Raw genomic sequence first — 52,739 nt, 5'->3', positions numbered from 1 at the left:
TCGAATCTTGACTATTATTTCTCATCGTAACAAAATTTATTAAAGTTAAATTTTGTTACCGAATTATCTAACCTTTACAATTTCGACGAAGGAGAAATCTTCGCGAGAAGCTCGACAAAGATTGGTTACTTTTCTGTGCGGAGTTACTTGCGAAGATTTGCTTCGCCAGTCGCCATCGCTCGAGTCTCCTTCGTTGAAATGACAAGATTGTGTGAAATCAATCTATGAATCCAACAAACACTTCGTCTTCAATAACTTTAATCGGATACGTTGCAATTTTTAAATCATCATCTCCATTCAGGTTTGAACCATCAACTAAAGAAAATGTTTTTTTATGCATTGGACACGCAATTTTCGGAATGTCATCAGCAGATCCTGTCATTCCTCTTGAAAGTACCATTTCCATTTTGTGTGGGCATGCATTTTGGCAAGCGTACCATTCGTTACGACGTGTAAAATTGAAAATTGCGATTTGCTTGTTTTTGTATTTGATGCATCCGCCTCGGTTTGTTGGAAAATCTTCTACTTTACCTGCTTTGAACCAAATTGTTGCATCGCTCGCATGAACCGTTTCGTATTGATTTAAGATTTCTTCCATTTTGATTGAGTTTTGATTTCCTGTTTCTTAGCCCTCTTTTTACAATCAAGAGAGTTTGATGGCGCAGTAAAAAAGAGGGTAAGAAGGACAGCAAACGTTTGTGATATTTTTTCTTTTTTTGGAGCTTATTTCTGTAGGACGAAATTGCTCGCAAAGACGCAAAGGCGCTAAGTTTTTTTTCTTTAAGTTTTTATAATTTGACTTTGCGACTTTGCGTCTTTGCGAGATTAAAACAACTATTTTAAGACCACGCTTTTGGCATTTTTTGATCTCTTAACGGAACAAAAACTGCATTGTCGTCTTTTTCTTCTGTGTTTACAAAGTGATTGAAACGTTTTAATAATCTTGGTTTTTCAAGGACTTGCTTCCATTCGCATTCGAAAGTGTTTACTAAAGTTTGCATTTCGGCTTCTAATGTCTCGCAGATTCCTAAACTATCGTCGATGATAACTTCTTTTAAATACTCTAAACCACCGTCTAGTTTTTCTAACCAAGTTGAAGTTCGAATCAACGGGCCAGCAGTGCGGATGTAATACATTAAGAATCTATCCATGTATTTTATGACGGTTTCTTTGTCGATTTTTTCGGCCAATAAAACAGCGTGTTTTGGATTTGCTCCGCCATTTCCTGTGATGTATAAATTCCAACCGCCTTCAACGGCAATTAATCCAAAATCTTTTCCGCGGGCTTCGGCACATTCACGAATACAGGCCGAAACACCACCTTTTAATTTATGTGGAGAACGAATTCCTTTGTATCTGTTTTCTAATTCGATCGCAAATCCGGCGCTGTCGTCCATTCCGTAACGGCACCAAGCGTTTCCAACACAGCTTTTTACGGCACGAAGTGATTTTCCATAAGCATGACCGCTTTCAAAACCATTGTCAATTAAGATTTTCCAGATTTTAGGTAAGTCACTCAAATGTGCCCCGAATAAATCAACTCTTTGTGCTCCAGTAATTTTGGTATACAAATCGAATTGTTTTGCTACTTCGCCAATCACAATTAATTTCTCGGCTGTAATTTCTCCGCCGGCAACTCTCGGAACAACAGAATAGGTTCCGTTTCGCTGAATATTAGCCAAAAATCTATCGTTTGTATCTTGTGTTGTTACGTGTTTGTTTGCTGTATCATTGTAAATACTAGAGAAAATAGAAGCGACAACAGGTTTGCATATCTCACAACCATCGCCTTTTCCGTGATGATCCAAGACATCATAAAAATTTTCATATTTATTGATTTTTACCAAATCGAATAATTCCTGACGGTTATAGTTGAAATGCTCGCAGATAACTTCTTTTACTTCTTTTCCTAAAGATTTTTGAGTTGCTTTTACCAAATCTGAAACCATTGGTTTACAGCCTCCACAACCCGAAGTTGCTTTGGTTGCTTTAACAACATCTGATAAAGAAGAACAGCTTTCATCTAAAATTTTGCAGCAGATGGCGCCTTTGGTAACATTTTCACAAGAGCAGATTACAGCTGTATCCGGTAAATCCATTACACTTCCTAAACTTGAACCTTCAGAGCCATCGCGAGAACCTAAAATCAAATCTTCTGGATTTTTAGGCAAGGCCATTGCATTGCTGTAAATCTGGAAAAGTGAATTGTAATCACTAGAATCTCCAACTAAAATTCCACCTAATAAGGTTTTAGAATCTTTAGTAACATTGATTCTTTTGTAAATACCGGATAATTTATTCTCATAAATAATGGCAGTTACATTTTCGTTTTCAATAAAAGGATCACCAAAACTTGCCACTTCGACACCAATTAATTTCAATTGCGTCGACATATCGATGGTTTCTCTCATGGTTTTAGAACCATTTAAGATTTGCTCAGCAGCAACATCGGCCATTTCGTAACCTGGAGCAACAAGTCCGTAAATGTTTTGGTTGTAAAGTGCCGCTTCTCCAATGGCATAAATAGAAGGATCTGATGTCTGCATTTGATTGTTTACCACAATTCCGCCTCTAACGCCGACTTCAAGTCCTGAAACTCGAGCTAATTCGTCGCGAGGTTTAATTCCGGCTGATATAACCAACATGTCTACTTTTAACAATTCCTCGTTCGCAAACATCATTCCCGTTATACTTTCTTTTCCGTCAATATATTGTGTTGCTTTATTAAGGTGAATGCCGATGTTTAATTCTTCAATTTTAGCTTGAAGCATATCGCTTGCGCCTTGATCCAATTGTCTTGGCATCAAACGCGGTGCAAATTCTACCACATGCGGATTCAATCCTAAATCTCGAACTGCTTTAGCTGCTTCAAGACCTAATAATCCGCCTCCTAAAACGGCTGCTTCTGTTGCGCCTTTTATTTTTATCTTTTTGGCATAAGCCATAATAGCATCCAGATCTTCGATGGTTCTGTAAACAAAGACACCTTCTTTTTCAACTCCGTCAATTGGCGGAACAAATGCTGAAGATCCTGTTGCCAAAACTAAGTAATCGTACGTATGCGTTTTTTCTAAATGTGTATGTATTGTTTTTTCTTCACGATTAATATCTGTAATTAACTCAGAAGTGTTTAGAATAATATTGTTTTCTGCGTACCATTCACTAGTTGACATTGATAAGTCATCAGCGGTTTTTCCTCCAAAGTATTCACTTAAGTGAACACGGTCGTAAGCGCGTCTTGGCTCTTCACCAAATACGGTAATCTGATACTTTTCCTGTCCTGATTTTGCAATGAATTTTTCGCAAAATTTATAACCAACCATGCCGTTTCCAACTACTATTACTTTAATCATGATTTCTTTAATTAAGTATTATTACGCAAATATAAGTATTTATACTTATAAAAATACGTAACTAACTTGTTTTTTCAACTGGATATATATTTTATTTACTACGTATTTTGTCGTAATCTTTACGTAGTGCGGGTTTTGGTTGATTTTACACTTTATAGATTTTTTAAATTTGAAAAGATTCTAAATAAGAATTTCAAAAAAATGTTGTAAATTCATAAGAATTTTATCTATGTTTTAGAACAAAAGTGTTTTATTAATAAAGAAGGATATGAAAAATTTACTTTCATTATTGCTGTTACTTTCAATAGCAGTAAGCTGTAAATCTACAGCGAGCAAAAATTCAGATACAAAAGGAACTACTTCTGAATATGGAAATCAGGAAGACGAAATGAAATACTATTTTACAGCAACCGGTAACGAACCGTTTTGGGGAATAAAAATGGGTAGTGAAGAAATTGTTTTTACTTCTTTGATTCCGGGAAAAGAAAAACTTGTATTTCCTGCAGTCGAAGCCATAAAAGCGATGGATGCGAATGTGAAAATGTATAAAGTTAGCAACGAAACATCCAGCGGAACAATAACAATTCAGCAATTGGAATGTCAGAATTCAATGTCTGGTGTTATTTCTCCCTATAAAGTTTCAATTGAGATTAAAAACAATTCGGAATTACAATCTAAAAAAGTGGAAGGATGTGGAAAATACAATACCGATTATCGCCTTCACGATATTTGGGTTTTGGAAGAATTAAACGGATACAAAGTTTTTGCAACCGATTTTCAAAAGGAGTTTCCAAGAATTGAAATTAATTCATCAGAAAACAGATTTTCTGGTTATGGAGGCTGTAACGGAATTAGTGGGCAAATTTTTTATGAAAAAGATGTATTACGATTTACAAAAGTGATTTCTACTTTGATGGCCTGCGCGCCCGGTAATAAAGAGGGAGAATTTACTAAAGCGCTTCAAAGCACCACAACGTATTCAATTGGAGATAATCGATTGACGTTTTCTAATCCTTCAGGGAAATTGTTGGTTTTTAGAAAGGTTGATTGATTTTTAGGAGCTAATTCCTGCTATCCGCTTGTATCTTTTATGGTGAACCCCACCATAAAAGGATACCGCTTCTATCAGGGCTAGGGCACTCATTTTCATAAGAATATTTATTTTGATAAAGTAGCCACAAGATTGTCATTGCGAGGAACGAAGCAACCGCACTAAAAAAAAAACACACTTATTAAGCAAATGTGGTTGCTTCGTTCCTCGCAATGACATGCAGTACGAAAAGAATAAAAATCCGTATAAACCCGTGTCTTCGCTTTAGCGAATCCGTATCATCCGCGTTCTATATTCGCATTGTTATTCTAATAATTCCTTAGAGTTTTCTTCGTCCTCTTCAATAAAATCCAGTTCTAAAGCACGAACCGTTTGAACTGCATTTCCGGCAATACCGCGAATCGATCCGTACATTCCTAAAGTATTATGAACTACTTTTTCGATTTGTTTTTCGCGTTGTTTCCAGATACGTTGCATCGCTCTTTTTTCGGCATCAAGATCGCCTTGCATCTGCGTAAAACCTTCCACGATTCCTTCAATCTGCAAACGGAATTCGTTGCTCGTTAAAAAATCATACAACATCGACATTTTATCACCTTTGTTTTCCTGCGCCTGAACCGCCTGACTTACCTGAATCAATGATTGACGTAAAACAGCACTCAAACCTTTAAATTCTTCATAAGTACAAATCCAGATACCGTCACGCATTCCCATTCGGTCCATTCCGGCTGGCATTACTTCGGTCACTAAAACACCAATATTGGCTCTTTTAGTTCGAATATCATTTTTGAATTTCTCAATCCACGAAGGTTGAAAAGCTTTGGTACGTTTACTTTCGTAATAAATAGAACCACAATTTTGTAATTCGCGTGTGTTTACAATTTGAAGACAATCGGCACCATTTGCGCCTTTTTTAACTTCATCAATACTGTCTAATGGGAAATTATTCGCCAGCCATTCTTCGATCGCTAATTCCATAACTTCGCCTTGTAACTGCATAGAACCTTGTTCCTGCTTACGTTTCATTTCTTCGATTAGCTTTTTCTGATCGTCAGATTGTTTCTGATATTCTTTTATTTTAAGCTCGTTTTTTTCTTCTTCCTGTTTGCGGATTTTATCACGTTCTAAAACCAAAGTAGCGTTTAATTGCTTTTGAGCTTCGGCTTCGATTGCTTCTTTCATCTCCAGTTTTTCACGTTGGAGTTTTGCAATTTCGCCCGTCATTTTATTCAATTCTCGAAGCTTCTCTGATTTCTCAGAAAGTTCTTTTTCCATTAAGGTCAAACGATCTTTATTTTCTTCCTCGAGTTTGGTTTTTAGCTTTTCGGTAATCTCTTTTTCAGCTGTCTTTTTTTCACGTTCTAAACGTTCAGCGAAAAGTTCATTTTCCTGTTTCTTTTTAGCTTCAAAGTCGGCTTTGGCTTTTTCGAATTGTTCATTTTTAAGTTCCAATTCCCTGGATTGAGCATTGGCTTTTTGTTGAAATTCTTTACGGATACTATCTTCCAACTGATGTTTTAAAACATCATTTACATCGATTGGTGTCCCGCAATTTGGGCATATAATTGAAGATTGCTCAGCCATTTTTATTGATTTTTTAACGAGAATTATAATTTGCTAAGGTATTTAAAAGTTCGGTGTTTTTAGGGAATTTGGTTGTGATAAATTGTAACTTTTTTGACGCAAATTTTAGGGTTGGGTTATTAATCTCGCAAAGTCGCGAAGTCGCAAAGTTTTTTTAAATTGTAATTTGAACGTATTGTTTGTCATTTCGAGGTACGAGAAATCCTCGCGAGAAGCTCGACAAAGATTGGATTCTCATTACGGAGTTACTTGCGAGGATTTCTCGTACCTCGAAATGACATAAAATGAGAAAACTTTGCGACATTATCTTTTAAAATTCAGCAAAAACTCAACTGCCGATTTCGTAATCTCAGAATCATCTTCTTTTGAAGTAATTAACGAAACATCTGTATATAAATTGACTTTTTTCAATTCAATAAAACCAATTTCTGGATCCTGATTATTCTTCGCAATGTTAGAAGGAACAATCGAAACTCCCAAACCATTTTTGACTAATTGGACAATCGAATTGATGTTGTTGGATTCGTGAATAATTTTCGGTTCAAAACCGTAAAAAGCGCAAAGTTCCAATAAAACTTCATGGTAATGCGGTGCATAATCTTTATTGAAGAACACAAAAGTTTCGTCTTTTAGTTTCGGAATCTCTTCTTCGGATTTAATTTTAATTAAACTCTTATTATAAACTACCGAAAACCCATCCTGAAACCACAATTGTGCTTTTATTTTCGGGGACTTTATTGGTGACCGAATAATTCCCAAATCAATTTTGCCCTGTTCTAAAGCTGAAATTTGTTTGGTAGTTGATACTTCAAAAAGCTTGAAATTCACATAAGGAAATTGTTCTTTCAAGTGTTTGATCAAATCTGAAATAACAGACGAATAAATCGAACTGATATACGCGATTCTGAATTCGCCAGAAACATTCTCTGCTATTTTTTTTGTTTTCACGGAAATGCGTTCCAGATCTTGAAAAAGTGATTTGACTTCTTTTTCGAAATACTTTCCAGCTTCGGTAAGTTCTACTTTTTTGTTGTTTCTGATAAAAAGTTTTGCCTGAAGTTCTTCTTCCAATTCCATAATCTGCCGGCTCAAAGGCGGTTGCGAGATAAATAATTTCTCAGCAGCTTTGGTAAAGTTTAATTCTTCGGCTACAGCCAAAAAATATTTCAAGTGACGTAATTCCATAAATACTTATTAAGTATTGATAATTGACAAAATAAGTATTTTTGAAGTATATATCAAAATGATAGTTTTACAAAAAAAAAGTTTTGCCACAGATTACATTGATTAGCATGATTTCTTTAGCCACGAATTACACAAATTTCCACAAATTCAAAAAGATAAATTAATTCGTGAAAATTGGTGTAATTCGTGGCAGACAAATTATCTGCAACTTTAAAAAAAAATCTTTTTAATCCCTTAATCTGTGGCAAAATAAACAAAAAAACATAACTATGAAAAAATCAACTATTGAAGAGATCAGAGAACGTTTTGACAATGATGTCGAACGATTTTCAAATTTAGAAACTGGCCAAGTCGCTACAATCGACGCTACCATTTCTTTAGAATTAATTACAGAAGCTTCTAAAAGGATTGTGCCGAATGCCGTAAATGTTTTGGATATCGGCTGCGGTGCCGGGAATTATACTTTAAAAATGTTATCAAAATTGCCCAATTTGAATAGCACTTTGGTTGATTTGAGTTTGCCGATGTTAGAGAGAGCTTTTGAAAGAGTTTCTGCAGCAACCAACGGTAAAGTAGAAGTAAAGCATGGTGATATCCGTGAAGTTGAATTACCGGAAAACCATTTTGATATTATTTTGGCCGGAGCGGTTTTGCATCATTTAAGAGATGACCAAGATTGGGAAACAACCTTTACTAAAATATTCAAATTATTAAAACCAGGTGGCTGTTTCATGATTTCGGATTTGATTATACAAGACACGGACTTATTAAATGAATATACCTGGCAACGTTATGGCGATTATTTAGAGGGGATTGGCGGAGCAGAATACCGTCAGAAAGTATTGGATTATATAGAGAAAGAAGATACACCAAGATCGATGAATTATCAATTGGATTTGATGAAGAAAGTTGGTTTTTCAAGCGTTGAAATTTTACACAAGAATATGTGTTTTGGTGCTTTCGGTGGGATAAAGTAAAAAAAGGTTTAGCCACGAATTACACGAATTTACACGAATTTTTCCAAACCTTACATAGGTTGAAGCTTTACAAAAAAAAATCTTTTTAATCTTTTAATCTGTGGCAAAAGAAAAAAATAATTAGTGAAAATTCGTGTAATTTGTGGCAAAAAAAAAATATATTTTATTTTCTAATTCTGGCTCAGAAAACTTGTTTTTAAAATCAAAAACCAATTGTGAAGGACCGTTTTGCTGTAAATAATCTAACTTTTCTACGGCTTCCTCAAGTGTCGGTATGTGTCCTTTTGGGATCCACCACATTGCTGTTGCTGCTTTTCCGAATTTTAGGAACCATTCTTTGCGGCGTCTTAAAAACTCACTGTGAAAGGTTTTGTACATATAATGTTCCAAAGTTTCAATATTCTCCCAAACCGAAACATTCACAATAATCTGTTCATCATTGTACGGATTCAGGTTTGTGGCATTGTAACTGTCATCTTTTAATCTCCAGATAAAACCTTCGCTGTCTTCGGCTAACTTGTTGACAAGATCTAAATTGTCTACAAATTCTTTCATGATCGGGTCATTTATCGTTACTCCTTTCATTTTGGCAATATTAATTTCGGCAAGATGGTATTTACTCATGTTTAACTAATTAAAGATGAGGCAAGTTAATTTATTGACACCTAATTATTGTAACTTTTTATAATGATTGTGTTGTTTTATAAACCTGGATAGGAGAGGCAACCAAGCCTTCGCTTTTCTTGATGAAATCCTGTAAATACGATTGATTGTTGTGGAAATCAAGGCCAGGTTGGTCTTTCCATTCTTCCCAAATGATAAAAACATTTTCAGTATTGTGAAGATCGTAACGAATGCAGGCTTCTTCTTTTCTTGTTTCATTTACCAGAAAATGAACCATATTTTTAACTTCTTCAATATTTTCTTTTTTGCTTTTGATGATAGCGGTGATAGAGATCATGATTATAAGGTTTTAAAAATTTGTTCTAAATGATTTTTGTAGTTTTTCTCAAAGATGACAATGTTTTCGGCAGTGGCACCTTTTTCAACGTCGTGGAAATGAAAACTGTCTAGTTTTTCCATACCTACAAATTTATTCATTTTATGGAAACCAAACATAGCTCCTTCATCTACAGATGTTTCTTCGAAGAATTCTTCCGGAAGCGTGAAGGCAGTTGCAGGCGCATTCCAGCTTGTGGTCAGCATATATTTTCGTCCGTGTAATTGTCCACCAGTACCGTAATTAATGTCTGGATTGGTTCTGGTTCTTCCGTCGCTTTTGTAAATCCCTTTGTTGTGTCCGGCCGTGAAAACGTCGTCGATGTATTTTTTGAAAAGGTTTGGTAATTGAAACCACCAAACTGGCGTATGATACACTACGACATCAGCCCAAACGAATTTTTCGACTTCTTCATCAAGGTCAAAATCTTGTTTGATGTCGGTTGTTTTAATTTCGAATTGCTTGCTGTTTTTTAAGTATTCGATTGTCCAGTCGGTAACGGTTTGGTTGAATTTTCCACCTGAATGTGCGAAATTTTGACTTCCGTTTATGATAAATATTTTTTTCATGTCTTTAATGTTCTTATGAATTCGTGAGGGATAGCAGTGGAAATCCTTTTGTGCCGGTCCCAATAGCTATCGGGAGGCACAAAAGATTGCAACGGATAGCCCGGCCCTTGGGACACAACCAAATTGTTTTTATTGTTGCGCATAATTTCAAACACATAGAAACATAGTTTTCTTTGGCTAAAAAAGGATGTGGAAAGAAACTAGTTTCTCACACATAGCTATGTGTTTTTAGGCTAAGTGAAATGCCTTTCTGCGTGCCTATTGGCTATGTTTCTATGTGTTTAAAAAACTTTTTAGTTTACTTTTGAGATGGCTTGATTGATGAAATCTAATTCAGAACCTGATAAATCAAAATCCATTGCTTTTGCGTTTGAAATTGCTTGTTCTGCATTTCTTGCTCCGGCCAAAACGATTGTGATTCCTTTTTGTAATGTTGTCCAGCGTAAAACCAATTGTGAAATTGAAATGTGTTTTGCGTTTGCTAATGAACTTAATTCTTCGACTAAAGTTTTTACTTTTTGAAGATCAAATTGACCGAAATAACCATTTCTGTGATCGTTTTCTTTTAGTTTGCTGTCTGTGAAATATTTTCCGGTTAATAAACCTCTTTCCATCGGACTGTAAGCAATAATTCCGATGTTTTCTGCAACTGTAAAAGGAATTAAATCCGTCTCTATTTTGCGATTCAGCATGCTGTATGCAACCTGATTTGATGCAACCTGAACTGTTTTTTGCGCTTCTTGAATTTGAGAAATATTGTAATTGCTTACTCCAAATGCTCTGATTTTTCCTTGTTGTAATAAGGTTTCAACAGCTTCCATTGTTTCGTGAATTGGCGTTGTCGAATCTGGCCAGTGAATTTGCAATAAATCGATATAATCAGTTTGAAGGCGTTTTAAGCTTTCTTCGACTTCTTTAATAACATTTGCTTTTGAAGCGTATTTGTAAACCGGGATTTTCTTTCCGTTGTCATCGGCATCGAAAAAGAAATCGCCTTTTCTGTTGTTGCTACCGTCCCAAACCAAACCAAATTTGGTTAATAACTGCACTTTTGAACGATCGTGAGATTTTATAGCTTCGCCAATCATTTCCTCGCTTAAACCAAATCCGTAAAAAGGAGCGGTGTCGATTGTGGTCACGCCGTGGTCGATTGATGCTTGAATGGAAGCGATTGAATCTGCTTTTTCGTTTCCGCCCCACATATTTCCGCCAATGGCAAATGCGCCGTATGTAATAGTTGATAATTCAAGTTCGGTATTGCCTAATTTTCTATATTCCATAATGTTGTATTTTTAAATCTTAAATTTCACTTGGCAAAATTATACCATTTTTAAGAGTGTTAACTTGTATATATTTGTCTTTTTTATGTAAATTTGCAACTTCAAATAATTTACATCTCATGAAAAAAGAAAATTTATACGAGCCGTTTACCGTTTCCTTTGAAACTCTGGATGAATATCCGGATGTGGGAGATCGTCATAATTTCTTTGAATTGGTTTATATTTTGGGAGGAACTGGTTCACAATGCATCAACAAAAATATTTTTGAATATGATGCGGGACATATGTTTTTATTGACGCCTGACGATTGTCATAATTTTACGATTGAGACGAAAACGAAGTTTTTCTTTTTGAGATTTAATGATATTTATTTGAAGAACTCGAGTCTGCAAAATGAAAATATTCAGCGTTTAGAATATATTCTGCAGAATGCGAATCATCAGCCGGGTTGTATTTTGAAGAATGATGCCGATAAGTGTTTGGTAAAAGTGATGATTGAAGCAATCTGTCGTGAACATCAGGATAAAGATGTTTACAATCAGGAATTGATTCAGCAACTGGTTAATACACTGATTATTATTGTGGCTAGAAATATTGCGAAGTATTTGCCTGAACAGGTGAATGTTGGAACGGAAGGAAAAGCAATGGATATTTTGCAATATATTCAGAATAATATTTACTATCCGGAGAAAATTAAAGCGGAGTCAATAAGTGATTATTTCGGAATTTCGAATACTTATTTAGGGCGCTATTTTAAGAAGCATGCCAGCGAAACGATGCAACAATATATTAGCAATTATAAAACGAAACTGATCGAGCATCGTTTGCAATTCAGTGATAAACGAATTAATGAAATTGCGTATGAATTTGGCTTTACGGATGAAAGTCACTTTAATAAATTCTTTAAGAAGCAAAGAGGGAATAGTCCTTCTGAGTTTAGGAAAACGATTCGAATTAGTGCGTGATAAAATGGCACGCGGATGACACGGATTCGCATGCGAAAACGCGGATTATCGCGGATTTTTTTTTTTTTTTGCCACTGATTTCACAGATTAACACAGATTTTAAAATCATTTTAATCCTTTAATCTGTGGCTAAAAACTAAATAATCTTCTTAATCACACGAAGTTTGTGAGTATGCTTATTTATTTCCGGATTGTAAATTCCGGTATGATCTAAACGATCGATACGTACTTTTCCACTTGCGTGAATGATGTAATTGTTTTCCATAATGATTCCGACGTGAATGATGTTTCCTTCGTCGTTATCAAAAAAGGCCAAATCTCCCGGCTCGCTTTCTTCAATAAAACTTAAAGGTTCGCCGTCAAGCGCTTGCTGTGAGGCGTCGCGATGAATTTTATAGCCATTTAGTTTGTAAACCATCTGGGTAAACCCTGAGCAGTCAATTCCAAAAGGAGTTTTTCCGCCCCATAAATAAGGCGCATTCAAATACATAAATGCGGTACTTATAAGAGCGCTTTTAGGTTTTATGCCGCTGGTTTTTGTTCCTTCAAAATCAAAATTAGAAATATTGATTTCGTTATTATTTAGAAAAGTTAGGGAAGCGCCAAGCGGAATTGGTAGCAATAAATTATCTGGCGCAGTTATATAATCAATCAAATCAGCATTCAAAATAATAGCCTCTTTGCTTAACTGATTATAATTGGCTTCAGAAATTACCTGATATTGTTTAGAATCTACCCAGCCTTCATAGTCATCAAACTGAATTTTTATTCGGGCCCATTGATTATGGCGTTCTAAAATTTCGATGTGCTCGCCAAACAAAAGTTGTGTAACGATTTCACTTCTGTCACTAGCTTCGGCTCGAACGGGTACTATGGCTAAATTGCAAATTCCGAACATTTAGGGTAATTTATAAGTTGAAAAATAGGAGTTAAATCAATAACTCCTATTTTGTTTTAATAGTATTTAAGCTCTTTCGATAACAATTGCGGATGCACCACCACCACCATTACAAATTGCAGCGGCTCCGGTTTTTGCATTGTTTTGTTCTAAAACATTTAGCAAAGTTACGATGATTCTTGCTCCTGAACAACCAAGAGGATGTCCTAAAGATACTGCACCACCGTTTACGTTTACTTTATCGTTATCTAAATTTAAGATTTTTGAATTGGCGAGACCAACCACAGAAAATGCTTCGTTGAATTCGAAATAATCTACATCTGAAATTGAAATTCCTGCTTTGTCTAATGCTTTTGGCAATGCTTTTGCAGGGCTTGTCGTAAACCATTTTGGTTCTTGAGCTGCATCGGCATAACCTTTTATGTAGGCAAGTGGTTTTAGGCCTAATGCATTTGCTTTTTCTTCAGACATTAAAATTAAAGCGGCAGCTCCATCATTAATGGTTGAAGCATTTGCTGCAGTAACCGTTCCGTCTTTTGTGAAAACGGCACTTAATGAAGGAATTTTATCTAATTTAACGTTGGTATATTCTTCGTCTTTTGAAAATATAATCGGTTCGCCACGTCTTTGTGGTACTTCAACAGGAACAACTTCATTGTCAAATTTTCCAGCATCCCAGGCTTTTGCGCTTCTCTCATAAGACTGAATAGCAAAATTATCCTGTTCTTCACGACTAATGTTGTATTCAGTTGCACATAAATCAGCGCAAACTCCCATTGCGTTGTTATCGTAAGCATCTGTCAAACCATCTTTTTGCATTCCGTCAAGCATTGTTGCTGGACCAAATTTGTTTCCGGCACGCATTTGTACATAGTGTGGAATTAAGCTCATGCTTTCCATTCCGCCAGCCACTACAATTTCAGCATCTCCGCATGCGATTGCCTGTGCGCCAAACATTACAGCTTTCATTCCAGAGGCACAGACTTTGTTTACTGTTGTCGCAGCAACTTCTTCTGATAATCCTGCAAAAAGTGCGGCCTGACGAGCCGGAGCTTGTCCAACGCCTGCTTGGATTACGTTCCCCATGAAAACTTCATCAACTAATTTTGGGTCAAGGTTAATTTTAGAAAGGGCTCCTTTAATAGCGGCAGCGCCTAATTTTGGTGCGGGTACGGTAGATAACCCTCCCATGAAACTTCCGATAGGTGTTCTAACGGCAGAAACAATCACAACTCTTTTGTTCATTTTCTGTTAATATTAGTTATCTAGCAAATTTACTCTTTATTTGAATAAATTCAAATTTTGTGTCAAATAGGGTGATTTTAAATTTAAGATCAAATTTTTGTTAATTCTATTCGTTTGATTGTGAAGTGTTTTAGAAAAAAGATGAAAAAAACTTTAAAAAAAGCGTAAAAATAGTTGTGAGATATGGAATGTTGTCTTACATTTGCAACCGCAAAACAGAACACGTTTCTTGAGCTTGGAGAGGTGCCAGAGCGGTAATGGAGCAGATTGCTAATCTGTCGACGGGTAACCGTCGCCAGGGTTCGAGTCCCTGTCTCTCCGCTTAAATTTTGCCTTCGGGGTGTAGCGTAGCCCGGTTATCGCGCCTGCTTTGGGAGCAGGAGGCCGCAGGTTCGAATCCTGCCACCCCGACAGAAACTTTACCATAAAGTTTTAAAACAAATGGTTCCATAGCTCAGCTGGATAGAGCAACGCACTTCTAATGCGTAGGTCGAAGGTTCGAATCCTTCTGGGATCACAAGAAGCCACTCAATTGAGTGGCTTTTTTGTTTTATACTACTTCCTAAACAATAGATATTTCCTTATTTCATTTACCTTTCGCGCATGAAAACAAGGACTGATAAAACATCTTTTAAATAATAATTCACAAAAACAAAATAAAAAAGACAGTTTTAAATTACATATTGATTGATTTAGTAGATTTGTATAACGCACCAAAATCTTTTTATCATGCCAGTAATTGAACAATCAGAATATGATTTACCTAGTATTATGTATCGGAACAGGCATGTTTCTACTATTTATGCCGCTTTGTTTAAAAAGTTCGAAGTTCCCGGATATACTAGAGAAAAATTAGAGTTGATGGATGGCGATTTTATCAATATCGATTTTATTATTGATGATCCTAAAAAAGCAGTGATTTTATGCCATGGTTTAGAAGGGGATTCCCGAAGAACTTACAATAATAGCTGTGCAGCTTATTTTCAACAGAAAAAATTTTCTGTTTTTGCTTGGAATAACCGTACCTGCGGAGGAGAAATGAACCGCCTGCCAAGGCTGTACCATCATGGTGCAGTAGATGATCTAGAGGCGGTAGTTCAGTTTGTTTTGAAAAAAGGATTTGAAGATGTTTATATCGGATATTCAATGGGAGGTGTGCAGCTTCTGAATTATTTTGGATGGACAAAAATTGATGAGCGAATAAAAGGTGGTGTTTCTATTTCAGTGCCAACTCATATTGCAACAAGTGCCGAAGTTCTTAAGCAAGGCTTCAACAGAGTTTATTTAAAGAATTTTACTATTGATATTAAAAGAAAGCTCAAACATAAGGCGACACAGTTTCCTGACTTTATAAATAGTGATCAAATTGACAATATTTCTACTTTTGATGAAGTTGATCAGTATTTTACTGCTCCACTGCATGGTTTTGCGAGCCGAGCCGATTATTATGAGCGTGTTTCTCCCGAATTTTCTCTTAAAAATATCACCACTCCGGTTTTAATTATTAATTCTCTGGATGATCCTTTTTTAGGAGAAAGATGTTATCCTAGAGCAATTGCTAAAGAAAGCCAATATGTTTATCTGGAAACTCCAAAATATGGAGGACACTGCGCTTTTCCGTTGCGAAATTCAACTTACTCCTATGCAGAGAAAAGGGCCTATACATTTTTTAAAACCTGTAAAGATTCTTTAGATTTTAAAGCTGATTAATTATTTCTGGAGGGTTTAAATTCTGGTTATTTATAATTTTGTATAATTGATTTAATACCGATATATTTAAATATCAGAGTAGTTTTTTAGTTCGTTATTTCCAACAGATTTCCCAGATTTTATTAGAATAGAAAAGTATATTTGCATCGCAAATTATTCCTTTTTTCTTTTGCAGAAAATATTCTAATAACCTGACAATGGTCCAAAATAAAAAATCTATTTATACCCTTCAATTTATTTTACTTTGTATGAGTTCGCTTTTGTTCTCGTCAAGTTTTAATATGATTATACCAGAACTTCCTAGTTATTTAAGCAGTTTAGGTGGAGCAGAGTATAAAGGTTTTATTATTTCATTGTTTACGCTTACGGCTGGAATATCACGCCCTTTTAGCGGAAAACTTACTGACAAATGGGGAAGGGTTCCGGTAATGGCAGTGGGATCTACTGTTTGTGTGATCTGCGGCTTTTTATATCCCATATTAAGTTCCGTTTCTGGATTTCTATTTTTACGATTAGTACACGGTTTCTCGACAGGATTTAAACCTACAGCAACATCAGCATATGTTGCTGATATTATTCCTCAGGAACGTTGGGGAGAAGCATTAGGTTTGCATGGTTTATGTTTTAGTATTGGAGGTGCGTTAGGACCTGCAATTGGCGGAATGGTTGTGAATGCTTTTGGTATCGAGGTTATGTTTTACAGTTCTTCTTTTCTTGCTTTTTTATCTATTGTTATTGTAATGAATATGAAAGAAACTTTGGCGGTAAAAGAAAAGCTTCATAAATCCATGTTCTATCTTAGCCGAAAGGATATTATTGATGTTGGAGCGCTTCCTGCAGGAGTCATTACATTTTTCTCTTATACAGCATATGGTTTAATTTTGACATTGATTCCGGATTGGAGCCAACATCTGGGGGCTCAAAACAAAGGCGTATTTTTTACGGCCTTTACAATTGCATCAGTTCTAGTAAGGTTTGGAGCTGGAAAAGTTTCTGACAGATACGGGCGTACAAATGTTATCTTGATTGGATTAATAATAACTTCGGTTGCATTATTTGTAATCAGTGAAGGAAAAGAATTAAATATCATGCTTGCTGGTGCCGCGCTTTACGGAATGGGTACTGGCATATTGTCGCCCGCAATAAATGCATGGACGATCGATCTAAGTCAGCCGGAACATCGTGGAAAAGCAATTGCAACCATGTATATTTCTATGGAAATTGGTATAGGATGCGGCGCTTTGCTAGGCGGAAGTTATTATAATGATCAGATAATGCGAATACCATTTATAATGAAAATAGATATTTTAGTACTATTTATGGGTATTCTTTTCCTTTTATTTTGGAAAAGAAATTATAGTAAAAAAAGGAAAAGACAAAACGTATAATGTAAGTTGTAAAAGTAAATTCTTCAGTTTTTGCCAGCTGCCCAAAATATTGCATTTTTCAACAGCGTTGTGTAAGCTTCATTCTTAAATAATTCCGGAGAATGTCCCATGAATATATAGATATTTCGTGAAGCAAAATGATCATTTGTCCACACTACAGGATGATCTCCCATTTTGATTTTTGAATCAGGTTCGTAAGTTGATTCATCGACCGATGCTAAAACATGAACATTCGCGCGCGGACTTTTATCATAAATGTACCATTCTTCTTTTTGTATTAAAAAGGGAGAAGGGATTCCTTTCAATACTGTATGTGATTTATCTTCAATCGTTACTTTGGCATTTGCAAAAGTGGGAATATAATTTACAAATTTTATTCCTCCCATAAAATCAGAAAACCATTTCCACATTGGGTATCCGTCAAATTCTCCTAGTAAAGTTGCATGATGCAAACCTACCCAGCCGCCTTTTCCGCTGGTCATGTATTTTTGAAATGCTTTCATCGAGTCTTCGCTCCACGTATAAGGAGGATAATCAAGTTGTATAAAAACTTTATATTGTTTTAAGAGTGCCTCGTTTATTGTTTTGGTATTTTCAATGTAGTCAATTGTAAAACTGCTGTCAATTGCCAGTTTGTTTAGCCAAGGTTTCGCCGTCAAAGTAAAAGGCAAATGATGTCCGCCGTTTTCGTATAAAACTAAAGCCTTAAATTTTGATTTTTTTGCCTGTCCAAAGCTATTTCCATGAAGGAAAAAACTCGTGATCAGTAAGGCAATTGCTAGTATTGAATTTTTCATTTGAAGAGTAAATACAGTTTCTAATTAAATTCTAATTTTTATTTTCTGCCAAAGCCGTAATAGCCTGTAAAAACCATGCTGAGTGTGGAATCCATTGTTCCGTCCAGCGCCATTCATCATTTCCGTCAACATCCATTTTAAAATCGATTCCCGATCCGTCGGGGTTTCCTTCTTTACCCGTAATGCCGTTTGAGATGCCTCCTTTTTCTGATCCATGTCCGTAATTTGAATGCATATACGGAACATTCTTTTCTCCAAATTGATATAAAAAGCAAACAGAATAAGGGTTACAACCTAAAATCCATGATAATTGCTGTGATGCGTATTGATCAAGCGATTTTTTCTCAGTATCATTTTTTTGAAAAGAGATGATTTTTGCGCCTTCTATTGCTGCTGTAGCGAGTGAAGCTAATCTCGCATTTTCTCCTTGCCACCACCAGCCGGTTTCGTTTTCATGGGGAATAAAAAAGCCGTCTTTTAATTTGTTTTCAAACAAAAACGTTTGTCTAGCATAACCAAACGGATTTTCTACATTATTAGTGACAGCCAAATTATATTCTAAAGCTTTTTTTATGACATTTTTTGCTGCCTTGATCTCATCATTATTTTTTTCTTTTTTTAAATATCTTGTTAGTGCTACTATTGGCAAACCTGCATCTGCAGCATGCCAAAACGGACGATCGGTTTCGTTAGTTTTAAACCAGCCTTTGTCGGTCATTTTGCCTTCAAGAGCATGTGCCCATTTTCTAGCTTCTTCTTGATAGAAATCATCATTAGTTGCTATCCATAATTCGGTTGCCGCCATTAAGGCACAGTAATTATCAATGATATTTTCTTTTCCGTCATCATCATATTTGGTATTGTTTGCCAAAAGATGTGCATAAGCTCGTTTGGCTCCGTCCAAATATTGTTTAGAGGTAAAATCGCCATATTTTTTCCATTGTGAAATTCTGGCCAGTGACGCAATTGCCATTCCTCCGCCTTCGCGAAAAGCACTTTGATATTCATTTGTAGTGACACTATTGGCTTTAAGCCCTACAATTCTTCTGGCTGATGGATTTTTGTCAAAATAGCTAAAGACAATCATGTAAAAATAATCTTCATCAGACAGACAGCGCATTAAATAATCGGCACCCCAAATGGCTTCATTGTCTAATGAATCTTTTATTTTCCATTGCGTAAGCTTTTCAGGAATTGCTTCAGATGTATTAATTAGCGACCAAGTCACTAAAGGCGTTTGCTGTGGCGATACAAAATTAGCATACGCTAAATGCGACATATATTTGCTAACGTCGCCAGATGCGTCGCACCATCCGCCATGAACATCAACTCTTTTTGTGCTGCCAAATAATAACATGTTTTTGTCGGCTTCAAGTTCTTCTGGCGTATTTGCTCTTTGCTTATTATAGTAATGTACAATTGACGAAATGGTTCGCTTTGCCAAAATATCTTCTTCAATCGAAAAATTGGCAGATTCATAGATTTGATCTGCAATTTGGATACTAATTTTATAGTTTCCTGTTTTTTGAAAAGAAGAAAAATCGGCTTTATAGTACAATTCGCCAAGCTTCCAGTCATCTACTTTTTGCGCTTTTCCAACGAAACCAATAAATACTGTTTTATTTGTTGTAGTGTCAATAAGATCAAAAGTTGCATCCGAATTCAGATTATCTTTAACTCCTATGATAGCCACTTTTGGACTTTTTGGTGCAAATCCGACCTGATTTACATAAATAATTGGCCCGCTGTGTGCTAGTGCAGAAAAAAGCAAAGTGATTACGATGTATTTAAATTTCAGCATAATTAAAGTTTCTAATAATGTATTTAATAGGCAAAATACGAAAAAGTGAAACTGTATGGCAGCTTTATAAATTCAGTAATTAACAGCCGAATAACAACGTGGCAATAAGTATTTGCTGTGTTTGCAAAGAAATGGAAATGAAAATGATGTGTTTTTGTTGTACTATTTAGGAGTACTTCTGTATTTTTCTGCACTTTTTCGATGTTAAGTTTTTCTTACTTTTTTTTAATGCTAATGGTTTGTTTTATCGCATTTTAACTTTTTTTTATTAAATTTGATATGACAATTTCTAGCAAAACCAAATAGTATGGAAAAATTAAAACGCCCAGTTTATGTCAAAGCGGGTAATGATGATTTTTTTAAAAAGTTGCGCACAGAAGTGAACGAAACTGTTTTACAAAACTCATCATTGTATCTGTTAAACATTATTAAGTCTATCGGACTTGTAATTCTTTTCTTTTTATTTTATGCTTGTATTTTGCTGTTTGGGAACAGTACTCCGTTATTATTTCTCTTTTACATTCTGTGCGGTTTTACTATGATTGTCCTTTTTATAAATGCCTTTCATGATGCCGCTCATGGAGCTCTTTTTAAAAAAGCAAAACACAATGAACGTTTTATGTACATATTGGAGCTTTTTGGAAGCAATCATTGGCTTTGGACACGTCGTCACATTAATCTTCACCATGCTTATCCAAATGTTCCCGATTGGGATATTGATATTAAGCAGAGTGATATCATCAGGATTTTTCCAAATAGTCCATTATTAAATTGTCACAAATACCAGCACATTTATATGTGGTTTATTTATCCGCTTTATAGTTTGAACTGGATTTATATTCGTGATTTTAAGGACTTTTTCGGAACAAAAAATAACTATGTAAAAAAAGTAGTTGACAAGATTCCGAGAAAGGAAATCTATAGATTATTCGCTGCAAAAATTATAAATCTGTTTTATTTGCTTTTTGTTCCAATGTTTCTGCTGAGTCAACCTTGGTATTTAGTTTTGGGAGCCTGGTTTGCTATGCATTTATGCGGAAGCGCTTTAGGAGTTGTCGCTTTAGTTTCGACGCATGTTGATGAAGACGCACATTTTCCAGGAACAGATGAAGAAGGAAATCTTTCTGCTACATGGGCAATGCACCAAATGATTGTCACAAAGGATTTTAGCACAAACAGCAAACTGGCAAATTTTTTATACGGAGGCTTTACACATCACGTTGCGCACCATCTTTTTCCGGGCGTTGCGCACACGTATTATCCATACATCACGCCAATTATAATGCGTTATGCCGAAGAATATGACCTTCCGTATACTTCTTATCCATTTTATCATGCCGTGCGTTCGCATTTCAGAATGCTGAGAGATAAAGGAATTCAAGAAAATATTCTGATGACAGGGGAGATTTAGGAGTTCAAAGTCGAAAGTCGAAAGTCGAAAGTCCAAAGATCTAAACTATAATCTAAAAACATTTTGAAATAAATTATTAGTATAAAAAGAGCGGTATCGAACCGCTTTTTTCACTTTCGACTTTTGACTTTCGACTTTAAGACTTATTGAATTTTAGCATTCTCTTTCTTAATATTCAAATTTCGTAACAAAGAATCTTTCAGTACAATTCTAAAATTATCTTCGGCGAAAACATTCATTTTTGACTCGTTGAATTTATACACATTGATTTTGTTGTTTTTTATATCAATAAACAAATCATAGGAGTAAGTATTGCAGTCATGCTGTTTGCATCCGCTTGCGTGCAAAATTTCACCTTCTTTTTCAAACGGAGTTTCAGTATTCCAATATTTAATCATTTGATCATAATCAGTGCCTAAAAGCGTTTTTAATCTTGGAGTTAATTTGCTCTCTGATAATAAATGTGTACCAATAACACTCTTTCCAACCAGATCTATTAATGTATCTGTCGGATTAATTACTGCAGAATCTGATTTCAAAGCTTCAGTTCTTATTGAAGTTGAATCGGTCGTAGGTACACTTTTAATGCTTTCTTTTTTACATGCTATTATAGAAAAACAGCTCAGCGCAGTTATAAGTAAATATTTTGTTCTTTTGTTCATAATATTTCTTTTTTTGAATTAACTAATTAACTTATAAAGTGGTGTTTAGCTAATTTAATGAAAAAAAAATGAAATAACCAGATCTTAATAATTCGAAAAAAATAGTAAAAAAATAGAAAAATAGATTTTTGAAAATTCTATAAATTAAATCTCAGATTCCGTTTTTTTGAGTAATTTCATTTTTTAAATAATAAACATTATGTCAAAATCTTTTAAATTTTTGCTTTTTGCTGGTTTTCTTCTTTGGAATATTTCTTCAAAAGCTCAAAATGAAGTTTACGAAAGTCCTGTAAAACAAGAAATTCCAGATACTTCTTTCGTTAATTTAAAAGACTTCAGCAAAGATTTTGTATATGACATGAAATACGCAACCGAAGATAATTTTTTGAAAGCAAAAGTATATGATTGTGCTGAATGTTTTTTGAGAATGAAAACCGTGAAAGCATTAATTGAAGCAAATAATGATTTCAAGAAAAAAGGTTTCAGAATAAAACTTTACGACTGTTACAGGCCACTATCGATTCAAAAAAGAATGTGGGAAATTGTATCGAACCCTAATTATGTAGCAGATCCAAAAAAAGGCTCCATCCATAATAGAGGAGGAGCCGTAGATATTTCAATAGTTGATAGTAATGGAAAAGAAGTTGATATGGGAACTCCTTTTGATTTTTTTGGAATCGAAGCCAGCCACGATTATGCAAAGCTTTCAAAAAAAGTAAAATCAAACCGAAAGTTTCTTAAAAAAATAATGATCAAAAATGGTTTCAATTCTTTTGATTCAGAATGGTGGCATTATAATTTAAAAACGGGTTTGAAAGATAAAGTTTCAAATCAAAACTGGAAATGCGAATAATTATTCAACGCATCGAATGTTCTGAATAAAATAAGTATCTGGATTGTAAACTTTGCTATTCATTTCAGATTTCAATTCGCTTTTAACGATATAATCTTCAGTATCCGTTAAATATTTAATACGCATCATGGTAACAGGCGATTTTTTAAGTTCTTCATAATTGTCTTTCATGAACATAAAAATACCGGTGTTTACTCTGTTGTCAATGCCGCTGTCATGAATTAAAGTACCGCAGTTTTCTTGATTAATATGCATTAATGTTACCACTTTCCCGTTCTGAAGCTGTAAAAACACGCGTGAGTTTTTATCAAAACAGTTTGCTTTTATAAAATCTTTACTCTTTTGAATAAGTTGTAAGTTAAGTGTTGGCAGTCCATCGGTTTGTGCCAGCGAGAAAAAGACATAGCTTGAGTTTCCTCCAAAGTTTTTTTCACTGATAAGATATTCGTTTGTTATTTTATAAGTCCCAATAGAATCACTTACATTGGCACTGTATTCACATGGTTTTTGTGCAAATCCAGTAAAGGTTAATAGAAAAAAGGTTAGCGTAATTAGTTGTTTCATTTTTAAGTTATTTTTCTGCAAATTAAAACTATTTTGTTATCATTTTTATCTGTTGTAAAAAAACAATATAAATTTCCTCCGTTTTTTATTTTCCACTTTTTTCGGATGTTTTCTACCGTCTCAGGGAAATTGCGTGTTGTTATGTTTGCCTGTTGATTTGCGAGCTCTGTTTTTATTTCATTTTTGCTATACGGAATCACTTTTTCGATTTCAAAAGTCCGGCCCGGAAAATCAATTAATTCTTCAGAAGTATATAAATGGGAGTGTTTATGAAGTTTATTTAATTTAAAAGAAGTACTTACTTCATCAAATCCGCCCGATTTCATAATAGCCGAATTGGGTTCGTAAACATATTTTTGGGGCAAATGATAAGATGCAAATTCATTTTCATTGCCTAAAACAAATTCAAATGTTTCTATTTTATCTTTTAGAATATTAGCCGTTTTAATCGTGATATTCCCGAGATAGTTGTTGTGAATTTCAAAAAGCAGTTCTTTTACTTCATTTTCAAGGGCAATAATATGAATATTCTTTACGAATTTCAATTCAGATAAACCTGCTGAAATATCAAGCAAAGGTGCTGTTTTGATCAAAATAGAATTGCTTTTTTCGAAGTAAAAATCGAGTGATTCAGGAACATTTGGCAAACAGTCTTTCAGCATAAAAACTTTGCCTTTTGCATCATTTCTTCGAGAAGGATCAATATAAATCCAATCCCATTTTTGATTTGATTCTTTTAAAATTTCAGCCGAATCACCAGCATAACAAGTCAGATTTTTTACTTCTAACTGCTCTAAATTGTGTTTTACGATTTCTGATAATTCTGCATTGATTTCACAATGTGTTACAGATTTAAATTTTTGTGAAAAATAATAATCATCAACACCAAATCCTCCTGTAAGATCAATCAAAGTTTCTCCCGAAATTAAAGAAGCTTTATAGGTAGCCGTTTTTTCAGAAGAAGTCTGTTCAACAGAAATTTTGCTGGGATAAATAATATTTTCCGTTTTAAACCAAGTTGGCAGTTTATCTTTAGCTTTTGTTTTGGCTTCAATCTGATTTAAAATCAAAATCCATTCTGTTTCAGGAAAAGGATTTTTTTGAAGTGCCAGTTTTGCAATCGAAGCACCAATATTTTTAGATATAAAATCTTGAATATCTTGGTGCAAAATAATAGTGTTCAAAGCTAAATTCTTTCGGTTAATACGGAGACGATTTTATTGTCAGGGAAAAATTCTTTTAAAATTACCTTAAGCATGGTATAAACCGGAATGGCAATAATCATCCCAACGATTCCAAATGTAATACCACTGATTAAAGTAATCAAAAATATTTCTAGTGGGTGCGAATTTACACTTTTTGATGAAATTATGGGCTGGCTGATATTATTATCGATAGCCTGAACCAATAAAAACCCAATTACGACATAGATTGTTGTAGGCAAAATTTCTGACTGAAAGTCTTTTCCAATTAAACTGATCATGGTTAATAGCGCCGCCAAAATGGTTCCAATGATTGGCCCTATGTATGGAATAATATTTAAAATAGCACATAAAAAAGCAATGACGAAGGCGTTTTTGTTTCCAAAAATGACTAGTACAATAATGTACAAAATGAAAACGACTGTAAGCTGTAATAACAAACCAATAAAGTAGCGGGTGAGTAAATGATTTATTTTGGTTATTGAATTTATGATCTTGTCTTCATTTGTGTCGGGAAGAATTTTTCTGGCTTGGCTTTTAAAAGTTTCCTGATCTTTAATGAAGAAAAAAGTTATAAAAAATACCGAAACTAAGCCCATTCCCATATCGGCCATAAAGTTCATAATAGAGTTTATAAAACTTGTGAAATAGTTGAAATCTAAAGCTGATGTTATTTTTGAGTTATTTAGCATTTTGGTTAAATCAATATGCTCTATATTAAAATAAGTTTCTAAACTTTTTTCTGTTTCTACAAATTGTGCCTGTAAATGATTGGTGTCTAAAAGTGCTAAATTATTGGCCTGCGAAATAATTAACGGGACAAATAAAAGGATAAACCCAACCATCAACAATATAAAAAGAATAATGGTTGTGGTCGCCGCCAATGAATTTGCGAATTTTAATTTATTTTTTAAAAACTGCACTAACGGATTTGCTATTAGGCACAGGATAAGTGAAATACAGAGGTAAACAATTACAGTTTGTATTTCATATAAAAAATACAAAACAGCACAAATTACAAGTATAGTTGCTAATGCTCTTAAAATTCCGTTAGAAATGATTTTTGATGTCATATTTAGGTTTTAGACTATAAATATAGGAAAAAGCTTTTAAAAGTTTAGGGCAAAAAAAAAGCGAGATCATTAAATCTCGCTTTTAAACATCTATTTGGTTTGTATAATGGTTTATTGTGCAAAAGCAGCTCTTGGTCCGCCAGTAGCGAATATTGCAGTCATTCTGCTTTTTTGACCTGTAGAGAACATATACATGGCATTGTCATCAACGTAATCCATATAGTTCATTGTCATTTCAACTGGAGTTCCAGAGCAAGTGCTATAGTGCGGATATGCTGGCACACCATAATTTGCAGTATTGTGCGTTGGAGTATCAGATACTAAATCGCTTCCGCAAGTTGCATCGCCCCAAATGTGGCGCAAATTCATCCAGTGACCTACTTCGTGAGTAGCCGTTCTTCCTAAATTAAAAGGAGCATTTGCAGCACCCGATAAACCGAAATAACGAGAATCAATAACAACTCCATCTGTAGATGAAGCGCCTCCAGGAAATTGTGCATAACCTAAAATTCCTCCTCCAATAGCGCAAGACCAAAGGTTAAGTTTTGTTGTAGGAGATGTTGGAGCAATGCCGCCCTGAGCAGTTTTTTTCATGGCATCATTTGTGCCCCAAGATGTTTTGGTTGTCGATTTTCGGATAACTTGATCCAGCACAAATGTAATTCCGATGTTTGCTTTTACTCCAGCAAACAAAGCAGGAACACTGTTGTAATCTGAGTTCAAAGCATTAAAATCTTTGTTTAGCACGTCAATCTGTGTTTGAATCTGTGCGTTTGAAATGTTTTGTGCAGTTGTTTTGTATAAAACATTCACAACAACAGGAATTTCAATTTTGCCATTTACTAAACGGCCAGAAAATCCTTTTAGCAATTGTTCATTTGTAAATGCTTCAATCTCGTTCATTCTGATGGCCTGCATCGGATCTGCCTTTAATTGTGCTTCTAATACATCTTGCGAAGCACAAGAACGTAAAGTCGCGGCACTAGCTTCTGAGTTAGCTGCTTCATTTTGGTCATTTTGACAAGAAAACAGCATTAACGCTGCAACTGCGGTAATAAAAATCTTTTTCATAATAATTTGGGTTTTTGTTATAAAAAATTAAATTTGGTTAACTATAACGCAATTTTATAACAAATTCGTTTTGTAGCCAAATTTTTATAACAAATATTTTGTCAGATTTTTACAACAGCCCGTACAGCTTGATTCCTACAAAAATTAGGGTTTAATTATTAAGAAGTAAATTCGTACAAAGTTATACTTGCAGCTTGCACAACATTCATGCTGCTGTTTTTTCCAAACATATTTATGTGCACAATTTGATGTGAAATTTGCAAAAGCTCATCTGAAATTCCGTTGATCTCATTTCCAATAATGAGCGCAATTTTTTGATTATCAGGAATGATGACTTCTTTTAGAGGTTTACTGTTGCTTGTAATTTCGAGTGAAATAATTTCGAAACTGTTTTCAAGAAGATACGTTATTAAAGCTGAAGTTTCTTCAATAACAGTGTGCGGAACATGCAAATGTGTACTTCGAGAAGTTTTATTTATTTTTCTTGGCGTCAGCGGAATATCTTTTCCTAAAAAAATGATGTTTTCAACTCCAAAAGCTTCACTGATTCTAAAAAGCGAACCAATATTCTGTTGAAAATAAATGTGATCACAGACTAAAGTTATTGGAAACGTTTTTCTTTCAAATTGATTTTCTTTGTGAGTGAGCTGCACTTTGATTGTAATTAGTTGGTAAAGATGTAATTGATGATATTTGCACCCATTTTTAAGGCTTTGTCTCGAACATTGGTTGGATCATTATGAACTTCAGGATCTTCCCAGCCATCACCTAAATCACATTCGTAGGTATAAAGCAAAACCAATTTGTTTTCGACAAAAATTCCAAAAGCCTGTGGACGAGTCCCATCATGCTCATGAATTTTTGGAAGTCCATTGGGAAAAGAAAATGGTTTTTGAAAAATTGGATGATTTGCAGGAAGTTCAGTTAAATCATTATTTGGGAATATCTTTTTGATTTCTTTTCGAATATACTGATCCATTCCATAATTATCATCGATGTGCAGAAAACCTCCAGAGTTGAGGTAGTTTCTTAAATTACTGATATCAGAATCACTAAAAACTACATTTCCATGCCCCGTCATATGTACAAAAGGATAAGAAAGTAAATCAGGATTGCTTGGTTCAACCGTTGAAGGTTTCGCTTTTATTCTGGTATTAATATTCGAATTGCAAAAACGAATAAGATTTGGCAAAGAAGTTGGGTTTGCATACCAATCGCCTCCGCCACTGTATTTAAGCAAAGCGATTTCCTGCGAAAAAGAAGAGATTGAAATCAATAAAAACAACAAGAATATTTTTTTCATACAATTTTATATGTCTTTGCCATTTCGAGTTTTCTTAGTTGAAATGACAAGATAATGATTAAACTTCATTAAAAAATACAACACTATGGCAGGCGACAACCGCAGCAGTTTCAGTGCGTAAACGTGTATTTCCTAAAGTAACCGGCTGAAAATTATTTTCGATTGCCAATGCAATTTCTTTTTCAGAAAAATCACCTTCTGGACCAATTAATAAAGTTACATTTTCATTTGGTTTCAAAGCTTCTTTAAGTGACTTTTTGTTGGTTTCTTCACAATGCGCAATGAATTGCAATCCTGTATTTTTTTGTTTAATGAATTCTTTAAACGAAACAGCTGGATTTAATTTTGGAAGAAAAGTTTCATTTGACTGTTTCATTGCAGCCAGAATGATTTTTTCAAAACGCTCTGCATTTACTGCTTTTCTCTCAGATCTGTCACAAAAGATTGGTGTGATTTCCTGAATTCCAATTTCTGTCGCTTTTTCTAAAAACCATTCAAAACGATCATTCATTTTGGTTGGCGCAACAGCTAAATGCAAACGAAATTTTGATTCCTCAGATTTTTTGATTGACAAGACATCAACAATGCATTTATTATCTGAAGCCAAAGTAATTTCGGTTTCAAATAACAATCCTTGGCCATTTGTAACATGCAGAATATCTGCATCTTTTTTGCGTAAAACCTTTATTATATGACGGCTTTCTTCTTTGTCAAATGAAAAAGTTTGGGTAGTTTCGTCAATATTAGGGTTGTAAAATAATTGCATAATTAAAATTGAATTCGCGCTTTCGAAACTACAGATGCATCTTCAAAACGTTTTGATAAATATTTTTGATAACCTACAATTCCAATCATTGCAGCATTATCTGTTGTATATTCGAATTTTGGAATAAAAGTTTTCCAGCCATATTTGCCTTCTGCTTCTTTTAGAGTAGTTCTGATTCCTGAATTTGCCGAAACTCCACCGCCAATAGCAATTTGCTTGATTCCGGTTTCTTTTACGGCCAATTTCAGTTTATCCATCAAAATTTCGATTATAGTATGCTGAATAGAAGCACAAATATCATTTAGATTTTCGTCAATGAAATTTGGGTTTTCTTGTTTGTTCTTTTGAATAAAATATAAAATTGCCGTTTTTAATCCAGAGAAACTAAAGTCTAATCCAGGAACTTTTGGTTTAGTAAATTGAAATGCTTTCGGATTTCCTTCTTTCGCATATTTATCAATTAATGGCCCGCCTGGATAAGGAAGTCCAAGAATTTTGGCACTTTTGTCAAAAGCTTCTCCAACCGCGTCATCAGTAGTCTCGCCTATGATTTCCATATCAAAAAAGCTGTTCACTTTTACAATCTGTGTATGTCCGCCACTAATTGTTAATGCTAGAAAAGGAAACTCAGGTTTGTCAAATCCTTCTTCATCTATAAAATGCGCTAAAATATGGGCATGCATGTGATTTACAGCGATAAGCGGAATTTTTAGCGCCAGTGATAATGATTTGCTGAAAGAACCTCCAACAAGCAGTGAACCCATTAAGCCCGGTCCTTGTGTAAAAGCAATGGCGCTTAGCTGTTCTTTTTGTATATTTGCTTTACGAAGCGCGGCGTCAATTACGGGAACGATATTTTGTTGGTGCGCTCTTGAGGCCAGTTCAGGAACTACACCGCCATATTGGTTGTGAATTAACTGGTTGGCAACAACATTTGAGAGTACTTTATCGTTATGTAAAACTGCAGCCGCAGTATCATCGCAGGAACTTTCAATGGCAAGTATAAAAACCTCTGAATTTTGCATATAAAGGCACAAATTTTGAATTATATTTGACGAATCAAATTTTTAATTTTCTTCGATTATAAGAAGAAGCCAAAATTAAAGAATTTTTATCAATAACAGCCGTTCTTTGTCTGTGCAAAATAAATTTAAAAGAAAACTAAAATTAAAGCAGCTATCAAAAAAGTAAAGAAAATAGTATCCAGAACCCTAATTGGGTTGATTTTACTTTTGTTAGCAGTCGCTATCATACTGTCTTTGCCTGTTGTACAAACAAAAATTGCCAGATACGCCACAGATTCTCTTAGAGAAGATTTTAATGCCAATATTACGGTAGGAAAAGTGGCAATCAATATTTTTGGTGGTGTAAAACTAAAAGATGTATTGATTTTAGACCATCATAAAAAAGTAATGATTGCTTCTGAAATTATTACAACCGATATTTTAAGTTTTAAAAGATTGATGGATGGTGATCTTATTTTTGGTGATCTTCGTTTGACTGGTTTGATTTTTAATTTAAAAACCTATAAAAATGAAGACGAGAACAATATAAACAAGTTTGTCAAATTGTTTGAAACCGGAAAACCTTCAAAATCCAAAAAGCATTTTTTGCTTACAGCTCGAAATGCTTACATTTCAAAAGGTTTTTTCTCTGTTATTGATGAAAATAAAAAAACTCCAAAATTCCTTGAATTTACAAAGTTAAACGCTTACATAAGTGATTTTAAACTTTATGGTCCTGATGTAAATACAAATATCCACAGATTTTCATTTCAAGATCATCGCGGTTTGTATGTTTCTAATTTCGCTGGAAAATTCAGTTATACCAAAAAACGAATTAAAGTCGAAAATCTGGCAATAAAAACCAAAAGATCTTCAATTTATGGTTATGCTATTTTGAATTATAAAGTCGAGGATTTTCTTCATTTTACAGATAAAGTAAAGTTTGATGTTGCAATCGATTCAGCTTCAATTGCTTCAAACGATATTAGGTTTTTTTATGATGGATTAGGAAGAAATCAACGTTTTAAAATTAAAACCAAACTAAACGGACCATTAAATAATTTAAATCTTCGTGGATTAAGATTATCAGATACAAATGGTTCGAGAATTGTTGGAAACATCAATTTCAAAAATCTTCTGGGCGATAAAATGCAAAAGTTTTCAATGGATGGAAAGTTTGATAAACTGATTTCCAGCTATGATAATCTTGTTGTTTTACTGCCAAATGTATTAGGGAAAAAACTTCCGAAAGAACTTCAAAAGATTGGGAAATTCAATATTGTTGGAAAAGCAAAAGTCTCCACAACTGATCTTGAAGCTAAATTTAAAATGACTACCGATCTAGGGAACGGTGAAGCAGACATTCATATGAATAATATGGATTTCATTGATAAAGCTTCGTATTCGGGCAATGTTATTTTGGATAATTTTAATATTGGAGCCTTGCTAGGACGAAAAGATCTTGGCCTTACAACTTTAAATTTAGATGTTGACGGTGTTGGCTTTACTGAGAAATATTTAAATACGATTATAAAAGGTGATATTATAAAATTAGATTATAATAAATACACCTATAATAATATAACTGTAAATGGTAATTTTAAATTGCCTTATTATAAAGGAGAAGTTTCTGTAAACGACCCAAATTTAAGTTTGACTTTTGATGGTTTGGTAGATTTAAGCAAACGCGAAAACAAATATGATTTTCATATTAACGTTGAAAATGCCGATTTGCGAAAATTGAAATTTGTGTCGGATTCCATTTCTCATTTTAATGGAGATGCAGTTGTTGAAGTTTCTGGAAACTCGATCGAAAATCTTCAGGGAAATATTTACATAAAAGATGCGGTATATAAAAATCCTAAGAATACCTATGCTTTTGATGATATAACAATCAACTCCAGTTTTGATGCCGACAGACTTCGTACCATTACTATTAACTCTTCGGATGTTGTAAACGGAAAAATTGTTGGGAAATTTCGCTTTGATCAGCTGGATAAGCTAGTTATGAATTCGGTTGGAAGTTTATACACTAATTATAAACCTTATAAAGTTAGAAAAGGACAGTTTTTACGTTTCAATTTTCATGTTTACGATAAAGTTGTCGAAATGCTTTATCCAGAAATTAACATTGATTCATCGACAGTTGTTAGAGGTAAAATTGATGCAGATCTTCAGGAATTTAAATTTAGATTCAAATCTCAAAAGATTACCGCTGCTAAAAACACTTTTGATAATATCCGTATCAATATTGATAATAAAAACACGCTTTACAACGCATTTGTGGAGCTGGATAGTATTAAAACGCCATACTATAAAATTCGTGATTTTAACCTGATTAATGTAACATCAAAGGATACATTGTTTGTTCGTTCCGAGTTTAAGGGCGGTGATAAAGGCCAGGATTATTTTAATCTCGATTTGTTTCATACTATCGATAAGAATAAAAACAACATCGTTGGGATTAAAAAATCGGAGATGAAGTTTAAAGACTATATATGGTATTTAAATGAAGATGCAGAGAAGGATAATCAAATTATTATTGATCAATATTTTAAAAATTTCACCTTTGATAATATTGTTTTATCACATGAAAATCAAAAAATTGATTTAAACGGAGTTATAAAAGGAAAAGATTATAAAGATCTCGTCTTGAATTTTGAAGATGTTGATATTAATAAAATTACGCCTTTAACTTCCAAATTTGTTTTTAACGGAAATTTGAATGGAAGTGTCAATTATAAACAAAATAAAAATGTTTATCAGCCCACCGCTTCTATTAAAATCGATCATCTTAATTTGAATAAAACCGAATTAGGAACGCTGAATTTTGATATTTCAGGAGATGAAAGTTTTAGAAAATTTACGATAAATTCTTCTATTCAAAATGGTTTTACTGAATCGTTTAAAGCAAATGGAACTTTTGCCATTGAAAATAAAGAGACGTTTTTAGATTTGAATTTAAAGCTTGAAGGATTTAATCTAGCGACTTTAGGAACAGTTGGCGGTGATGTTATATCAAATGTACGAGGCTCGGTTTCTGGAAATGCGGCTGTTGTTGGGAATTTGAAAAAACCTGAAATCAATGGGCGATTGTATGTTGAAAAAGCCGGAATGACAATTCCGTACTTAAACACAGATTATGAATTAAGCGATCGAACTGTAATTGATTTGACAGATGAAAAGTTTTTGTTTAGAAATAATCAGTTGACAGATACAAAATACAAAACAAAAGGGCTTTTAAACGGCACAATTGAACATCATAATTTTGGCGACTGGAAACTGGATTTAACAATTACTTCAAAAAGATTGCTGGCGCTTGATACAAAAGATAGTGAAGATGCGGCGTATTTTGGAACAGCATTTATAAACGGAACAGCTAGTATTAAAGGGCCTACAGATGGTTTGTTTATTAAAGTTGATGCCAAATCTGAAAAAGGAACCGAGGTAAAAATTCCGATAAGCAATGCGCAAAGTGTTGCAGAAAGCAGTTGGATACATTTTGTGACGCCAAAGGAAAAGTATAATCTGGCCAACGGAATAGTTGAAAAAACAAGAAATTATAACGGACTTGAATTAGAATTTGATTTTGATATTACGCCAGATGCGGAAGTCGAAGTAATCTTGGACAGGAATTCCGGACACGGTATGAAAGGAAAAGGCTACGGTTCATTATTGTTTAAAATTAATACGCTGGGCAAGTTTAATATGTGGGGAGATTTCCAGGCATATGAAGGAACCTATAATTTTAAATATGGTGGTTTGATCGATAAAAAGTTTGCTGTCAAAAAAGGTGGATCTATTATTTGGGAAGGAAACCCAATGAAAGCCCAGTTGAATTTAGAAGCAGTTTATAGAACATCCGCAAATCCTGCCGTATTGCTGGAGAATTCTTCTTTCAATAAAAAGGTGCCAGTTGAAGTTGTGATTGGTTTAAGAGGAGATTTGACAAGTCCTGATCCTAATTTTGATATTCAGTTTCCTTCTGTGAGCAGTGTTTTAAAATCGGAGATACAATATAAGTTGGATGATAAAGACGTTCGTCAGACTCAGGCTTTGTATTTGCTTTCGACAGGTTCATTTATGAGTCCGGATGGATTTAATCAAAGTGATTTATCAGGTACATTTGCAGAAACGGCTGCAAGTTTGTTAGGTGGAATAATCAAATCAGACAATGATAAGTTTAATATCGATTTGAACTTTATTTCGGCAGATAAACGAATTGGTCAAGAAGCAGATGGGCAGTTTGTGGCCAATATTTCATCGCAGATTAATGAAAAAATTTCCATTAACGGAAAAGTCGGAGTACCGGTAGGAGGAGTAAATGAATCTGCTATTGTGGGAGATATTGAAATTCTGTACCGAGTTAATGAAGACGGCTCAATGAATCTTAGACTTTTCAATAAAGAAAATGATATTAATTATATAGGACAAGGAATTGGTTATACGCAAGGTGTAGGTATTTCGTATGAAGTCGATTTTGATACTTTCAGTGAATTAGTGAACAAACTGTTTAAAAGCCATAAATTAGAACGTACTATAAAAGGTTCAACTGATGATGTTCAGGATTCTTATTTAAATCCAGATTATATCAATTTTACAACAAAAAAAGACGCAGATAAAAACAAAAAGAAATCTGATAAAAAAGAAGAAGAGAAGAAGCCACAACCTCAAAATAATAATCAGGGCTTAATTCCTGATAATGACGACTTTTAAGATATTGTTAAAAAAAATCCAATTATAAACCATTATTCTCATAATGGTTTTTTTTTATGCTAAATTTAGAGGTTTAAACACTTTTTCAAAACGAAGTGTACTTCGCAGTTTTGTAACACTTCATTTATGTATTGTTAATTTTAAGGATTTAATTAAAATATGTGCCTTTTATTATTTTAAATGAATTTTTTGGTATCAAAAAACTTATTAACGAAAACGTTTGAATTTAACATATTTTATTAAATTATGATAAACATAGCCAGAAAAGTGCTGAATGTTTGCTAATTTTACAACTTAATACTTAAATAATGCCAAAAACAATAAAAAAAGTTGGCGTTCTAACCTCAGGAGGAGACTCGCCAGGAATGAATGCTGCAATACGATCAGTTGTTCGAACATGTGCTTATCATAATATAGAATGCATAGGAATTTATAGAGGGTATCAAGGAATGATCGAAGGAGATTTTAAAGAAATGGGCCCTCGAAGCGTTAATAATATTGTAAACAAAGGCGGAACGATCTTAAAATCGGCTCGTTCAGTTGAGTTTAGAACCCCAGAAGGTAGAAAAAAAGCTCACGATAATCTTGTGAAAGCTGGAGTTGATGCTCTAGTGGTTATTGGTGGAGACGGAAGTTTTACCGGAGGATTGATATTTAATTCAGAATATAATTTTCCAGTAATGGGAATTCCAGGAACAATTGATAATGATATTTATGGTACAAGTCATACTTTAGGATATGATACAGCTTTAAATACAGTAGTAGATTGTATTGATAAAATTAGAGATACAGCAAGTTCACATAACCGTCTGTTTTTTGTTGAGGTTATGGGTAGAGACGCTGGACATATTGCTCTTAATGCCGGAATTGGAGCGGGAGCAGAAGAAATCCTTATTCCTGAAGAAGATTTAGGTTTAGATCGTCTATTAGATTCACTTCAAAAAAGTAAAGCTTCAGGAAAATCATCAAGTATAGTAGTTATTGCCGAGGGTGATAAAATTGGTAAAAATGTATTCGAATTAAAGGATTACGTTGAAGCTAATTTACCAGAGTATGACGTAAGAGTTTCTGTTTTAGGACACATGCAGCGTGGTGGTTCTCCATCTTGTTTTGACCGTGTATTGGCAAGCCGTTTAGGAGTAAAAGCTGTAGAATCTTTAATTGAAGGAAAATCAAATTATATGGTTGGACTTAAAGAAGATAAAGTTGTTTTAACACCTCTTGAACAGGCAATTAAAGGAAAATCAGAAATTGATAGAGAATTATTAAGAGTGTCAGACATTATGTCGACCTAATAAATAAAAGTTTAAAAAAGGAAAGAAGTTTATTGTGAGGAAATTAGACTTTAAAATTAGTGTAATAAAAACAAAAGCAAAAAATTAGTAAAATGTCAAAAGTAAAATTAGGAATAAACGGATTTGGACGTATCGGAAGAATCGTTTTTAGAGAGTCTTTCAATAGAGATAATGTAGAGGTTGTAGCAATCAATGATTTATTAGATGTAGATCACTTAGCGTACTTATTAAAATATGATTCAGTTCACGGTCGTTTCAACGGAACTGTAGAAGTTAAAGAAGGAAAACTTTATGTAAACGGAAGAAATATCCGTATCACTGCTGAAAGAAATCCAGCTGACTTAAAATGGAACGAAGTTGATGTTGACGTAGTTGCTGAATGTACTGGTATTTTCACAACTATTGAGACTGCAAGCGAACACTTAAAAGGAGGAGCTAAAAAAGTTATTATTTCTGCTCCATCTGCTGACGCTCCAATGTTTGTAATGGGAGTTAACCACGAAACGGCACAAGCTTCTGATTTAGTTGTTTCTAATGCTTCTTGTACTACAAACTGTTTAGCTCCATTAGCTAAAGTTATTAATGATAACTTTGGAATTGTTGAAGGTTTAATGACAACTGTTCACGCGACTACTTCAACTCAAATGACTGCTGACGGACCTTCTAGAAAAGACTGGAGAGGCGGACGTGCAGCTGCAATCAATATCATTCCTTCTTCAACAGGTGCTGCTAAAGCGGTTGGAAAAGTTATTCCAGCTTTAAATGGAAAATTAACTGGTATGGCTTTCCGTGTTCCTACTGCTGACGTTTCTACAGTAGATTTAACAGTGAAATTGGCTAAAGAGACTTCTTACGAAGAAATTATGGCTGTATTGAAAAAAGCTTCAGAAAACGAATTGAAAGGTATCTTAGGATATACTGAAGACGCTGTTGTTTCTCAAGATTTTATTTCTGACAAAAGAACTTCAATCGTTGATGCTACTGCAGGAATTGGTTTAAATTCAACTTTCTTCAAATTAGTATCTTGGTATGACAATGAGTACGGATACTCAAGTAAATTAATTGATTTATCTGTACATATTGCAGGTTTAAAATAATAATATATATTTTTGCAAAATCCCGTTATTTCAAAGTAACGGGATTTTCTTATTTTGTTACGTCTTTAATTAATGTAAAAAATACACTTTTTATTTAAATGAAGAAAAACTAACCAAAAACAAAAAATAAAATGAAATTAATAGTTGATAGTGGATCTACTAAAGCAGACTGGATTGCAATTGATGATAATGGAAAAGTATTATTCACCACACAAACTTTAGGGTTAAACCCTGAAATTCTTGACGGTCCAGAAATAATTGCAAGATTAAATGATCGTTTTGATATTTTACAAAACAAAAAAAATGCTTCTCATTTGTTCTTTTATGGAGCAGGATGCGGAACAGACAGAATGAAAGAAGCTTTGAAACTTATCTTTCAGGAGTATTTTACTAACGCTATTGTAGATGTTCAAGAAGATACTTACGCTGCTGTTTATGCAACAACTCCTAAAGGGGAAGAAGCAATCGTTTCAATCTTGGGAACAGGTTCTAACTGCAGTTATTTTGATGGAAAAGTATTGCATCAAAAAGTTCAGTCATTAGGTTACATTGTAATGGATGATTGTAGTGGGAACGTTTTTGGAAAAGAATTAATCAGAAAGTATTACTTTAATAAAATGCCTAAAGAATTAGCGCTTGAGCTTGAAAAAGAGTACGACGTTGATCCTGATTTTATTAAAAATAAATTATATAAGGAGCCAAATCCAAATGCATATTTAGCAACTTTTGCAAAGTTTTTAATTAAACATAAAGACACTGAATTCTGTAGAAAAATCATTTTCAAAGGAATGAAATCTTTCGTTAAAAACTATATTAAGCAGTTTGACAACTGTAAAGAAGTTCCAGTGCATTTCGTAGGTTCTATTGCATTTTATTTAAAAGATGAATTACAAGAAACTTTCGATAAATACGAACTTAAATTAGGAAATGTTTTAAGAAGACCTATTGACGGTTTAATTGCTTACCATGTTGCTAATCAATAGTTCTGGGTTTATGGAAATTGCAATTATTGCACATGACGGAAAAAAAGCAGATTTAATTGATTTTTTGATTAAGAATGAAGCTGTTCTTCATAATGAAAAAATCAGACTTATTGGTACCGGAACAACTGGAGGAAAAGCAGAAGCTGCTGGATTTAAGACGCAAAGAATGCTTTCTGGCCCGTTGGGCGGTGATGCGCAAATTGCTGGAAGGGTTGCGGAAGGAATTACTAAAATGGTTTTCTTTTTTAAAGATCCTTTATCTAGTCATCCGCATGAAGCTGATATCAATATGCTGATCCGTGTTTGCGATGTGCATAATGTGCCGCTGGCAACAAATGAAGCAACGGCACAATTATTATTAGATGCTATTGCACAGCAATTATAGATATTTCAACATTTACATTTTTTGGCAGACATGCCACTTGAACCGTTTCACGAGCTGGAGCGGTTTTTTCGTTAAAATAAGATCCGTAAACGGTGTTTATGGCTGCAAAATTATTCATGTCCATGATGAAGATTGTAGCTTTAACAACATTTTCAAAAGTCATATCGGCAGCTTCTAAAATAGCAGCGATATTTTCCATTACTTGCTTTGTTTCGTCATTAATATTATCAGTAACAAGTTCTCCTGATGCTGGATTAATAGCAATTTGTCCAGATGCATAAAGTGTGTTTCCTGATAAAACAGCTTGATTATACGGACCGATTGGAGCCGGAGCTTTTTCGGTAAAAATGATTTTTTTCATAATGAAAGTATTTTGATTCGAAAATTGTTTAGCGGTTTGAAACGCTTCGTTTGTTCCATTTAATGTCACTTAAGACACCAGATTTAATTCCGATGAAGAAATTCCAGTTAGAATTTGTTCCTAGCGGTTGCCAGTTAAAAGCCATTCTCCAACTTAGCAAATCTCTTTCAAAACGGAATTGAGTAAAAGTAACTCCTTTTTGTACAAAATCGTACCCTGTAGAAACCCCGCCTTTCCATTTTGGCGTAATATCAGTATTGATAGAAACCATGATGGAGTTACCGCTTATTTTATTTTCTCTGTTGATATTAGAGTAAGTCAATGAATAAGCAAGTGTCATATCCCAAGGAATTTTTGCATTGAAAAATTCTGTTATAACATCTTCATCATCATCTTTTTCATTTGCAAACTGACTGTTTCTACTATCGGTTAAGTCAGTATTGGTTCCGAATAAATCATCGTTACGTCCTCCGTTTCGCTGACTTTGTGTGTTGGTTTTTTCTTTGTCTCCGCCTTTATTAGAAAATGAATAGTTTAAGGTAACATTGGCACTTGTCATTCTAAACAAACTTCCTCCGTTATCAATATTATAGGTGTTAATTCTTGTTCCAGAATTATCAATGGCATAAGGATCTAACGTAGCACCAAAATTCATATTCATTTTGTTATCAAAAAACTGTGTTCCTCCAGATACAAGTAAAGGTTGCCAAGCTAAATTTTGCCTGCCGTCTGCATTGAAATTGTAACTTGTGCTGAAGTTTAAGTTGTTCAAAAGCATGATTTTTTTAGGTTCAGTCTTTGTGCTGTCACTGTCTCTTACTTTTGCTTCAAAAGTGTTGCTTAAAGAAAAGCCTACTATGTTTGAGTTTTCTTTTCCAGGAGCACCATAAACACCGTTTTCAAATCGGGTATATTCTGTTGTTATTCGGCCAGAAGCATCAACTGCATAGGTGTCGTAGTATTTTTCAAAACTTGGTGTATATGCGTAAGTAATAGACGGACGCATTACGTGACGAATTGATTGAATTTTTTTGTCTGCACCAAAATTAAAGGTTCCGTAAATTGTAGTTCCTAAATTTGAACTGAAATTATACGTTCTAAAAGCGTCAAAGCCATTTACAGTTTGATCTACAACTTTGCTTTGATCTGCGTCGTAGCTTCGATCGATTGTTTTAGTTACCCAAGTTTCTTGGTAGTTCGTTGCCATTCCGGCACTAAAATACTTGAAAAGCTTAAAGTTGGTACTTAATGGAATTGTATGCTGCATACCAATTTGTGCATCTTTAAACATTTGTGGTTTAAAGAATAGAGAATCGGTTGTTACAAAGCTGTTTTTTCCGCTTAAGTTATACTGTAAGTTGATGTTTTTTATAAAACCTTTTTTTACTCCGTCTTTTCCAACAAAAGGATAAATACGATCTATACTTGCTTGAAGCGAAGGTAAAGTCATATTAATGACTTCTGTTTGTGTGTTTTGTGAATGTGTTGCTGTTAAAGCTATTCTGGCTTGTGGAATTGTATTAAAAGTTTTATTCCATGAAATGGACGAACTTAAAGTATTATTCAAGTTAGAACCAATGTTTGCCTGATTAATGGATTGTTTAAAATACTTACTGCTACCCATGTTTACCGAAGCAGAAAACGTAGAATTTGGATTTGATTTAGTATCTTTTGAGTGCGACCACTGAATGTTGTAGATGTTTTGTTTCGAATAATCTGGATAACCTCTTTCGCTGTTGATCAAATTCTCAAAACGGACATTGATATTTCCTCTGTATTTATATCTTGTGGCATACGCCGATTCAAAGCGCATGGCATAACTTCCGTTGGTATAATAATCTCCTAAAACGGTCAAGTCATAATTATCGCTTAAAGCAAAATAATATCCTCCATTTTGTAAAGAGAAACCTCTTGTATTTGAGTCGTTATAACTAGGAATAATAATTCCTGAGACACTTTTTTCTTCGCTCATTGGAAAATAAGCAAACGGCAAGGCTAGCGGAGTTGGAACATCGGCAATAACCATATTGGTAAGACCGGTTACTACTTTTTTTCCGGGAACAAATTTTACTTTGTTCGTCTGGAAATAATATTCTGGATTATCGACATCTGTTGATGTAGTAAAGCGCGCGCCTCTTAAAAAGTAAACAGAATCGTTCTCTTTTTTAGTAACTGCAGCTTTTATTTTAAATTCGCCTTGTTCTGTTCTTGAATTGAAGATTAAAGCTTTTTTTGTTTTAAAATTAAATCGAATAGAATCGGGTTGCACTTCATTTGATCCTTGCTTGAAGTTTGGGTATTGAGTTAAAACCCCGGCAGAATCTTTTATTCTTCCGGCATACACTTCGTCTTTTGCATAATCTAGAACAATGATTCCGGATTTTAATTCTACATCTTTATAATATAGTTCTGCTTCATTATAGAGTGTAAGTGTTTTTTTCTTTTTGTCAAAAGTGGCATAGTCTTTTGCTTTGTATCTTACTTTTCCGTCAAGAAAAGTCTTTGTAGGTTTAATGCTGTCTACTTTTACTGTATCAATTTTAGTATTAACAGATTTGTCTTTTTCTTTTGCAGCATCAGATTTTGCAGTTGAAGCTTTATCTGTTTGTTTTACAGTAGGTAAGGGCTTTTTTGGGTTTTTTATATCTTGTGAATATACTTTACCATATCCTAGTGTTAGGAAAAATGATATTAAAACGATATTAAATAAGTTTGTATGCAAAGGTTTAAATGCTATTTTTGTAAAAGTATGGCTTGTTTTTTGACATGTCAAACTTACATATAATTTTTTGGCAAAAATAATCAATTGCAAAAATTATAACAGTTGCATTTTATTAAAATTAACTTTTAGATTTATGAATATATTTAACAAAACTAGGCTATTATTTAGTTTTTTTCTAACTATAATTTCGTTTTGTGCTTACAGTCAGGCAAATGTTTTTAAAGTAACACTTGATGCCGGACACGGTGATCATGACTTTGGAGCTGTTTACAGCGGCCGAATTGAAAAAAATATTGCATTGGCGATTGTGCTAAAAGTTGGAAAAATTTTAGAAGCAAGCCCCAATGTTGATGTTATTTATACTCGTAAAACCGATGTGTTTATTGATTTGGTCGAAAGAGCCAATATTGCAAACCGAGCTAATTCTAATATTTTTGTTTCAATTCACTGTAATGCAAACAAAAATACAGCGGCTGATGGTACTGAAACGTATGTAATGGGTTTGAGTAAAGTAGCATCGAATCTTGAAGCTGCGAAAAAGGAGAACTCGGTAATTACATTAGAAAAAGATTATAAGCGTAAATATGAAGGTTACGATCCAAATTCGCCAGAATCAATGATCGGAATGACATTAATGCAGGAAGAGTATTTAGATAATAGTATTGCTTTAGCGAGTAAAATTGAAGATAATTTTGACCGTCTTGGAAAAAAATTGAGACAAGGTGGAGTGAAACAAGCGCCTTTTATGGTACTTCATAAGGCATATATGCCAAGAGTTTTGGTTGAAACAGGTTTTGTTTCTAACCCGACAGAAGGAAATATTCTAAATTCTGAAGAAGGACAAAATGATATTGCAAAAGCAATTGCCGATGCTATTTTAAGCTATAAAAGCGAATATTTTGGTTCAGGGATACCTGAGCTTTCAGATGTGAGACCTGCAAAAGATACTTCGACACCAAAAAAGCCAAAGCCAGCTGAACCATCTGCTGCTGCGAAAAATGCAGTGAAAGGAACTTTTTATAAAGTACAGCTTATTGCAAGTATCAAGAAGACGACATTAGAGCCCAAAAATTTTAAAGGCTTAAAAAATGTGACCATGGTTTATGAAAATAATATTTATAAATATTTCTACCAAGAAACTTCAGATTATGAAGCGGCAAAGAAATTTTTGCAAGAAGCTAAGGGTAAAGGATATGGAGCTGCATTTTTAACTGCAATTAAAGATGGGGAAAAAATCAGTATTCAGGACGCAGTTAAATAATAGTCACAAGTTCGAATATTTATATTAATTTTGTACAAACACTAAGAATTTTGAAACTAACAAGAGAAATTAAAACGGCTATTTTAGTCATCGCGTCAATATTATTATTTATTTGGGGCTACAGTTTTTTAAAAGGCAGAGATCTTTTTACAAATTACAAAACATTATTTGTTGAATATGATAATGTAGAGGATTTAGCACCATCAGCGCCAGTCACCATAAACGGACTTGCAATTGGTAAAGTAAGTAAAATTACCATCAGTGAAACAACGGGCAAGTTACTAGTTGAACTTCAGCTTAAAACAGATTTTCCTATTTCTAAAACAAGTACAGCGGCTTTGTATTCTCCAAGTTTGATTGGAGGAAAACAAATTAAAATTATTCCTAATCTTGCAGACAAAGAACCTGCGGCCGAAGGTCAGACACTTTCAGGAAGTGTGGAACTTGGATTAACAGAATCGTTAGGAGGAAAACTTGAACCGATTCAGGCGAAATTAGATAAAATGCTTGTAAATATTGATAATCTGGTTACAGGATTAAACAATACTTTAGATAAAAATACACAAGAAAATTTAAAGAAAACTATTGCAGAGTTAAGCCGGACAATGGAGCAGTTTCATAAAGCTTCAGGAAGTCTAAACAATATTCTAGATACCAATAAAGGACAGATTAATGGAATGGTTTCCAATTTTAATAAAGTATCAAGCAACTTTAATAAAATTTCTGATTCTTTAAACAAGGCCGATTTAGGAAAAACAGTTCGAAGCTTAAATCAGACTTTAGCTAAAGTTGATGGATTAATGACGAATTTAAATTCAGGAAAAGGTACAGCTGGGAAATTGTTAAATGACGATGCTTTGTATAATAATCTAGCCAAAACTTCAAAAGAGCTTGAATTATTGCTTCAAGATGTTCGTCTTTACCCAACTCGTTACGTAAATGTTTCTCTTTTTGGAAAGAAAAACAAACCATATGTAGCACCAACAGAACAAACAAACTCAACTGATAAAAAATAATTATAAATGAGTTATTTAGATAATATTTTATTTGCCATACTTCTTATAGTTGGTTTCGGTTTTTTTGCAGCGAGCGTAAAAAAAATCATGCGAAACATTAATTTAGGAGTTGATGTAGATCGAAAAGATAATCCTAAAGCTCGCTGGAAAAACATGGCTTTGATTGCTCTTGGGCAGTCAAAAATGGTGAGACGCCCTGTTGCAGGTATACTACATATTTTTGTATATGTTGGTTTTGTAATTATTAATATCGAGTTACTCGAGATTATTATTGATGGACTTTTTGGAACACATAGAATTTTTGCACCTTATTTAGGCGTTGTTTATGATGTTTTAATCGCTTCATTTGAAATATTAGCAATACTTGTAATTTTTGCTGTTACTGTTTTCTGGATAAGAAGAAACTTTATCAGACTGAAGCGTTTTATACATTCTGATTTAACTGGTTTTCCTAAAAGCGATGCAAATTATATTTTGTATTTCGAAACTGTTTTAATGATCTTGTTTTTATTAATGAATGCCTCTGATTTGCATTTGCAAAATGTTCCAGGCGGTTATTCACATTTTCACAAAGCAGGAAGTTATCCAATAAGTCAATTTATTGCGCCAATTTTTAATGGCACTTCAAACGAGTTAGTTGGGCTTTTATTCGAAGTATTCTGGTGGATGCATATTGTAGGTATTTTAGTTTTTATGAACTATTTATATTTTTCAAAGCATTTGCATATTCTTTTGGCTTTCCCAAATACCTATTTTGCAAACTTGAAACCAGAAGGTCAGTTTGATAATTTAGCTTCGGTTACAAAAGAAGTGAAATTGATGATGGATCCAAATGCTGATCCTTTTGCGGCAGCTCCGGTTGACGAAAATGCAGCTCCGGCTAAATTTGGAGCAAGCGATGTGCAGGATTTAAATTGGGTACAACTTTTAAATGCCTATACATGTACAGAATGCGGACGTTGTACGTCTTCATGTCCGGCTAATCAAACTGGAAAAAAATTATCTCCTCGTAAAATTATGATGGATACGAGAGATCGTTTAACTGAAGTTGGAAAAAATATTGATGCGAATAAAGGTGTTTTTGTTCCAGATAATAAAACACTATTAAATGATTATATTACACCTGAGGAATTATGGGCTTGTACATCATGCAACGCATGTGTAGAAGAATGTCCGGTAAATATTAGTCCGCTTTCTATTATTATGGATATGCGTCGTTACTTAGTGATGGAGCAAAGTGCGGCACCAATGTCGCTGAATGCAATGATGACTAATATTGAAAACAACGGTGCGCCTTGGCAGTACAGCCAGCAAGACCGTTTGAATTGGAAAAACGAAAATTAAGATAGTTTAATTGGTTATTTGTTTAACCGTTTAAGCGATTTGAATAAAAATAAAGGTTTTTAGTAGGTAATAGCAACGAGTGCGATTAACCAAATAAACGATTAACCGATTTAACAATAAAAGAAGATGTCAGAAAGTTTAGTAGTGCCAACAATGGCTGAAATGCTAGCCCAAGGAACACAGCCAGAAGTTTTATTTTGGGTAGGTTGCGCAGGAAGTTTTGATGATAGAGCAAAAAAAATTACAAAAGCATTTGTGCGTATTTTAAATCGTACGAATGTTTCATTTGCGGTTTTAGGTACTGAAGAGAGTTGTACCGGAGATCCTGCAAAACGCGCTGGAAATGAATTTCTGTTTCAAATGCAGGCCATGATGAATATCGAGGTTTTGAATGCATACGAAGCAAAAAAGATTGTGACAGCTTGTCCGCATTGTTTTAATACTTTAAAAAATGAATATCCTGAATTAGGTGGAAACTATGAAGTTATTCACCATACGGAATTTTTAAAATCATTAATTGATGACGGAAGATTGACTGTTGAAGGTGGTCAGTTTAAAGGAAAGAAAATTACTTTTCATGATCCTTGTTATTTAGGAAGAGCTAATAAAGTTTACGAAGCGCCTAGAGATTTAATTCAGAAACTAGATGTTGAATTAGTCGAAATGAAACGCTCAAAAGCTAGTGGTTTATGCTGTGGAGCTGGTGGAGCACAGATGTTCAAAGATGCAGAGCCAGGAAATAAAGAAGTAAATGTACTGCGTACAGAAGATGCTTTAGAAACTAAACCAGATATTATTGCGGCTGGATGTCCTTTCTGTAATACAATGTTGACGGATGGTATCAAACATCAAGAAAAAGAAGGTCAAGTAAAAGTGCTTGATATTGCGGAGTTAATTGCTAATGCGCAAGATCTTTAATCTAAGGTTCTGAGTTACTAAGATGCTAAGGTTCTAAGTTTTCAACTGGAAACCTGAAACAAAACAAACAAAATAAACAAAAAGTAAAAATGTATATACCTTTTGAAAATTTACCTGGTGAATCTAGAATTTGGATTTACCAATCGAACAGAAAATTTTCTGAGGAAGAATTTTCTGAAATAGAAACCGATTTAAAAGCTTTTGTAGAAGAATGGGCAGCGCACGGAACAAGTCTTGAGGCTTCGTTTTTGTTGAAATACAATCGTTTTATAATATTGGCTGTAAATCAAGATGTGCAGGCTGCAACAGGCTGTTCGATAGATAGTTCTGTGGAATTCATTCAAGGTTTGGAAAAAAAGTACAATGTTGATTTACTTGACAAAATGAATGTTACTTTTAAATTGGGTGAACATATTGCTCACAAACCTCTAATTGATTTTAAAAAGATGGTTAAAGATAAATCGGTTTCTGAGAATACGATTGTTTTTAATAATCTTGTAAATAATATTGAAGAATTTAATGAATCTTGGGAAGTTCCTGCTGCTGATAGCTGGCACAGCAGATTTTTCTAAGAGAAATATATAAAATATTTGAAAGGCATGAAATTTAGATTTTGTGCCTTTTTTTGTTTTTATTGTTTCATGTTTAAAGTTTTAGGTTTCAGGTTTCGCCAAAGTTTGTCAGGAGTGACAAACTTAGCGCGATATAACTTGGGCAAAGTTGCCGTTAAGCATGGCTTATGAAAACAAAAACGTCTAATCTAGCCCCGATGGAAGCGGCATCCTTTTATGGTCTCGTTTCTTTAACGAGACCATAAAAGATACAGCGGACAGCGGGAGGGATGGTCTTTTGATCGAAGATGTTCTGCTTCAATAAAAAACTATATTAATTAGAATTAATCTAATTTTATCGAAAATCTAACAATTTAAAAGCATAATTAAACGCTATTTTTGAGTATTTTCGTAGTATTAAATTTAATACATGAAAATAGCAATAGTTTGTTATCCGACATTTGGCGGTAGTGGGGTAGTAGCCACTGAGTTAGGTCTTGAATTAGCCAGACGAGGACACGAAATACATTTTATAACTTATAGTCAGCCCGTGAGGTTGGCGCTCTTGAATCCGAATGTTCATTATCACGAAGTAAACGTTCCTGAATATCCTCTTTTTCATTATCAGCCTTATGAGCTGGCTTTGTCAAGCAAATTGGTTGATATGGTGAAATTGTATAAAATTGAGGTTCTTCATGTGCATTATGCTATTCCTCACGCTTATGCGGGTTATATGGCAAAACAAATGCTGAAAAACGAAGGTATAAATCTGCCAATGATTACGACGCTTCACGGAACTGATATTACGCTTGTGGGAAATCACCCTTTTTATAAACCAGCGGTAACTTTTAGTATTAATAAATCAGATTATGTGACTTCGGTTTCCCAGAGTTTGAAAGATGATACGTTGAAATTATTCAAAATCAAGAATAAAATTAGGGTAATTCCGAATTTTATTGAATTGGATAAAGTAAAAAAAGATCCTGATGCACCTTGTCATCGTTATGTTATGGCGAAGGAAAATGAGCGTATCGTGACACATATTAGTAACTTTAGAAAGGTGAAGAGAATTCCGGACATTATTAAGATTTTCTATAATATTCAGAAAGAAATGCCTGCTAAACTAATGATGGTTGGCGATGGTCCTGAAAAAGAGAAAGCTGAAGTTTTATGCATGGAATTAGGGATTTACGACAAAGTAATTTTCTTTGGAAACAGCAACGAAATTGATAAGATTTTATGCATGACCGATTTGTTTCTACTTCCTTCGGAAACGGAAAGTTTTGGTTTAGCTGCGTTAGAAGCAATGGCTCTTGGAGTTCCGGTGATTTCTAGTAATTCGGGCGGTTTGCCTGAAGTTAATTTTGATGGTGTTTCAGGTTATTTGAGCAATGTTGGAAATGTTGAAGAAATGGCTGCAAATGCGATTAAAATTTTGAAAGATGATGCAACTTTAAACGAATTCAAAAAGAATGCGCTGGAAGTGGCAAAGAAATTTGATATTAAAAATATACTTCCTAAGTATGAAGCTTTGTATCAAAAGGCTATTGATGATTATAAAGATTAAAACATTAATTTAAAATTTAAATGCATGAAAAAGATAATTTCAGTTTTAGCAGTTTTTGTTTTGATCTCTTGTGGAGCAAAAAAAACTTCGAGTTCAACAGCGCTTTATGAAGTTTTGACCGAACAATCGAATGGAGGAGGTAATATCAAATTTTTTGAAATTTTAACAGAACCTAACGAAATCAAAATGCTTCAAAATGACCCGCTTTTAGCTGATAAAATGAAAGAGGCTGATATCAGCAATTCTAATTACATCATTTTGAATATGGGTGAAAAAAACACCAGCGGCTATTCTATTGGAGTTGAAAAAGTGGAGGAAACAGATAAAAATATCATTATTACTGTAAAAGAAAATAATCCAGCGCCTGACGCAATGGTTATGCAGGTTGTTTCATATCCTTATACGGTGGTAAAAGTGCATTCTAAAAAAGAGATTATTATTAAGTAATTAGTAATTAGTTATTAGTAATTGGTAATTAGTTGAAAGTGTTAGTGTTTTAAATGTCAGGCTTGGCGAATTTGTTGCCTCTTTTACCCATTAAGGACTTCGACTTCGCTTAATTCAAGTAAAAAAAAAACCTGTCGCAATAAAACGACAGGTTTTCTTTTACAATTATTTTTTATTTTAATTTAGAATTTGAATTTGATTCCTAAACCAACATCAAATCCAAAGTTATCATCATCATAATAACCTGAACCAATTTCAGGTCTTGCATCTAATGATAAAAGAATTGGCACTTCTTTAAATCCGTATTCAATTCCTATGTCTCCAGCAGCAAAAACGTATGTTCCGCTGTCGTTGTATTTTACATTGTTGTTGTAATAATCATGATCCCATGCAGCGATTCCTCCACCAACACCAGCGTACCAGTTGAAGCCTCCGTCTATATTCCAAACCCATTGATAAAGTGCTACAGCTTTAATGGCGTCAACATCACTGCTGTTTCTCCAGCCTAAATCAAATTCAAGTCTGTTTTTTTGATTTAATCCTCTTTGATAAGATACTTCTCCTCCAAAACCGTTATTGTCTCCTAAACGCAAACCAAGCGCGTTTTTTGCAATGTCTTGTGAATGAGCCGTAAATGCTAATCCAAATAGCATAATGGCAGATAAAATGATTTTTTTCATAAAAAATGGTTCAATTAATTTTTTCAAATGTAAAACTACAAGTAAGTAGAGAACGTATAAAATTTTTGAAAATTGTTATATAATTTACATTTTTGAGAAAAAAAAATCATCAATGTTTTTGTGAAGGCTTGCTGTTGCTGGGTTTTGTTTTTGATTAATTATTTTTTTGTAATTATTGAAGTCAATAACTGCGAAGTTAGATTGTCTTCCATTTCAAATAAGTTTTCTTCTTCTGCAAAGTTGCTTTCAGCGTAAGAATATAATTTCCAGCGTTTTTTGTGGTATTCCAATGCGGTTAAATTTTCGACCCAGTCGCCTGAGTTTAAGTATAAAGTAGATCCGTGACGGTTTTCTTTGGTAATTATTTTTGGTTCATGAATATGGCCACAGATTACATAATCGTATTTTTTTTCTATTGCCAAATCGGTAGCAGTCGTTTCAAAATCTGAAATAAATTTAACGGCTTTTTTTACGCTGGCTTTTATTTTTTTAGAAAAAGAATAAGGTTCACGGCCAAGTTTTGCGAGACACCAATTTGCAAATCGGTTAGAAAGAATTAAATAATCGTAGCCTAAACCGCCAAGTTTTGCTATCCATTTTGAATGCTGTACCGACGCGTCAAAAACGTCACCGTGAAAAATCCACGCTTTTTTATCACCTAATTCAAGAACTAATTTATCAACTAAAGAAAAATTTCCCATGTTCATATCACTGAATTTTCTAAGAATTTCATCGTGGTTTCCTGTAATATAATACACTTTTGTTCCTTTCGAAGCCATTCCAATGATACGCTGAATTACTCTTAAATGTGCTTTTGGAAAGTAAGATTTTCGAAATTGCCAAGCATCAATAATATCGCCATTTAATACTAATGTTTTAGGTTTAATGCTTGATAGATAGTTGTTTAATTCCTTGGCGTGGCTTCCGTACGTTCCTAAATGGACATCTGAAATAATGACCAGTTCGACATTTCTTTTTTTCAATTTTTCGTGATTTGAAGTTTAACAAATAAAAGAAACTAACGTTGGATTTATTTTATCAAAAGGTTATCAATTTAGGGTCAATTTTAATAAATTATGATTTTTAAAGAGCTTAACCTTTAATTAATAATCACAATTTTATATTTTTTAATTTAATTCATAAAACTTACATTTGCTAAAACAAATAACATGGCAGGAAATAGCTACGGCACATTATATAGAGTTACAACTTTTGGCGAATCGCATGGTGAGGCTTTAGGCGGGATTATTGATGGCTGTCCATCAGGAATTGCGCTTGATTTTGAAGCAATCGAACTTGAAATGTCTCGAAGAAAACCGGGACAATCGGCAATTGTAACACAAAGAAAAGAACCAGATACAGTTCAATTTTTATCTGGAATTTTTGAAGGAAAAACAACCGGAACTCCAATAGGTTTTATTATTCCAAATACCAATCAAAAATCAGACGATTACTCGCATATAAAAGATAATTATAGACCAAGTCATGCTGATTATGTATATGATCAAAAGTATGGTTTTCGCGATTACCGCGGAGGCGGAAGAAGCTCTGCACGTGAAACTGCAAGCAGAGTAGTTGCGGGCGCTATTGCAAAACAAATGCTTCCGGAAATTAAAATTAATGCTTACGTTTCTTCTGTTGGTCCAATTCACTTAGATACTCCTTACCAAGATTTAGATTTTTCTAAAATAGAAAGCAATCCTGTTCGTTGTCCAGATGAAAAATCGGCAGCGATTATGGAAGAATATATTCGTGATATCCGCAAGCAGGGTGATACCGTTGGTGGTGTTGTTTCGTGTGTAATTCAAAATGTACCAGTTGGTCTTGGCGAACCGGTTTTTGATAAATTGCATGCTGAATTAGGAAAAGCAATGCTTTCTATCAATGCTGTAAAAGGTTTTGAATACGGAAGCGGTTTTGCTGGTTCTGAAATGAAAGGAAGCGAGCACAACGATTTATACAATGCCGATGGAACTACAAAAACGAATCTTTCGGGAGGAATTCAGGGTGGCATCAGCAACGGAATGGATATTTACTTTAAAGTAGCTTTCAAACCAGTTGCAACAATTATGCAGACTCAGGATTCATTAGATAATAAAGGGAATATTACACCAATGACAGGAAAAGGTCGTCATGACCCTTGTGTGGTGCCTCGTGCAGTACCAATTGTTGAGGCAATGGCTGCAATTGTTTTGGCTGATTTTTATTTAATCAACAAAACATATTAATAAAAGTTAAGACAGTGAGGGTCTTAATATTTTAACTTAAAACAAACAAATTAATGCAAGTTACAGAAACTAAAAAAAAATCATTTCTTTCAGGATTAACAGGGCAAATTATTATTGCAATGGTTCTAGGGGCAACTTTAGGAATTATATTGCACAATACTGTTTCTGCTGAAACAGCACAATCTTTCAGCAGTAAAATTAAAATGCTGGCAACTGTTTTTATTCGATTGGTGCAAATGATTATTTCACCTTTGGTATTTACAACTTTAGTTGTTGGAATTGCCAAACTTGGAGATATTAAGACGGTGGGAAGAATTGGAGGAAAAGCTCTTGGATGGTTTTTTACGGCGTCATTTATATCGTTATTAATTGGTTTATTTTACGTCAATATTCTAGAGCCTGGAGTAGGTTTAAAGTTAGACCATGTTGACATGGCGGCTGCGTCAGAAGTGACAGCAAAAACTAAAACACTTTCTGTTGAAAATTTTGTTGAACACATTGTTCCTAAAAGTATTTTTGAAGCAATGGCAACAAATGAAATCTTGCAGATTGTTATATTTTCGATCTTTTTTGGATTAGCTGCAGCGTCATTAGGAAGCACTGTAAAACCTGTGATTAATGCTTTAGATAAAGCTTCGCATATTGTTTTAAAAATGGTGAATTATGTAATGAACTTTGCTCCAATTGGGGTTTTTGGTGCCATTGCAGGAGTATTTGCTATTAGAGATGCTGAAGAATTAGTGATTACTTATTTTAAGTTTTTCGGATCATTTTTAGTTGGTATAAGTACTTTATGGGTTGTTTTAATTGCTGTTGGATATATTTTCTTAAAAGGAAGAATGACGGAGTTATTAAGACGAATTGTTGGGCCTTTAGCAATTGCATTTGGAACAACAAGTAGTGAAGCTGTTTTTCCAAAATTAACTGAAGAATTAGAGGATTTTGGTGTAAAAGATAAAATTGTTTCTTTTATGCTGCCACTTGGCTATTCGTTTAATTTAGACGGAAGCATGATGTATATGACATTTGCAAGTATATTTATTGCCCAGTTTTATGGAGTCCATTTAGATGTAGGTACGCAAATGGTTATGCTTCTAGTTTTAATGCTTACCAGTAAAGGAATTGCAGGTGTGCCAAGAGCGAGTTTAGTTGTTGTAGCAGCAACTTGCGGTATGTTTGATATTCCGGTGGAAGGAATCGCGCTAATTTTGCCTATTGATCATTTTTGTGATATGTTTAGAAGCGCGACTAATGTTCTAGGAAATGCTTTGGCTACTTCTGTTGTAGGACAATGGGAAAGTAATAATGAAGCAGAAGCGGGTTTAGAGCAGTAAATTCTGAAAAATAATATGCACATTTTATTGATCTCTATAGGTTTAAAAGTGTAAACAATAATTAAAGAAAAGTTGTATTTTTAGTGTAAATACAGCTTTTTTTTATTTTTAAGTGTATATTT

The 52,739-nt window shown here is 34.0% G+C and carries 46 protein-coding genes and 3 tRNA genes; 24 read left to right on the top strand and 25 right to left on the bottom strand.

Annotation, left to right across the window (positions count from 1 at the left end):
• Positions 1-217 precede the first annotated feature (217 nt).
• The gene (gene nirD / locus EV145_RS20400) at positions 218-598 is read right to left on the bottom strand and encodes a nitrite reductase small subunit NirD (RefSeq protein ID WP_133527034.1); all 381 of its coding nucleotides are present in this window, start codon (positions 596-598) and stop codon (positions 218-220) included.
• A gap of 241 nt (positions 599-839) precedes the next feature.
• Complete coding sequence (gene nirB / locus EV145_RS20395) at positions 840-3,353, bottom strand: nitrite reductase large subunit NirB (RefSeq protein ID WP_133527033.1); 2,514 nt, start codon at positions 3,351-3,353, stop codon at positions 840-842.
• A gap of 268 nt (positions 3,354-3,621) precedes the next feature.
• On the opposite strand from nirB, the gene EV145_RS20390 reads away from it, so the two are divergent.
• Entirely contained in the window at positions 3,622-4,404 is a 783-nt protein-coding gene (locus EV145_RS20390; RefSeq protein ID WP_133527032.1) for an META domain-containing protein, read from the top strand.
• Positions 4,405-4,707: 303 nt separating this feature from the next.
• On the opposite strand, the gene EV145_RS20385 is transcribed toward EV145_RS20390, so the two are convergent.
• Together EV145_RS20385 and EV145_RS20380 are read right to left on the bottom strand one after the other, a co-directional pair.
• Positions 4,708-5,988, bottom strand: a complete 1,281-nt coding sequence (locus tag EV145_RS20385) for a DUF2130 domain-containing protein (RefSeq protein WP_133527031.1) — start codon at positions 5,986-5,988, stop codon at positions 4,708-4,710.
• A 303-nt stretch (positions 5,989-6,291) separates the two neighbouring features.
• The gene (locus EV145_RS20380; RefSeq protein WP_133527030.1) at positions 6,292-7,173 is read right to left on the bottom strand and encodes a LysR family transcriptional regulator; all 882 of its coding nucleotides are present in this window, start codon (positions 7,171-7,173) and stop codon (positions 6,292-6,294) included.
• Positions 7,174-7,442: 269 nt separating this feature from the next.
• On the opposite strand from EV145_RS20380, the gene EV145_RS20375 reads away from it, so the two are divergent.
• Positions 7,443-8,150, top strand: coding sequence for a class I SAM-dependent methyltransferase (locus EV145_RS20375; protein ID WP_133527029.1), 708 nt, complete (start codon positions 7,443-7,445; stop codon positions 8,148-8,150).
• Between the two features lie 120 nt (positions 8,151-8,270).
• Here the strand turns inward: EV145_RS20375 and EV145_RS20370 are convergent, their stop codons facing one another.
• The 4 genes from EV145_RS20370 to EV145_RS20355 form a co-directional block, all read right to left on the bottom strand.
• The gene (locus EV145_RS20370) at positions 8,271-8,774 is read right to left on the bottom strand and encodes a DUF3291 domain-containing protein (RefSeq protein ID WP_133527028.1); all 504 of its coding nucleotides are present in this window, start codon (positions 8,772-8,774) and stop codon (positions 8,271-8,273) included.
• A 58-nt stretch (positions 8,775-8,832) separates the two neighbouring features.
• Positions 8,833-9,111 carry a putative quinol monooxygenase gene (locus EV145_RS20365; protein WP_133527027.1) on the bottom strand — a complete coding sequence of 93 codons (279 nt, stop codon included), beginning with the start codon at positions 9,109-9,111 and terminating at the stop codon, positions 8,833-8,835.
• A gap of 2 nt (positions 9,112-9,113) precedes the next feature.
• The gene (locus tag EV145_RS20360) at positions 9,114-9,719 is read right to left on the bottom strand and encodes an NAD(P)H-dependent oxidoreductase (protein ID WP_133527026.1); all 606 of its coding nucleotides are present in this window, start codon (positions 9,717-9,719) and stop codon (positions 9,114-9,116) included.
• A gap of 293 nt (positions 9,720-10,012) precedes the next feature.
• Positions 10,013-10,999 (bottom strand): aldo/keto reductase, encoded by a 987-nt coding sequence (locus EV145_RS20355; RefSeq protein WP_133527025.1) that lies wholly within the window; start codon positions 10,997-10,999, stop codon positions 10,013-10,015.
• A gap of 119 nt (positions 11,000-11,118) precedes the next feature.
• On the opposite strand from EV145_RS20355, the gene EV145_RS20350 reads away from it, so the two are divergent.
• Positions 11,119-11,964, top strand: coding sequence for an AraC family transcriptional regulator (locus EV145_RS20350; protein ID WP_133527024.1), 846 nt, complete (start codon positions 11,119-11,121; stop codon positions 11,962-11,964).
• A 136-nt stretch (positions 11,965-12,100) separates the two neighbouring features.
• Here the strand turns inward: EV145_RS20350 and EV145_RS20345 are convergent, their stop codons facing one another.
• Both EV145_RS20345 and EV145_RS20340 read right to left on the bottom strand, forming a co-directional pair.
• Positions 12,101-12,862, bottom strand: coding sequence for a C40 family peptidase (locus EV145_RS20345; protein WP_133527023.1), 762 nt, complete (start codon positions 12,860-12,862; stop codon positions 12,101-12,103).
• A 66-nt stretch (positions 12,863-12,928) separates the two neighbouring features.
• Complete coding sequence (locus EV145_RS20340; protein ID WP_133527022.1) at positions 12,929-14,107, bottom strand: acetyl-CoA C-acyltransferase; 1,179 nt, start codon at positions 14,105-14,107, stop codon at positions 12,929-12,931.
• A 237-nt stretch (positions 14,108-14,344) separates the two neighbouring features.
• Here EV145_RS20340 and EV145_RS20335 point away from each other — a divergent pair.
• The 5 genes from EV145_RS20335 (at position 14,345) to EV145_RS20315 (ending at position 17,205) form a co-directional block, all read left to right on the top strand.
• Positions 14,345-14,428: transfer RNA gene (locus EV145_RS20335), tRNA-Ser, on the top strand.
• Positions 14,429-14,443: 15 nt separating this feature from the next.
• Positions 14,444-14,518, top strand: a tRNA-Pro gene (locus EV145_RS20330).
• Positions 14,519-14,550: 32 nt separating this feature from the next.
• A tRNA-Arg gene (locus tag EV145_RS20325) sits at positions 14,551-14,624 on the top strand.
• A gap of 212 nt (positions 14,625-14,836) precedes the next feature.
• The gene (locus tag EV145_RS20320) at positions 14,837-15,817 is read left to right on the top strand and encodes a YheT family hydrolase (RefSeq protein WP_133527021.1); all 981 of its coding nucleotides are present in this window, start codon (positions 14,837-14,839) and stop codon (positions 15,815-15,817) included.
• A gap of 197 nt (positions 15,818-16,014) precedes the next feature.
• On the top strand, positions 16,015-17,205 hold the full coding sequence (locus tag EV145_RS20315) for an MFS transporter (protein ID WP_133527020.1): 1,191 nt from the start codon (positions 16,015-16,017) through the stop codon (positions 17,203-17,205).
• Between the two features lie 23 nt (positions 17,206-17,228).
• Here the strand turns inward: EV145_RS20315 and EV145_RS20310 are convergent, their stop codons facing one another.
• The gene (locus EV145_RS20310; protein ID WP_133527019.1) at positions 17,229-18,002 is read right to left on the bottom strand and encodes a ThuA domain-containing protein; all 774 of its coding nucleotides are present in this window, start codon (positions 18,000-18,002) and stop codon (positions 17,229-17,231) included.
• A gap of 31 nt (positions 18,003-18,033) precedes the next feature.
• On the bottom strand, positions 18,034-19,803 hold the full coding sequence (locus tag EV145_RS20305; protein WP_133527018.1) for a glycoside hydrolase family 9 protein: 1,770 nt from the start codon (positions 19,801-19,803) through the stop codon (positions 18,034-18,036).
• A 307-nt stretch (positions 19,804-20,110) separates the two neighbouring features.
• Here EV145_RS20305 and EV145_RS20300 point away from each other — a divergent pair, with 307 nt between their 5' ends.
• Positions 20,111-21,214, top strand: a complete 1,104-nt coding sequence (locus EV145_RS20300) for a fatty acid desaturase family protein (RefSeq protein WP_133527017.1) — start codon at positions 20,111-20,113, stop codon at positions 21,212-21,214.
• Positions 21,215-21,357: 143 nt separating this feature from the next.
• Here the strand turns inward: EV145_RS20300 and EV145_RS20295 are convergent, their stop codons facing one another.
• Positions 21,358-21,876, bottom strand: coding sequence for a hypothetical protein (locus EV145_RS20295; protein WP_133527016.1), 519 nt, complete (start codon positions 21,874-21,876; stop codon positions 21,358-21,360).
• 199 nt (positions 21,877-22,075) lie between these two features.
• On the opposite strand from EV145_RS20295, the gene EV145_RS20290 reads away from it, so the two are divergent.
• Positions 22,076-22,729: a M15 family metallopeptidase gene (locus tag EV145_RS20290; RefSeq protein WP_133527015.1), complete on the top strand. Its 654-nt coding sequence runs from the start codon at positions 22,076-22,078 to the stop codon at positions 22,727-22,729.
• On the opposite strand, the gene EV145_RS20285 is transcribed toward EV145_RS20290, so the two are convergent.
• The 8 genes from EV145_RS20285 to tsaD all read right to left on the bottom strand — a co-directional run bounded on the left by EV145_RS20285 (position 22,730) and on the right by tsaD (position 29,733).
• Entirely contained in the window at positions 22,730-23,293 is a 564-nt protein-coding gene (locus EV145_RS20285) for a hypothetical protein (RefSeq protein WP_133527014.1), read from the bottom strand.
• 2 nt (positions 23,294-23,295) lie between these two features.
• On the bottom strand, positions 23,296-24,477 hold the full coding sequence (locus EV145_RS20280) for a class I SAM-dependent methyltransferase (protein WP_133527013.1): 1,182 nt from the start codon (positions 24,475-24,477) through the stop codon (positions 23,296-23,298).
• A gap of 2 nt (positions 24,478-24,479) precedes the next feature.
• Positions 24,480-25,568, bottom strand: a complete 1,089-nt coding sequence (locus tag EV145_RS20275) for an AI-2E family transporter (protein ID WP_133527012.1) — start codon at positions 25,566-25,568, stop codon at positions 24,480-24,482.
• Between the two features lie 111 nt (positions 25,569-25,679).
• Positions 25,680-26,639 (bottom strand): zinc metalloprotease, encoded by a 960-nt coding sequence (locus EV145_RS20270; RefSeq protein WP_133527011.1) that lies wholly within the window; start codon positions 26,637-26,639, stop codon positions 25,680-25,682.
• 158 nt (positions 26,640-26,797) lie between these two features.
• Positions 26,798-27,292 (bottom strand): TrmH family RNA methyltransferase, encoded by a 495-nt coding sequence (locus EV145_RS20265; RefSeq protein ID WP_133527010.1) that lies wholly within the window; start codon positions 27,290-27,292, stop codon positions 26,798-26,800.
• 11 nt (positions 27,293-27,303) lie between these two features.
• On the bottom strand, positions 27,304-27,942 hold the full coding sequence (locus EV145_RS20260; protein WP_133527009.1) for a DUF4159 domain-containing protein: 639 nt from the start codon (positions 27,940-27,942) through the stop codon (positions 27,304-27,306).
• Positions 27,943-28,000: 58 nt separating this feature from the next.
• On the bottom strand, positions 28,001-28,708 hold the full coding sequence (locus EV145_RS20255) for a 16S rRNA (uracil(1498)-N(3))-methyltransferase (RefSeq protein WP_133527008.1): 708 nt from the start codon (positions 28,706-28,708) through the stop codon (positions 28,001-28,003).
• A gap of 2 nt (positions 28,709-28,710) precedes the next feature.
• Positions 28,711-29,733 (bottom strand): tRNA (adenosine(37)-N6)-threonylcarbamoyltransferase complex transferase subunit TsaD, encoded by a 1,023-nt coding sequence (gene tsaD, locus EV145_RS20250; RefSeq protein WP_133527007.1) that lies wholly within the window; start codon positions 29,731-29,733, stop codon positions 28,711-28,713.
• A 195-nt stretch (positions 29,734-29,928) separates the two neighbouring features.
• Between tsaD and EV145_RS20245 the strand changes: the two genes are divergently transcribed.
• The 5 genes from EV145_RS20245 to EV145_RS20225 all read left to right on the top strand — a co-directional run bounded on the left by EV145_RS20245 (position 29,929) and on the right by EV145_RS20225 (position 38,188).
• Positions 29,929-34,428 carry a translocation/assembly module TamB domain-containing protein gene (locus EV145_RS20245; RefSeq protein ID WP_243739296.1) on the top strand — a complete coding sequence of 1,500 codons (4,500 nt, stop codon included), beginning with the start codon at positions 29,929-29,931 and terminating at the stop codon, positions 34,426-34,428.
• A gap of 308 nt (positions 34,429-34,736) precedes the next feature.
• Positions 34,737-35,723, top strand: coding sequence for a 6-phosphofructokinase (gene pfkA / locus EV145_RS20240; protein WP_133527006.1), 987 nt, complete (start codon positions 34,737-34,739; stop codon positions 35,721-35,723).
• Positions 35,724-35,815: 92 nt separating this feature from the next.
• Complete coding sequence (gap, locus tag EV145_RS20235; protein WP_133527005.1) at positions 35,816-36,820, top strand: type I glyceraldehyde-3-phosphate dehydrogenase; 1,005 nt, start codon at positions 35,816-35,818, stop codon at positions 36,818-36,820.
• Between the two features lie 131 nt (positions 36,821-36,951).
• Positions 36,952-37,803 carry an N-acetylglucosamine kinase gene (locus EV145_RS20230; RefSeq protein WP_133527004.1) on the top strand — a complete coding sequence of 284 codons (852 nt, stop codon included), beginning with the start codon at positions 36,952-36,954 and terminating at the stop codon, positions 37,801-37,803.
• Between the two features lie 10 nt (positions 37,804-37,813).
• Complete coding sequence (locus EV145_RS20225; protein ID WP_111379227.1) at positions 37,814-38,188, top strand: methylglyoxal synthase; 375 nt, start codon at positions 37,814-37,816, stop codon at positions 38,186-38,188.
• Here EV145_RS20225 and EV145_RS20220 read toward each other — a convergent pair.
• Both EV145_RS20220 and EV145_RS20215 read right to left on the bottom strand, forming a co-directional pair.
• The gene (locus EV145_RS20220; RefSeq protein WP_133527003.1) at positions 38,169-38,549 is read right to left on the bottom strand and encodes a RidA family protein; all 381 of its coding nucleotides are present in this window, start codon (positions 38,547-38,549) and stop codon (positions 38,169-38,171) included. The two genes, EV145_RS20225 and EV145_RS20220, sit on opposite strands and share 20 nt — an antisense overlap.
• 28 nt (positions 38,550-38,577) lie before the next feature.
• Positions 38,578-41,322 carry a putative LPS assembly protein LptD gene (locus EV145_RS20215; RefSeq protein WP_166638496.1) on the bottom strand — a complete coding sequence of 915 codons (2,745 nt, stop codon included), beginning with the start codon at positions 41,320-41,322 and terminating at the stop codon, positions 38,578-38,580.
• Between the two features lie 82 nt (positions 41,323-41,404).
• Between EV145_RS20215 and EV145_RS20210 the strand changes: the two genes are divergently transcribed.
• The 7 genes from EV145_RS20210 (at position 41,405) to EV145_RS20180 (ending at position 48,375) form a co-directional block, all read left to right on the top strand.
• Positions 41,405-42,532: an N-acetylmuramoyl-L-alanine amidase gene (locus tag EV145_RS20210; RefSeq protein ID WP_133527001.1), complete on the top strand. Its 1,128-nt coding sequence runs from the start codon at positions 41,405-41,407 to the stop codon at positions 42,530-42,532.
• A gap of 50 nt (positions 42,533-42,582) precedes the next feature.
• The gene (locus EV145_RS20205; RefSeq protein WP_133527000.1) at positions 42,583-43,548 is read left to right on the top strand and encodes an MlaD family protein; all 966 of its coding nucleotides are present in this window, start codon (positions 42,583-42,585) and stop codon (positions 43,546-43,548) included.
• Between the two features lie 6 nt (positions 43,549-43,554).
• The gene (locus EV145_RS20200; protein WP_133526999.1) at positions 43,555-44,892 is read left to right on the top strand and encodes a (Fe-S)-binding protein; all 1,338 of its coding nucleotides are present in this window, start codon (positions 43,555-43,557) and stop codon (positions 44,890-44,892) included.
• A 126-nt stretch (positions 44,893-45,018) separates the two neighbouring features.
• Complete coding sequence (locus tag EV145_RS20195) at positions 45,019-45,810, top strand: (Fe-S)-binding protein (RefSeq protein ID WP_133526998.1); 792 nt, start codon at positions 45,019-45,021, stop codon at positions 45,808-45,810.
• A gap of 89 nt (positions 45,811-45,899) precedes the next feature.
• Positions 45,900-46,382: an ABC transporter ATPase gene (locus EV145_RS20190; RefSeq protein ID WP_133526997.1), complete on the top strand. Its 483-nt coding sequence runs from the start codon at positions 45,900-45,902 to the stop codon at positions 46,380-46,382.
• Between the two features lie 409 nt (positions 46,383-46,791).
• Positions 46,792-47,928: an N-acetyl-alpha-D-glucosaminyl L-malate synthase BshA gene (bshA, locus tag EV145_RS20185; RefSeq protein WP_133526996.1), complete on the top strand. Its 1,137-nt coding sequence runs from the start codon at positions 46,792-46,794 to the stop codon at positions 47,926-47,928.
• Between the two features lie 24 nt (positions 47,929-47,952).
• Positions 47,953-48,375, top strand: coding sequence for a protease complex subunit PrcB family protein (locus EV145_RS20180; protein WP_133526995.1), 423 nt, complete (start codon positions 47,953-47,955; stop codon positions 48,373-48,375).
• A gap of 182 nt (positions 48,376-48,557) precedes the next feature.
• On the opposite strand, the gene EV145_RS20175 is transcribed toward EV145_RS20180, so the two are convergent.
• Together EV145_RS20175 and EV145_RS20170 are read right to left on the bottom strand one after the other, a co-directional pair.
• Entirely contained in the window at positions 48,558-49,055 is a 498-nt protein-coding gene (locus EV145_RS20175; RefSeq protein WP_133526994.1) for a hypothetical protein, read from the bottom strand.
• A 158-nt stretch (positions 49,056-49,213) separates the two neighbouring features.
• Positions 49,214-50,038 carry a UDP-2,3-diacylglucosamine diphosphatase gene (locus EV145_RS20170; RefSeq protein ID WP_133526993.1) on the bottom strand — a complete coding sequence of 275 codons (825 nt, stop codon included), beginning with the start codon at positions 50,036-50,038 and terminating at the stop codon, positions 49,214-49,216.
• 186 nt (positions 50,039-50,224) lie between these two features.
• Between EV145_RS20170 and aroC the strand changes: the two genes are divergently transcribed.
• Together aroC and EV145_RS20160 are read left to right on the top strand one after the other, a co-directional pair.
• Positions 50,225-51,283 (top strand): chorismate synthase, encoded by a 1,059-nt coding sequence (aroC, locus tag EV145_RS20165; RefSeq protein WP_133526992.1) that lies wholly within the window; start codon positions 50,225-50,227, stop codon positions 51,281-51,283.
• 53 nt (positions 51,284-51,336) lie between these two features.
• Positions 51,337-52,617, top strand: a complete 1,281-nt coding sequence (locus tag EV145_RS20160) for a dicarboxylate/amino acid:cation symporter (RefSeq protein ID WP_133526991.1) — start codon at positions 51,337-51,339, stop codon at positions 52,615-52,617.
• Positions 52,618-52,739 lie beyond the last annotated feature (122 nt).

Origin of the sequence: Flavobacterium sp. 245, assembly GCF_004362055.1 — a bacterium.
Classification (GTDB): Bacteria; Bacteroidota; Bacteroidia; order Flavobacteriales; family Flavobacteriaceae; genus Flavobacterium.
Note: the sequence above shows the minus strand (reverse complement) of the source record. Positions and strands in the feature narration are given on the sequence as shown.

Bases quoted from the DNA above. Each gene is read 5' to 3' on its own strand.
- EV145_RS20390 (WP_133527032.1), top strand. From the start codon at position 3,622: ATGAAAAATTTACTTTCATTATTGCTGTTACTTTCAATAGCAGTAAGC.
- EV145_RS20220 (WP_133527003.1), bottom strand. From the start codon at position 38,549: ATGAAAAAAATCATTTTTACCGAAAAAGCTCCGGCTCCAATCGGTCCG.
- EV145_RS20160 (WP_133526991.1), top strand. From the start codon at position 51,337: ATGCAAGTTACAGAAACTAAAAAAAAATCATTTCTTTCAGGATTAACA.
- EV145_RS20345 (WP_133527023.1), bottom strand. From the start codon at position 12,862: ATGTTCGGAATTTGCAATTTAGCCATAGTACCCGTTCGAGCCGAAGCT.
- EV145_RS20305 (WP_133527018.1), bottom strand. From the start codon at position 19,803: ATGCTGAAATTTAAATACATCGTAATCACTTTGCTTTTTTCTGCACTA.
- EV145_RS20210 (WP_133527001.1), top strand. From the start codon at position 41,405: ATGAATATATTTAACAAAACTAGGCTATTATTTAGTTTTTTTCTAACT.
- gap (WP_133527005.1), top strand. From the start codon at position 35,816: ATGTCAAAAGTAAAATTAGGAATAAACGGATTTGGACGTATCGGAAGA.
- EV145_RS20300 (WP_133527017.1), top strand. From the start codon at position 20,111: ATGGAAAAATTAAAACGCCCAGTTTATGTCAAAGCGGGTAATGATGAT.
- EV145_RS20180 (WP_133526995.1), top strand. From the start codon at position 47,953: ATGAAAAAGATAATTTCAGTTTTAGCAGTTTTTGTTTTGATCTCTTGT.
- EV145_RS20260 (WP_133527009.1), bottom strand. From the start codon at position 27,942: ATGAAAAAAATATTCTTGTTGTTTTTATTGATTTCAATCTCTTCTTTT.
- aroC (WP_133526992.1), top strand. From the start codon at position 50,225: ATGGCAGGAAATAGCTACGGCACATTATATAGAGTTACAACTTTTGGC.
- EV145_RS20175 (WP_133526994.1), bottom strand. From the start codon at position 49,055: ATGAAAAAAATCATTTTATCTGCCATTATGCTATTTGGATTAGCATTT.
- EV145_RS20200 (WP_133526999.1), top strand. From the start codon at position 43,555: ATGAGTTATTTAGATAATATTTTATTTGCCATACTTCTTATAGTTGGT.
- EV145_RS20320 (WP_133527021.1), top strand. From the start codon at position 14,837: ATGCCAGTAATTGAACAATCAGAATATGATTTACCTAGTATTATGTAT.
- EV145_RS20355 (WP_133527025.1), bottom strand. From the start codon at position 10,999: ATGGAATATAGAAAATTAGGCAATACCGAACTTGAATTATCAACTATT.
- nirB (WP_133527033.1), bottom strand. From the start codon at position 3,353: ATGATTAAAGTAATAGTAGTTGGAAACGGCATGGTTGGTTATAAATTT.
- EV145_RS20310 (WP_133527019.1), bottom strand. From the start codon at position 18,002: ATGAAAAATTCAATACTAGCAATTGCCTTACTGATCACGAGTTTTTTC.
- EV145_RS20290 (WP_133527015.1), top strand. From the start codon at position 22,076: ATGTCAAAATCTTTTAAATTTTTGCTTTTTGCTGGTTTTCTTCTTTGG.
- nirD (WP_133527034.1), bottom strand. From the start codon at position 598: ATGGAAGAAATCTTAAATCAATACGAAACGGTTCATGCGAGCGATGCA.
- EV145_RS20230 (WP_133527004.1), top strand. From the start codon at position 36,952: ATGAAATTAATAGTTGATAGTGGATCTACTAAAGCAGACTGGATTGCA.
- EV145_RS20340 (WP_133527022.1), bottom strand. From the start codon at position 14,107: ATGAACAAAAGAGTTGTGATTGTTTCTGCCGTTAGAACACCTATCGGA.
- EV145_RS20225 (WP_111379227.1), top strand. From the start codon at position 37,814: ATGGAAATTGCAATTATTGCACATGACGGAAAAAAAGCAGATTTAATT.
- EV145_RS20385 (WP_133527031.1), bottom strand. From the start codon at position 5,988: ATGGCTGAGCAATCTTCAATTATATGCCCAAATTGCGGGACACCAATC.
- EV145_RS20375 (WP_133527029.1), top strand. From the start codon at position 7,443: ATGAAAAAATCAACTATTGAAGAGATCAGAGAACGTTTTGACAATGAT.
- EV145_RS20285 (WP_133527014.1), bottom strand. From the start codon at position 23,293: ATGAAACAACTAATTACGCTAACCTTTTTTCTATTAACCTTTACTGGA.
- EV145_RS20380 (WP_133527030.1), bottom strand. From the start codon at position 7,173: ATGGAATTACGTCACTTGAAATATTTTTTGGCTGTAGCCGAAGAATTA.
- EV145_RS20255 (WP_133527008.1), bottom strand. From the start codon at position 28,708: ATGCAATTATTTTACAACCCTAATATTGACGAAACTACCCAAACTTTT.
- EV145_RS20270 (WP_133527011.1), bottom strand. From the start codon at position 26,639: ATGAAAAAGATTTTTATTACCGCAGTTGCAGCGTTAATGCTGTTTTCT.
- bshA (WP_133526996.1), top strand. From the start codon at position 46,792: ATGAAAATAGCAATAGTTTGTTATCCGACATTTGGCGGTAGTGGGGTA.
- EV145_RS20350 (WP_133527024.1), top strand. From the start codon at position 11,119: ATGAAAAAAGAAAATTTATACGAGCCGTTTACCGTTTCCTTTGAAACT.
- EV145_RS20315 (WP_133527020.1), top strand. From the start codon at position 16,015: ATGGTCCAAAATAAAAAATCTATTTATACCCTTCAATTTATTTTACTT.
- EV145_RS20295 (WP_133527016.1), bottom strand. From the start codon at position 21,876: ATGAACAAAAGAACAAAATATTTACTTATAACTGCGCTGAGCTGTTTT.
- EV145_RS20370 (WP_133527028.1), bottom strand. From the start codon at position 8,774: ATGAGTAAATACCATCTTGCCGAAATTAATATTGCCAAAATGAAAGGA.
- pfkA (WP_133527006.1), top strand. From the start codon at position 34,737: ATGCCAAAAACAATAAAAAAAGTTGGCGTTCTAACCTCAGGAGGAGAC.
- EV145_RS20275 (WP_133527012.1), bottom strand. From the start codon at position 25,568: ATGACATCAAAAATCATTTCTAACGGAATTTTAAGAGCATTAGCAACT.
- EV145_RS20360 (WP_133527026.1), bottom strand. From the start codon at position 9,719: ATGAAAAAAATATTTATCATAAACGGAAGTCAAAATTTCGCACATTCA.
- EV145_RS20190 (WP_133526997.1), top strand. From the start codon at position 45,900: ATGTATATACCTTTTGAAAATTTACCTGGTGAATCTAGAATTTGGATT.
- tsaD (WP_133527007.1), bottom strand. From the start codon at position 29,733: ATGCAAAATTCAGAGGTTTTTATACTTGCCATTGAAAGTTCCTGCGAT.
- EV145_RS20195 (WP_133526998.1), top strand. From the start codon at position 45,019: ATGTCAGAAAGTTTAGTAGTGCCAACAATGGCTGAAATGCTAGCCCAA.
- EV145_RS20365 (WP_133527027.1), bottom strand. From the start codon at position 9,111: ATGATCTCTATCACCGCTATCATCAAAAGCAAAAAAGAAAATATTGAA.